This is a genomic window from uncultured Aquimarina sp. (assembly GCF_947496855.1).
In the GTDB taxonomy this organism is placed as follows: domain Bacteria; phylum Bacteroidota; class Bacteroidia; order Flavobacteriales; family Flavobacteriaceae; genus Aquimarina.
In genome coordinates this window covers 115,343-173,013 of sequence record NZ_CANMED010000003.1, presented here as the reverse complement: position 1 = coordinate 173,013, position 57,671 = coordinate 115,343, and the positions used below count along the sequence as shown (strand labels likewise).

General features: G+C 31.5%; 56 protein-coding genes (1 of these 56 cut by a window edge). 49 read left to right on the top strand and 7 right to left on the bottom strand.

Annotated elements, in window-relative coordinates:
• Positions 1-154: 154 nt before the first annotated feature.
• Both Q0921_RS10255 and Q0921_RS10250 read left to right on the top strand, forming a co-directional pair.
• The gene (locus tag Q0921_RS10255; RefSeq protein WP_299256431.1) at positions 155-754 is read left to right on the top strand and encodes a LysE family transporter; all 600 of its coding nucleotides are present in this window, start codon (positions 155-157) and stop codon (positions 752-754) included.
• A 57-nt stretch (positions 755-811) separates the two neighbouring features.
• A complete protein-coding gene (locus tag Q0921_RS10250) occupies positions 812-1,312 on the top strand; it encodes a DUF1761 domain-containing protein (RefSeq protein ID WP_299256429.1) in 501 nt (166 codons plus the stop codon).
• Positions 1,313-1,360: 48 nt separating this feature from the next.
• Here the strand turns inward: Q0921_RS10250 and Q0921_RS10245 are convergent, their stop codons facing one another.
• Positions 1,361-2,374 carry a metal-dependent hydrolase gene (locus tag Q0921_RS10245; protein ID WP_299256427.1) on the bottom strand — a complete coding sequence of 338 codons (1,014 nt, stop codon included), beginning with the start codon at positions 2,372-2,374 and terminating at the stop codon, positions 1,361-1,363.
• Between the two features lie 2 nt (positions 2,375-2,376).
• Entirely contained in the window at positions 2,377-3,564 is a 1,188-nt protein-coding gene (locus tag Q0921_RS10240) for a hypothetical protein (protein WP_299256425.1), read from the bottom strand.
• Positions 3,565-3,744: 180 nt separating this feature from the next.
• Between Q0921_RS10240 and Q0921_RS10235 the strand changes: the two genes are divergently transcribed.
• The 6 genes from Q0921_RS10235 (at position 3,745) to Q0921_RS10210 (ending at position 10,427) form a co-directional block, all read left to right on the top strand.
• Positions 3,745-4,248 (top strand): response regulator, encoded by a 504-nt coding sequence (locus Q0921_RS10235; protein WP_299256423.1) that lies wholly within the window; start codon positions 3,745-3,747, stop codon positions 4,246-4,248.
• Between the two features lie 52 nt (positions 4,249-4,300).
• Positions 4,301-4,702 (top strand): response regulator, encoded by a 402-nt coding sequence (locus Q0921_RS10230; protein WP_299256421.1) that lies wholly within the window; start codon positions 4,301-4,303, stop codon positions 4,700-4,702.
• A 190-nt stretch (positions 4,703-4,892) separates the two neighbouring features.
• Positions 4,893-5,315, top strand: coding sequence for a response regulator (locus Q0921_RS10225; protein WP_299256419.1), 423 nt, complete (start codon positions 4,893-4,895; stop codon positions 5,313-5,315).
• A complete protein-coding gene (locus Q0921_RS10220) occupies positions 5,312-5,737 on the top strand; it encodes a response regulator (RefSeq protein WP_299256417.1) in 426 nt (141 codons plus the stop codon). Before Q0921_RS10225 ends, Q0921_RS10220 begins: the two co-directional genes overlap by 4 nt.
• 137 nt (positions 5,738-5,874) lie before the next feature.
• Positions 5,875-8,592, top strand: coding sequence for a TonB-dependent receptor (locus tag Q0921_RS10215; protein WP_299256415.1), 2,718 nt, complete (start codon positions 5,875-5,877; stop codon positions 8,590-8,592).
• 77 nt (positions 8,593-8,669) lie between these two features.
• Positions 8,670-10,427: a YfiR/HmsC family protein gene (locus Q0921_RS10210; protein ID WP_299256413.1), complete on the top strand. Its 1,758-nt coding sequence runs from the start codon at positions 8,670-8,672 to the stop codon at positions 10,425-10,427.
• 67 nt (positions 10,428-10,494) lie between these two features.
• Here the strand turns inward: Q0921_RS10210 and Q0921_RS10205 are convergent, their stop codons facing one another.
• Positions 10,495-10,716 (bottom strand): hypothetical protein, encoded by a 222-nt coding sequence (locus tag Q0921_RS10205; protein WP_299256411.1) that lies wholly within the window; start codon positions 10,714-10,716, stop codon positions 10,495-10,497.
• A 437-nt stretch (positions 10,717-11,153) separates the two neighbouring features.
• Positions 11,154-11,735 (bottom strand): uracil-DNA glycosylase family protein, encoded by a 582-nt coding sequence (locus Q0921_RS10200; RefSeq protein ID WP_299256409.1) that lies wholly within the window; start codon positions 11,733-11,735, stop codon positions 11,154-11,156.
• Between the two features lie 526 nt (positions 11,736-12,261).
• Between Q0921_RS10200 and Q0921_RS10195 the strand changes: the two genes are divergently transcribed.
• The 20 genes from Q0921_RS10195 to Q0921_RS10100 all read left to right on the top strand — a co-directional run bounded on the left by Q0921_RS10195 (position 12,262) and on the right by Q0921_RS10100 (position 36,920).
• On the top strand, positions 12,262-13,902 hold the full coding sequence (locus tag Q0921_RS10195) for a TldD/PmbA family protein (RefSeq protein WP_299256407.1): 1,641 nt from the start codon (positions 12,262-12,264) through the stop codon (positions 13,900-13,902).
• 31 nt (positions 13,903-13,933) lie between these two features.
• The gene (locus tag Q0921_RS10190; RefSeq protein WP_299256406.1) at positions 13,934-15,250 is read left to right on the top strand and encodes a TldD/PmbA family protein; all 1,317 of its coding nucleotides are present in this window, start codon (positions 13,934-13,936) and stop codon (positions 15,248-15,250) included.
• 309 nt (positions 15,251-15,559) lie between these two features.
• Entirely contained in the window at positions 15,560-16,180 is a 621-nt protein-coding gene (locus Q0921_RS10185) for a DUF4159 domain-containing protein (RefSeq protein WP_299256405.1), read from the top strand.
• 13 nt (positions 16,181-16,193) lie between these two features.
• A complete protein-coding gene (locus tag Q0921_RS10180) occupies positions 16,194-17,195 on the top strand; it encodes a MoxR family ATPase (RefSeq protein ID WP_299256404.1) in 1,002 nt (333 codons plus the stop codon).
• 18 nt (positions 17,196-17,213) lie between these two features.
• A complete protein-coding gene (locus Q0921_RS10175; RefSeq protein ID WP_299256402.1) occupies positions 17,214-18,110 on the top strand; it encodes a DUF58 domain-containing protein in 897 nt (298 codons plus the stop codon).
• A gap of 1 nt (position 18,111) precedes the next feature.
• Positions 18,112-19,407 carry a BatA domain-containing protein gene (locus Q0921_RS10170; RefSeq protein WP_299256400.1) on the top strand — a complete coding sequence of 432 codons (1,296 nt, stop codon included), beginning with the start codon at positions 18,112-18,114 and terminating at the stop codon, positions 19,405-19,407.
• A complete protein-coding gene (locus Q0921_RS10165) occupies positions 19,407-21,632 on the top strand; it encodes a tryptophan-rich sensory protein (protein ID WP_299256398.1) in 2,226 nt (741 codons plus the stop codon). The genes Q0921_RS10170 and Q0921_RS10165 overlap by 1 nt, the downstream gene beginning before the upstream one ends.
• A complete protein-coding gene (locus Q0921_RS10160) occupies positions 21,625-23,385 on the top strand; it encodes a hypothetical protein (protein ID WP_299256396.1) in 1,761 nt (586 codons plus the stop codon). The genes Q0921_RS10165 and Q0921_RS10160 overlap by 8 nt, the downstream gene beginning before the upstream one ends.
• 316 nt (positions 23,386-23,701) lie before the next feature.
• A complete protein-coding gene (locus Q0921_RS10155) occupies positions 23,702-26,242 on the top strand; it encodes a dGTP triphosphohydrolase (protein WP_299256394.1) in 2,541 nt (846 codons plus the stop codon).
• 70 nt (positions 26,243-26,312) lie between these two features.
• Positions 26,313-28,061, top strand: coding sequence for an AAA family ATPase (locus Q0921_RS10150; protein ID WP_299256392.1), 1,749 nt, complete (start codon positions 26,313-26,315; stop codon positions 28,059-28,061).
• Positions 28,062-28,296: 235 nt separating this feature from the next.
• Positions 28,297-29,151 carry a restriction endonuclease gene (locus tag Q0921_RS10145; protein WP_299256390.1) on the top strand — a complete coding sequence of 285 codons (855 nt, stop codon included), beginning with the start codon at positions 28,297-28,299 and terminating at the stop codon, positions 29,149-29,151.
• Between the two features lie 520 nt (positions 29,152-29,671).
• On the top strand, positions 29,672-30,124 hold the full coding sequence (locus tag Q0921_RS10140) for a hypothetical protein (RefSeq protein WP_299256389.1): 453 nt from the start codon (positions 29,672-29,674) through the stop codon (positions 30,122-30,124).
• 342 nt (positions 30,125-30,466) lie between these two features.
• Positions 30,467-31,228, top strand: a complete 762-nt coding sequence (locus Q0921_RS10135) for a hypothetical protein (protein ID WP_299256388.1) — start codon at positions 30,467-30,469, stop codon at positions 31,226-31,228.
• 329 nt (positions 31,229-31,557) lie between these two features.
• A complete protein-coding gene (locus Q0921_RS10130; RefSeq protein WP_299256387.1) occupies positions 31,558-31,872 on the top strand; it encodes a hypothetical protein in 315 nt (104 codons plus the stop codon).
• Entirely contained in the window at positions 31,873-32,328 is a 456-nt protein-coding gene (locus tag Q0921_RS10125) for an HAD family hydrolase (protein ID WP_299256385.1), read from the top strand. It begins immediately after the preceding gene.
• Between the two features lie 6 nt (positions 32,329-32,334).
• Positions 32,335-32,619 (top strand): hypothetical protein, encoded by a 285-nt coding sequence (locus tag Q0921_RS10120; RefSeq protein ID WP_299256383.1) that lies wholly within the window; start codon positions 32,335-32,337, stop codon positions 32,617-32,619.
• A 201-nt stretch (positions 32,620-32,820) separates the two neighbouring features.
• The gene (locus Q0921_RS10115) at positions 32,821-33,459 is read left to right on the top strand and encodes a hypothetical protein (protein ID WP_299256381.1); all 639 of its coding nucleotides are present in this window, start codon (positions 32,821-32,823) and stop codon (positions 33,457-33,459) included.
• A gap of 837 nt (positions 33,460-34,296) precedes the next feature.
• A complete protein-coding gene (locus Q0921_RS10110) occupies positions 34,297-35,214 on the top strand; it encodes an endonuclease/exonuclease/phosphatase family protein (protein ID WP_299256380.1) in 918 nt (305 codons plus the stop codon).
• A gap of 232 nt (positions 35,215-35,446) precedes the next feature.
• The gene (locus Q0921_RS10105) at positions 35,447-35,977 is read left to right on the top strand and encodes a sigma-70 family RNA polymerase sigma factor (protein ID WP_299256379.1); all 531 of its coding nucleotides are present in this window, start codon (positions 35,447-35,449) and stop codon (positions 35,975-35,977) included.
• A 61-nt stretch (positions 35,978-36,038) separates the two neighbouring features.
• A complete protein-coding gene (locus Q0921_RS10100) occupies positions 36,039-36,920 on the top strand; it encodes a PhzF family phenazine biosynthesis protein (RefSeq protein ID WP_299256377.1) in 882 nt (293 codons plus the stop codon).
• Between the two features lie 107 nt (positions 36,921-37,027).
• On the opposite strand, the gene Q0921_RS10095 is transcribed toward Q0921_RS10100, so the two are convergent.
• The gene (locus Q0921_RS10095; RefSeq protein WP_299256375.1) at positions 37,028-37,939 is read right to left on the bottom strand and encodes an IS3 family transposase; all 912 of its coding nucleotides are present in this window, start codon (positions 37,937-37,939) and stop codon (positions 37,028-37,030) included.
• A gap of 8 nt (positions 37,940-37,947) precedes the next feature.
• Positions 37,948-38,325 carry a hypothetical protein gene (locus Q0921_RS10090; RefSeq protein ID WP_299256373.1) on the bottom strand — a complete coding sequence of 126 codons (378 nt, stop codon included), beginning with the start codon at positions 38,323-38,325 and terminating at the stop codon, positions 37,948-37,950.
• 328 nt (positions 38,326-38,653) lie between these two features.
• On the opposite strand from Q0921_RS10090, the gene Q0921_RS10085 reads away from it, so the two are divergent.
• The 14 genes from Q0921_RS10085 (at position 38,654) to Q0921_RS10020 (ending at position 51,396) form a co-directional block, all read left to right on the top strand.
• Entirely contained in the window at positions 38,654-39,217 is a 564-nt protein-coding gene (locus tag Q0921_RS10085; protein WP_299256371.1) for a porin family protein, read from the top strand.
• A 311-nt stretch (positions 39,218-39,528) separates the two neighbouring features.
• A complete protein-coding gene (locus tag Q0921_RS10080) occupies positions 39,529-40,572 on the top strand; it encodes a methyltransferase (RefSeq protein ID WP_299256369.1) in 1,044 nt (347 codons plus the stop codon).
• 177 nt (positions 40,573-40,749) lie between these two features.
• A complete protein-coding gene (locus Q0921_RS10075; RefSeq protein ID WP_299256368.1) occupies positions 40,750-41,229 on the top strand; it encodes a DinB family protein in 480 nt (159 codons plus the stop codon).
• 217 nt (positions 41,230-41,446) lie between these two features.
• Positions 41,447-41,803, top strand: a complete 357-nt coding sequence (locus Q0921_RS10070) for a hypothetical protein (RefSeq protein ID WP_299256366.1) — start codon at positions 41,447-41,449, stop codon at positions 41,801-41,803.
• Between the two features lie 313 nt (positions 41,804-42,116).
• Positions 42,117-42,992, top strand: coding sequence for an AraC family transcriptional regulator (locus tag Q0921_RS10065; RefSeq protein WP_299256364.1), 876 nt, complete (start codon positions 42,117-42,119; stop codon positions 42,990-42,992).
• A gap of 62 nt (positions 42,993-43,054) precedes the next feature.
• A complete protein-coding gene (locus Q0921_RS10060; protein ID WP_299256362.1) occupies positions 43,055-44,134 on the top strand; it encodes a family 16 glycoside hydrolase in 1,080 nt (359 codons plus the stop codon).
• Positions 44,135-44,291: 157 nt separating this feature from the next.
• Positions 44,292-44,651: a hypothetical protein gene (locus Q0921_RS10055; RefSeq protein ID WP_299256360.1), complete on the top strand. Its 360-nt coding sequence runs from the start codon at positions 44,292-44,294 to the stop codon at positions 44,649-44,651.
• Positions 44,652-44,813: 162 nt separating this feature from the next.
• Entirely contained in the window at positions 44,814-45,911 is a 1,098-nt protein-coding gene (locus Q0921_RS10050; RefSeq protein ID WP_299256358.1) for a S41 family peptidase, read from the top strand.
• A gap of 142 nt (positions 45,912-46,053) precedes the next feature.
• Complete coding sequence (locus tag Q0921_RS10045) at positions 46,054-46,683, top strand: hypothetical protein (RefSeq protein WP_299256356.1); 630 nt, start codon at positions 46,054-46,056, stop codon at positions 46,681-46,683.
• Between the two features lie 442 nt (positions 46,684-47,125).
• The gene (locus tag Q0921_RS10040) at positions 47,126-47,332 is read left to right on the top strand and encodes a hypothetical protein (RefSeq protein WP_299256354.1); all 207 of its coding nucleotides are present in this window, start codon (positions 47,126-47,128) and stop codon (positions 47,330-47,332) included.
• A gap of 281 nt (positions 47,333-47,613) precedes the next feature.
• A complete protein-coding gene (locus Q0921_RS10035) occupies positions 47,614-48,363 on the top strand; it encodes a DUF6882 domain-containing protein (protein WP_299256352.1) in 750 nt (249 codons plus the stop codon).
• Positions 48,364-48,586: 223 nt separating this feature from the next.
• Entirely contained in the window at positions 48,587-50,014 is a 1,428-nt protein-coding gene (locus tag Q0921_RS10030; RefSeq protein WP_299256350.1) for a S41 family peptidase, read from the top strand.
• Positions 49,986-50,153 (top strand): hypothetical protein, encoded by a 168-nt coding sequence (locus Q0921_RS10025; protein WP_299256348.1) that lies wholly within the window; start codon positions 49,986-49,988, stop codon positions 50,151-50,153. Before Q0921_RS10030 ends, Q0921_RS10025 begins: the two co-directional genes overlap by 29 nt.
• 43 nt (positions 50,154-50,196) lie before the next feature.
• Positions 50,197-51,396: a serine hydrolase gene (locus Q0921_RS10020; RefSeq protein ID WP_299256346.1), complete on the top strand. Its 1,200-nt coding sequence runs from the start codon at positions 50,197-50,199 to the stop codon at positions 51,394-51,396.
• 374 nt (positions 51,397-51,770) lie between these two features.
• Here the strand turns inward: Q0921_RS10020 and Q0921_RS10015 are convergent, their stop codons facing one another.
• Positions 51,771-52,811, bottom strand: coding sequence for a serine hydrolase (locus tag Q0921_RS10015; protein ID WP_299256344.1), 1,041 nt, complete (start codon positions 52,809-52,811; stop codon positions 51,771-51,773).
• 70 nt (positions 52,812-52,881) lie between these two features.
• On the opposite strand from Q0921_RS10015, the gene Q0921_RS10010 reads away from it, so the two are divergent.
• From Q0921_RS10010 to Q0921_RS09980, 7 genes are all read left to right on the top strand, one after another.
• Positions 52,882-53,010: a hypothetical protein gene (locus tag Q0921_RS10010; RefSeq protein WP_299256342.1), complete on the top strand. Its 129-nt coding sequence runs from the start codon at positions 52,882-52,884 to the stop codon at positions 53,008-53,010.
• A 222-nt stretch (positions 53,011-53,232) separates the two neighbouring features.
• Positions 53,233-54,102: a DUF4349 domain-containing protein gene (locus tag Q0921_RS10005; RefSeq protein WP_299256340.1), complete on the top strand. Its 870-nt coding sequence runs from the start codon at positions 53,233-53,235 to the stop codon at positions 54,100-54,102.
• A 350-nt stretch (positions 54,103-54,452) separates the two neighbouring features.
• Complete coding sequence (locus Q0921_RS10000) at positions 54,453-55,325, top strand: sigma-70 family RNA polymerase sigma factor (protein WP_299256338.1); 873 nt, start codon at positions 54,453-54,455, stop codon at positions 55,323-55,325.
• A gap of 129 nt (positions 55,326-55,454) precedes the next feature.
• On the top strand, positions 55,455-55,958 hold the full coding sequence (locus Q0921_RS09995) for an SRPBCC family protein (RefSeq protein WP_299256336.1): 504 nt from the start codon (positions 55,455-55,457) through the stop codon (positions 55,956-55,958).
• A 58-nt stretch (positions 55,959-56,016) separates the two neighbouring features.
• On the top strand, positions 56,017-56,634 hold the full coding sequence (locus Q0921_RS09990; RefSeq protein WP_299256334.1) for an SRPBCC family protein: 618 nt from the start codon (positions 56,017-56,019) through the stop codon (positions 56,632-56,634).
• Positions 56,635-56,684: 50 nt separating this feature from the next.
• A complete protein-coding gene (locus Q0921_RS09985) occupies positions 56,685-57,167 on the top strand; it encodes an SRPBCC family protein (protein WP_299256333.1) in 483 nt (160 codons plus the stop codon).
• Positions 57,168-57,372: 205 nt separating this feature from the next.
• Positions 57,373-57,671, top strand: the beginning of a protein-coding gene (locus Q0921_RS09980; RefSeq protein WP_299256332.1) for an alpha/beta hydrolase. Its footprint extends 631 nt past the window's final position; only the first 299 of its 930 coding nucleotides appear in the window; it begins with the start codon at positions 57,373-57,375; its stop codon lies off the right edge, out of view.

The window sequence follows — 57,671 nt, the reverse complement described above, 5'->3', positions numbered from 1 at the left end:
GGTTTGCAAAAAGGCATCAGAAGAGTATTATTGTGATCGCAAATAACATATTTTATGCTTCTATATTCTTAAAAAGTTGGTAAAAAAAGCAGACGATTATAGCTATATTTACAAAACATACATAATCCTGTTTGTTATTGAACGATTTTAATATATGTCATTTATTGAAGGCTTTTTTATTGGAATAGCGATGATCATATTTGTTGGTCCAGTGTTTTTTTTATTATTAAATAGTAGTTTTCAATACGGAATAAAAGCGGGTGTGTCTGTCGCTTTAGGAATCATAGTTAGTGATATCATCTGTGTTGTATTGTGTTACTATGGACTTTCTTCTTTTATGATAGCAACACAAAATCAATTCTGGGTTGGTATTATCGGAAGCTGTATCCTCTTTGGATTGGGAATTAATTATCTATTTAAAAATGCAGTAATTACCAAGGATTTATCTGTGGTTTCCAAAAAATGGAACGTTTTTTTTATAAAAGGTTTTAGTATAAATTTTTTCAACCCATTTGTATTTATAGTTTGGATAGGAGTATTTAAATATGGGCAACAAAAATATAATGATACTGCATCCCTTTTACTATTTCTAATAGCTGTTTTAGTAGGTGTTTTTATTACAGATTTATCAAAGGTGTTTCTTTCAGGAAAATTTAAAAAATTTATCTCAAGGTTTAGACTAAACATTTTTTTTAAAATTACTGGAGTAATTTTATTAATTTTCTCTTTTCGCTTGGCTTATTTAGTTTGGTAGAATTTCATGAAATTGATTTTGGTTATATTTGGGTAACAACTTAAAAAACAGACCAATATGGAATTTAATTTATTGATTGCTGCGGTTGCAGCACTTATTCCTATGATATTAGGATTTATATGGTACAATCCAAAGGTTTTTGGTACCGTTTGGATGAACGCTTGTGGTTTTACTACAGAGGATTTAAAAGGAGGTAATATGGCTGTTATTTTTATTGTTTCCTATGTTTTTAGTTTTATGTTAGCTACTATGGTTAATATATTAGTTATACATCAGTTTGGTTTTTTTTCAACTCTTATGAATGACCCTGATCTAATGGTTGAGGGAACTGAGACTTATCAGTATGCACAAGATTTTATTAACAAGTATGGTACAAATTTTAGAACTTTTAAACACGGAGTTTTCCATGGGGCATTGACAGGAATATTTTTTGTATTACCTGTTTTGGGAACCAATGCAATGTTCGAAAGAAAAGGCTTTAAATATATCGCTGTTAATGTTGGATATTGGACTGTATGTTTAGCTTTAATGGGAGGGGTGATTTGTCAATTTGCCTAAAAGAAAATAATAGTACAGGTAAAAAGGGTTCGATATTTCGAGCCTTTTTTATGATTTATTTCCAAGTACTCTTGCGAAAAGCTTTTTAAGCATTGGAGTAGCATCCCCGATAACGCGCTCTCTTTCTTTTGCTTTTAATTCGCCTTTAGTATCATAATATAGCTCATAACTGAATACAAAACGACTAGTATCTGCACCCATTTCTAGTTGACCAAACCTAAGATCATTAAAATAAGTTTTATCATCATCCTTTTCGATAGTATACCAACCTTCAGTTAATTTGATCAGACGTGGAATTAACGGGTCATCTTTTAGATCCCCTAATAAATGATGGTTTTTAGGAAACTCAGCAAAGTCAATGATATCCGGTTCATCGAGAAATGAATAATAACCGATAAGAAAAGAGTCTTTGGTTTCTATATTAGCGGTCCATAAAATACTATTAAGTGGAGTAGGACGCGTTTGTATTTCATTGTATTGTACATGTTGATTCTCTAAATTGATCGTAAAATTGAATTCTGCAGATCGTTGAAGAAAAAGTGTGATTAGCAGGTAAATACTACTGCAATATAATCCGAGATTATTAAATTTTCTTCTTTTCGGGTGTGTTCTCTTGTAAAACATCGTAATAATGAGAAAGATCAAAAAAGGGACTGTATACAAAGGATCCACTACAAAAATATTATTAAAAGCTACCTTATGATTCAGAGGCCAGAATAATTGTGTTCCCCAAGTAGTAAATGCGTCCAGAATTGGATGTGTAAATAATCCAAGAAACATCAATTTTGTCCAATCTTTCCAATTAGCTTCTTTATTTTTATATAATTTAGCAACCAACCATCCGAGGATAGGAGCCATAATAATGCTAAACAATATAGAATGAGAAAATCCTCTGTGCAATTCATTAGCAGTAACATTATCAAAAAACAACTTAGCCATTACATCTAGATCCGGAATTGTTCCTGCAATGGCTCCCCAAAGCATTGCCTTATTACCAACTTTTTTTCCTATGGCTGCTTCTCCAACAGCTGCGCCTAAAACAATTTGGGTTAATGAATCCATGCCTAGCCTAATTGAAGTTTAAACGGATTCCGTACTTCGTACTCACTGGGAGAAATAAATTCGACCAAAGGTTTTAAAAGTTTATTGGAGATAGAATTACCGTGTCGAACATAAAGTTTCATTTCTACAGGCTTGGCACCTACAGAACTTTTAATAATCTCTGCAGTTCTACCCAACCTTAGCTCAGTAACGTTCTTCTCAATAGCCAGGTCAACGTAGTCATATAGCATTCTTTGATAAATATCGTGTGATTTGTTATATGCATAATCGATTCCAATATGATTTGCTTCTACAACATGATTTAAAATAAAAGAAGTGGTGAAGCCAACTAGCTTGTCATCTAGGAAATATGCCTTGAAAACAAATGAATTCTTGACTCTTTTTTTTAGTTTTCTGAATGTAATAGCATCTAATTTTCCTATTTTAAAATCAGCTTTGTCTAATACTGATAGGTACAACTTGTTAATTGCGTCTTTATAATTATCTATATCTTCAGGAGTAAAATCTTTAACTATTATATCTGAAGATTTTTTGAAAACCTTTTTTGCTCTGGTTCTAAACTTGGTCTTCATACTACTTAAGTAATCTTCAAAATCATTCCAGTTGGGCTCTACTTTCAAGACCATATTTACGTCAATCCTAAATTCTCTAAATTTCTGATCTTTAATATAATCACTTTGATGAAAAGATGTTGGCCAGAATTCTTTTAGTAAAATAAAAGAGGGTTTATCAGATCTTTCAGTTTTTCTGATTTCTCGTAATGCATCAGATAAATTTTCAAAAGCTTCCTTTGCACTAATTTTATCAGAATATAGAAAACCGTGTTCTCCACAAGAAAATAGATTTCCACAGACCAATACTCTAACATCCATACTTTTAATGAACGTATTTTTGATAGCATCGCTAATTCTACATGGAAATTCCTGAAATTTTAGATCTTCTGTGTTAAATGTAATAAGCTGAGTTACGGCGATACTGACTGGTTCATTTTTATCATAAAATACGATATATCTAAATCCAATAGTTTCTGATAATGTATTTTCTAGCGTATTGAGATAATCCAATGTAAGAAAAAGATTATTTTCTCTATTTATACTATTCCATTCATTAAATGGAATGTCAGTAGTATTTTTAAATATTGAATAATGTAATGTGGTGGCTTTGCACCTATTTTTTATTTTGTCAAGCATAAATCCCTTACAAATGTTATTGACAAATTATTGTCCAACTAGTTTCAAATGTACATTTATTTTTAATAGAACTTTGTTAAACGATTGTCAATTTTGGTTGAAGAGAATTTTTAAGACTTTAATGCCGTAATACCGATACGGTAAAACATTTAAGGTTGTTTTGTCGTTTAAATTAGGTTTTTGAACGAAAACTACTTCGGAAAGTCTGATTTTATGGTGTCTATGTCAAATAAGTTTAGTTTTTTTGACTGTAATTGGAAAAACTTTATGGAGAAATCAATCCCCTGTGTCCTTTTAATCGATGATGATAAGGCCACAAATTTCTTTAATGAAAGAGTAGTAACCAGACACAATAGTTTTGATAACATAAATACAGTACATAGTGGGAAAGCTGCACTGGATTATCTTGCTAAAGTGGAAAATCAGGTAGCAATAAAACCAAATCTTATTTTTCTGGATATTAATATGCCAGCAATGAACGGATGGGAGTTTTTGGTAGAATTTGCTAAGTTGAATAAGAATACTACAGAAGGCATTAAAGTAATTTTATTATCCACGTCCTCTAACCCGGATGACGTTAATGAATCAATAAAAAATCATTCTGTAGATGATTTTATAAATAAACCATTATCACTAGATTTGCTGGATAATGTTATTGAAAAACATTTTCAACAAGTATTTTAAGTAATTTGTAGAATTACTGGAGTACAAGGTTTAATAAGGTATATTTTTCAAAATGGATAGGTTAAAGCGTTTTCTTCTTGTTGATGATAGTAATTCAACTAATTTTTTTAATAAAACCATTATCCAAAAAACAGACTGTGTAGAAGAAGTGCTTATAGCTACTAATGGTAGTAGTGCTATGCAATATCTACAATCTGATACGATTCCTGAAATAATATTTTTAGATCTAAATATGCCAGTGATGAATGGTTGGGAATTTTTAGAACAGCACAATCAACTATCGGCTACTGATAAAAACTCAAAAATCATAGTAATGATAGGAGCTAAATTAAGCGAGGAAGAAGAAAAGATGCTAAAATCTTTTCCTCAAGTAACTGAATTTAGAGAAAAAATGTTAACCAAAGAAATTGTTTTGGAAATTGTATCTAAATATTTCGATGAATCTCTAAACTAGAAATTAACAAACTCATTTTGTTTAACTTTTACACTTAAAAAAGCTGTAAAAACTTACTTCTTCATAAACAAAATACACTTTATCGGCCTTTTTTGCGTTTAACCGTAAAGTGAGTAGCTAAAATTATAGATTACTATTACTTTTTTACTGTGATGTGTTTTTTTTGGGGAATACCAACAAAAAATATATTATGAGTACGTTAGTTAATTGCGTTTTGCTAATAGATGACGATAGACCCACCAACTTTTATAACAGTAAGGTGTTGTCAAAACATAACAGTTTTGACAATATACAAGTAAAACAAAGTGGAAAAGATGCTTTAAAGTATTTAGTAAACGTAGAAAAGGGAATTGAATTAAAGCCAAATTTAATTTTTTTAGACCTTAATATGCCAGCTATGAATGGCTGGGAATTTTTAACAGAATATTCAAAGTTAAACCGTAATATTATTGAAGACATCAAAGTAATAATATTAACAACTTCTTCTGACCTCAAAGACATAGAAAACTCTAAAGCGAATTCTTTAGTGGAAGATCTTATTAGTAAACCATTATCATTCCCATTGTTAAATAATGTAATAGAAAAACACTTTTTAAGAACCCCTTTTATATGAAAACAATAACAAAAGTACTTTTGGTTGATGATAGTGAAGCCACTATTTTTTTTAATAAAACAATACTTTCTAAAACAGGTTATGCTGATGAAATATTAGTTGCTAAAAATGGTTTGGAAGCTTTAGAGATTATTAAATCTGGAGTGATCCCTGAAATAATTTTTTTAGATATCAATATGCCTATAATGAATGGTTGGGAGTTTTTATCTGAATTTCAGAAATTAGAAAGTACATTTAGAAAAACAAATATCTTTTTAATGCTTGGTTCGATATTACCGGCAGAAGATAAAGCTGTAGCAGACTCTATCCCAGAAGTTAAAGGTTTTAAAGGGAAAATGCTTTCTAGAGTTGTTATGGATACTATAGTAATGGAATGTTTTAATGAGGAATACTTTACTAAAGAATTAACTTTAATGGGATAAATCCAGTTCTTTGATTTATTTATAAAAGAATACCTCTTTTAAGATTTTTTTTTGGTTTTTTATTATTTATATTGCTATAATCATTTAGATACACACACAAACATTTTTAATAAGAAATAAATTTAAAATTACCCCTTATGGTTAGATTGCAGTTTACATCCTGTATCGCCTATGTACTATTTTTTGGTTTTTGTCAAATAGCTTCTTCTCAATCAAGAGCTATTATTTCAGGGAATGTTTCTGATCAATTTGGCAGTTTACCAGGAGCGAGAGTTAGTCTTGAAGGAACTAACCAGGATACTACAACAGATGTTAATGGTAATTATACTTTTGATGTCGATGAAGGAGAGTATGTAATTATAGCTGGATTTGTTATGTATAATTCGGTTTCCAAAACAATACTGGTTAAAGTAGGTGAAACGGCTCAGTTAGATTTTATATTAGAAACTGGGTTTTCTATGGATCAGCCAATCTCTCTTGGTTCCAGAGCAAAGCCACGATCTCTTCTTAAAACGACCGCCCCAGTAGATATAATTTCTCCACAGGAAATTACAAATTCTTCGCAGATAGAATTAAGTCATATTCTGCATTATCTGGTTCCTTCTTTTCATTCTACACATCAAACAATTGCAGATGGTACAGATCATATCGATCCTGCTACACTAAGAGGTCTAGGGCCAGATCAAATTTTGGTTTTGGTTAATGGAAAAAGAAGACATAATAGTTCTTTGCTTAATGTAAATGGTACTGTTGGTAGAGGTACTGTAGGAACCGATTTTAATGCTATACCAATTGCTTCTATAGAACGTATAGAGATATTAAGAGATGGAGCAACTTCTCAATACGGATCTGATGCTATTGCAGGAGTAATTAATATCATTCTAAAGAAGCAAACAGAAGTTATTAGTATTGATAATAGAGTAGGTATTACTACAGAAGGTGATGGATTTACCACATATTCTGCTGCTAATTTTGGACTAAAAATAGGAAAAGAAGGATATATAAATGTAACTGCGGAATATAGAGATCGAGAATCAGTAAATAGGGCAGGAGATTATACAGGTACAATTTATACAGATGATTTGGTAGAAGATGAGCAATTGATTCAAGAAAACAATTTTTTTAATCAGACAGGATATTCCGGCCGCAGAGTTATGGAAATTGGAAGTGCTGAAACACAAAATCTGGCTTTAGCTTTTAATGGCGAAATCAAAATGTCTGAAAAAGCAACGTTTTATCTTCAAGGAGGAAGAAATTACAGAGAAGGTATGGCTGCTGGTTTTTATCGTTTTCCAAAAAACCAAGATAGAGTTGTACCTGAACTATTTCCTAACGGTTTCTCTCCTCAAATATTAACTGATATCCAGGATGATGTGGTTGCAGGAGGAATTAGAGGAGTTAAGAATGGATGGGATGTAGATTTTAGCCATTCTATTGGTATTAATAGTTTGGACTATACAGTTAATAACTCTAATAATGCTTCATTAGGAGTAGCTTCTCCCAGAACCTTTTATGCAGGAGGTTTTGAATACCAACAAAATACAACCAATCTAGATATTTCTAAAAATTTTGATTGGCTTAATGGTGTACATATTGCATTTGGAGCTGAGCTTAGAGTAGAAAATTATCAGATTATAGCCGGTGAAGAAGCTTCATATATTGATGGAGGTAGTACCTATATTAATGAGCTTGGTGATGAACTTCCTAGAGAAGCTGGAGCACAAGTTTTTCCAGGTTTTCAACCAGAAAATGAGTTAAACCGTTTTAGAACTAATAGTTCAGCATATTTAGATATAGAAACCAATGTGTCGGAAAAACTATTAGTAAAGGCCGCTGGAAGATATGAGGCGTATAATGATTTTGGAGGTCAAGCTATCTGGAAACTGTCGAGTAGATATAGAGTTAATGATAATATTAGTGTTAGAGCAGGTTTTTCTACAGGTTTTAGAGCACCATCACTTCATCAGGTATTCTTTCAGAATATAAGCACACAGTTTATTAATGGAGAAAGTGTTCAAGTAGGTACTTTTAATAACGAAAGCGCAGTTGCTACTGGTTCAGAAGGTTTTGGTATAGAAAAATTGAAACCAGAATTATCAAAGCATTTTAGTGCAGGAGTAAGTGGGAAACTAAATGAAAATTTCACATTTACATTTGATTATTATTCAATCAATATAGATGATAGAATTGTACTTTCTGGTAGATTCGATGAAGGATATGAAACGATTTTAGAACCTTTTGGAGTAGGGGCAGCACAGTTTTTTACAAACGCTATTGATTCTAGAACATCAGGAGCCGATATAGCTCTGGTTTATAAAACCACTATTGGGACAGGGAAATTGGATGCCACATTAGGAGCTAATGTAACAAATACTAGGATAAAAGGACGCATTAAAGTTTCACCTTCTCTTGTAGGGCAGGAAGATGTATTATTTAATAGAGAAGAGATAGCTAGAGTAGAATCTGCTCAACCTAATTACAAAATAAATTCTTTAGTATCTTATGAGTTTGATAAATTTCGCTTACAGATAGTGAATACCCTATTTGGTGAAGTACAATTTATTCATCCAGACGATGGAAATCAGGCTAATTGGATGTTAAATGAATTTACAGGAATAATTGAATCTCGCGATCAAACCTTTTCTCCTAAGTTAACAACGGATTTGGCCATTTCATATCAGATTAATGATTACGTAAAATGTACTTTAGGAGGGAATAATATTTTTAATGTATTTCCTGATAAGCATACACATTCTGAAAATACCAGTAACGGTAATTTTGTTTATAGTAGAAGGGTTCAGCAATTCGGAGTAAATGGAGCTAATTATTACCTTCGATTATTGTTACGATTATGATAAATTATGATTATAAATCTTTGCATAAACGATGTTATAGGTCGTGTGTTTTAATTACGTTACTTATATTTTCTACTTTGTTTAGTTCAGGAATTATTTTGGGGCAAGATACTAGTACCGAAGAGGTGAAAAGAGTTCAGCGCGCAATATTTATTTATAATTTTTCCCAACAAGTAGGGTGGCCTAATATAGATCAAACAGATACTTTTAAAATTGGAGTTCTTGGCCCAGATCGTACAATTATAGATCTAAAATCAATGGCTCAAAAACGCACTGTTTTTGGAAAACCTGTAGAAATTATTCGTTTTCAATTTGTGAAAAATATCAAGGATATACAATTACTATATGTTAACAATAAGTATAATTACGATATTAATTATATTCTAGGTAAAATTTCAGAAAAAAATATTCTACTGGTTACTGAAGATTATAACTATAATACTTCCATGGTCAATATGGTTAATGTTGGCAATTCTTTTGAATATGAAATTAATGAAGATAGAATTAAGAATGAAGATTTTGTAATAGCACCTTCATTAAAGCAGTATGCAATAACTTCTTCCCAAAAATGGATAGACTTATTTAAATCCACAGAAAATTCCTTAGAAAAAGCACTGGATAAAAATGAAGAACAAAAAGCAACTATAAAAAATAAGGAAGAACGAATTAAGAAACAAGAGGAAAGGATAATTAATCAGAAAAAGGCAATTGATACTATAAAGGAGGGTATCAGTGATCGAAATAAATGGATAGAAGAACTATCAAGTGAAAGTAAAATACAGGAAAAGAAATATGAAGAAAAACTGCTGATAGAAAAAGAATTAGAAAAGAACATTCAAGAACAGCTAACATTTATTAAAATCCAGGAAGAAAAGATCAAAGTTAGTTCAGAAGAAATAAAAAAACAACAGGAATTCTTAGATCAGCAAAAGGATCAAATTAAAGATCAGAAGGCAATTCTCGAAGAACAGCTAACGGAAATAGATGATCAGAAAAAAATAAATTGGTCTCTTATAGCTTTAATCGTACTCGTGCTTACAGGAGGTTTCTTTATTTATAGAAGCTATCTGAACAAAAAAAGGCTTAGTGCAGTGCTGAAACATAAGAATAAGGAGATATACGAGCAGTCACTAATCTTAGAATCTAAAAATAAAGAATTAGAACAATTTGCATATATAGCAAGTCATGATTTACAAGAACCATTAAATACGATATCTAGTTTTATAGGATTGATAGCAGAAGATTATGGCGATAGTTTTGATGAAGTAGGAAAAGAAAGCCTTGACTTCATTAAAGATGCAAGTATACGAATGAAGAAACTTATTGATTCATTATTAGAGTACTCTAGACTAGGAAGAACTAAAGACTTTTCTGATGTCGATATGAACCAAATCTTTAATGAATTAAAAAGAGATTTTAAAAATATACTGGAAAGAACAAACTCAAAACTGCAGTCTGATCATCTGCCCATTGTAAAAGGTAACCAGATAGAGTTACGGTTACTATTACAAAACTTGGTGAGTAATGGAATTAAATTTACAGATGAAAACAGAATTCCCGAAATTTATGTTGATGCAGTTCAGAAAAGAAGAACAGATGATGAATCTAAAAAGTACTGGGAATTCTCTATAAAAGATAATGGAATAGGAATCCCCGAAATCCACAAAAAAAGAATATTCGATATTTTCCAAAGATTACATTCCAGGGAAAAATATCCGGGTACAGGGATAGGTTTAGCTCACTGTAAGAAAATCGTAGAATCTCACAGTGGCGAAATATGGTTGGAATCAGATGAAGGAAAGGGAACAACCTTTTACTTTACGATTCCTGATTAAAAAGAAACGAATATGTTTTTATACTTAATAGATAGACGGTGTTTTGTCTATCTATTAATAAACTTTTTTAAACTTCAGGTCTACCCTTAAGTCTTTTTTCTATTTTTTGTTTTTTAGCAGTAATGATCTTCATCATTTCCATGATTTCAGGATCCTTACTTTGTTTGTAGATTTCATTAAGACTCAAAACGATGTCTTTAGCTTCTCTAGATGCTTCAACTCTATCACTAGTGGACATATTGCTCATACTTCTACTCTCAAACTCACGTGCTTTCTCCATTAATTCCATAACTCAATATTTATTATAAACGTAAAAATGTTTAATTAAAACTACCGATACTTTAAATTAAGATTAAACTATTTAATAGTTATCTAAACACTTTTGGGGTAAATATAAAAAAAAAATTAACATTTAACTCTGCTTATCTATGACATAAGTTGATAGAAATATAAATGTTAGTTATACTGATTTTAATCAAATATAATTTTTTCTAGTAAATATTACCATTACTTCAATTTTTTAACGAATTAAATGAATTATTTTTTAATCTGTTAATCTTTTTTTTGAAAAAGAAATCCAACAGGAATTATCAAGAAAATAAAAAAATATTAATCAGTAGTTAAACTAATGATTATAATCACTGTTGCAGTTAAAAGAATCGTTAACTGTATTTTATTAAATCATAACGATTTTTAACTGAAATATAGGATCACAAAAATTTGATTTTAATAAGATCTTCTGATAATAGATCGGACACTATCTTGCAATTTAGGAATGACTTCTTCTTTAAACCATTCATTTTTTGCTTGCCAGATATTGTTTCTAGGAGAAGGGTGGGGTAATACGAAATAATCAGGTAAATATTCGGTGTAATTTTTTACAGATTCTGTAAGTGTTCTTTTAAGTCGATTTCCTAAATAATATTGTTGTGCATAATTACCTATTAGTATGATAAGTTCTATATCTTTTATCTTGCTTAATAATTGTTGATGCCACAAAGGTGCACACTCCTTTGTAGGGGGCAAATCTCCAGACTTTCCTCTTCCTGGATAGCAAAACCCCATAGGGATCAAGGCGATTATTTCGGGATTATAAAAAATGTCATTATCAATTCCCATCCAAGCTCTTAAATTCTGTCCGCTTTTATCATCCCATGGAATTCCGGATTTATGGACAATGCTTCCTGGCGCTTGTCCTATGATCACTATTTTGCTATTTGCATGTGCGGAGACTATTGGTCGTGGGCCCAATTCTAATTTTGCCTTGCAGATATCACATTTGGAAATTAAGCTCAACAATTCTTTCATATAATTCAGGGAAATTTAGAAGATTAAATTACAAATAAGTTTAATGAATTTCTATATAATCTTTATTTGATTCTAAACGTAACTCTACAAATGATGTTTTACAAATTTTCACTCCTAATATCATGGAATTAAGTTTTAACCGTGTTTTTGAGTATTTATTAAAGAATGGTAGAAAACTTTAACAAAAATTTAAGCAAGCGATGTTTTTATAATTTTTTGGTGTTATTTTGTTTGATTTTATAATAATAATATAATTAAAAAATTGATTTTAACATATTGTTTGTTAGTGTTTTACGAGAATGACCTCAGGTTAGGAATTTTGCGGAATCCTACGCTTAAAATCCAATGGTGAAGATTCACTAAGGTATGGTACTTTGATTTAATTTTTCTACATTTAAAGCTAACGGAAGTTAGTCTTGTAACAAAACTTTAAGAAGATCTTCGGATAATTGATTAATTAAAGTGTTTTTACAAGAAAAAATTCATCAGACTTATTTTAATATTCACTCAATCAAAAAAGAGGTTTATGAAACGTAGAGATTTTATTCAATACACAGGATTAGGAGCAGGCGCTTTGATGATGCCTTCGCTACTCCTGGGAAATGACATTCCCGCAGAAGCATTGCTTAATCCGGGAATGGATGTGGCCATCAAGAAAAAAATGGCAGATGTGGCGCTTAATACTGCAAAATCATTAGGAGCAACTTATGCTGATGCTCGAATTGGTAGGTATTTAAACCAATATGTATTTACTAGAGAAGATAAAGTACAAAATGTGGTAAATACCGAATCATTTGGTATCGGAATTCGAGTTATTGTTAAGGGTACTTGGGGATTCGCATCTACCAATAGTGTTACCGAAGACGGAATTAAGAAAGCTACAGATCAAGCAGTAGCAATTGCAAAAGCAAATTCCAAATTTCAAAAAGAAGAAGTAAAACTGGCTCCAGTAAAATCCCACGGAGAAGTATCTTGGAAAACTCCAATTAAAAAGGATTTTAAGGATGTACCGGTTTCAGAAAAAGTAGATCTATTATTATCTGCAAATGCCGCTGCATTAGAGAATGGAGCTAATTATGTGAATTCTGGACTCTTTATGGTAAATGAGCAGAAATATTTTGCATCTACCGATGGATCATATATTGATCAGGATGTACATCGTATCTGGCCAACATTTACAGTTACCGCAATTGATAAAGGTACTGGTAAATTTAAATCACGCCAAGCAATGAGTGCTCCGATGGGAATGGGGTATGAGTATATGGATGGATTAGCTTCAGAAAAGCTAAAAGGCCCTGAAGGGCTCAATCTATATCGTGGAAGTTATGATATCATAGAAGATGCTACTATAGCTGCTAAGCAAGCTAAGGCAAGGCTAACGGCAAAATCTGTGGAAGCAGGTAAATACGATTTGGTATTAGAACCTAATCATTTAGGTCTTACCATTCACGAATCTGTAGGACACCCATTAGAATTAGATAGAGTCTTAGGATACGAAGCTAATTATGCAGGAACAAGTTTTGCTACATTAGATAAATGGAAAACTAAAAACTTTAAATACGGTAGTGATATTGTAAATCTTGTTGCCGATAAAACCCAAGTAGGTTCCTTAGGAGCTGTAGGGTATGATGATGAAGGAGTGCAAACCAAAAAATGGGATTTAGTTCGTAATGGAGTACTAACCAATTATCAGGCAATACGCGATCAGGTTCATATGATAGATCAAAATGAATCTCACGGATGTTGTTATTCTCAGAGTTGGAACGATGTACAGTTTCAGCGTATGCCTAATGTATCATTAGAACCAGGAAAAGAGAAGTATTCTATAGATGATATGATCAAAGACGTAGAAAAAGGAATCTACATAGCTGGTAGAGGTTCATATTCTATAGATCAACAACGATATAATTTCCAATTTGGTGGAACTGTATTTTTTGAAATCAAAAATGGAAAAATTGTAGGTATGCTAGATGATGTAGCGTATCAATCTAATACACAAGAGTTCTGGAATTCTTGTGCTAAGATATGTGACAAAGATGATTACCGAATGTTCGGGTCATTCTTTGATGGTAAAGGACAGCCTTCGCAAGTAAGTGCTGTATCTCATGGAAGTTCTACCACACGTTTTAATGGTGTAAATGTGATCAACACAGGTAGAAAAATTTAAATCACAGTCTTATTTACAAATAAAAAATATCATGGCAATATATTCTAAAGAAGAAGCAAAGCAGATTATGGAAAAGGCATTGAGCTTTTCTACTGCAGATGCTTGTGAAGTAAATTTAAGCGGAAGCGAAAGCGGTAATATCCGTTATGCTAGAAATACAGTGTCTACAGCAGGACACAGATCGAATCAAACCTTGGTTGTACAATCTAATTTTGGAAAAAAATCGGGTACGGCTACGATTGATGAATTCGATGATGAGTCATTGAAAAAAGTGGTAAAAAGAGCTGAAGAGTTGGCAAAACTTTCTCCAGAGAACCCAGAATTTATGGCTCCCTTGGGTCCACAGAGATATGATGAATCCATTACCTATGTAGATAAAACAGCTAAGATAACACCAGAGTATCGTGCGGAAGTTGCTAACAGTAGTATTGAACCAGCAGCAGCTAAGGATGTTACAGCTGCGGGATTTTTTAACGACTCTACAGGTTTTAGCGCAATGATGAACTCTAGTGGTTTATTTGCCTACAATCAGGCAACCGATGCTAGTTTTACAGTAACCATGCGTAGTAATGATGGTACCGGATCTGGTTGGGTAACTAGAGATTTTAATGATGTCAGTAAATTTAATGCGGTAGAAGCTTCTACGGTTGCAATAGATAAAGCGGTAATGTCTAAAGAAGCAAAGGCAATAGAACCAGGTAAATACACGGTAATTCTAGAACCGGCAGCTTCTGTAGGCCTTTTAGGTAATATGGCATTTGCATTTAATGCACGTACAGCGGATGAAGGACGTAGCTTTATGTCTAAAGAAGGCGGAGGAACCAAAATGGGAGAGAAGATTGTTGATGAACGCGTAAATATCTGGTCAGATCCATTAAACCCCGAAGTTCCTACAGGTACATGGAACGGTTCAGGACAACCGCTGAAAAAGACAAGTTGGATAGAAAATGGAGTTGTGAAAAATTTGGCATATGGCCGTTATTGGGCAGAGAAAAAAGGAGTAGATCCTGTTCCTTTTCCTAATGGATTTATTATGCAAGGAGGGGATGCCTCATTAGACGACCTTATTAAAGGAACGAAAAAAGGTATTCTAGTAACTCGATTATGGTACATTAGAACCGTAGACCCTCAAACCTTATTGTACACAGGACTTACTAGAGATGGAACTTTCTATATAGAAAACGGAAAAATAAAGCATCCAGTGAAGAATTTCAGATTTAACGAAAGTCCGATCATTATGCTTAATAATCTGGAAACGCTAGGTAAACAAGTAAGAATCGATGGCAATCTAGTGCCTTATATGAAAATAAGAGACTTTACCTTTACTAGTTTATCAGATGCGGTATAAGAAGTAGTTCATAATATTACTGGTTATTTTGATTAGTTCATTATAACCAGTTTTTATTTATGTACCCGCTGTGCATTATGAAAGAAATGTTAAAGAAAAGTGTCAATTCGAGTAATTTTCTAGAATAAAATGGAGGAAAATTGTATCGAGAATAGCTTTTTTGATCCAAAATCCTATTCTCGATACACTTCTTCTTTCAGTCGAAGCACTCGAATCGACGAATTTTGAATAAAAAAATCAAAATGAACAGCAGGTTCTTCATATATTATTTCGCAATAAATCCGACAAAGATCAAAACAACACACCATATTGAGCAATAAATTTTTCTTTACACGATTACAATACGAATCTGGAGATTGGGATGTAGACCAAAGAATGCCTTCTAATCTGTTAAATTCTCTGGTGGAGTATACTACCCTAAAAGTAGATACCCAAGAAAGAATTATCTCTTTGAGTAGTGATGAGATATTCAAAAGCCCATTTTGTTATATCTCTGGTCATAAATTGGTGCAGTTTACCAAAAAAGAAAGAGAGAATTTTAAGAAGTATGTAAACAATGGTGGTTTTGTATTTGCAGATGATTGCAATCACGATATCGATGGATTGTTTTCCAAATCATTTGAGCGCCAGATGTCAGCTATTTTTGGTTCAGAAGCATTGAAAAAGATCCCTAATAATCACGAGATTTATAAAATATTTTTTGAGTTTGAAGATGGTCCTCCAACTACCTCACAAGAATTAAATGGATGGGGAGATGATATTGTTCATGACTACTTAAAGGCGATTCAGGTTAATGGTAGAATTGGTGTTTTATTTAGTAATAAAGACTATGGTTGTGAGTGGGATTATGATTTTAGAAATAAACGATGGTATAAAATAGACAATACCCGATTTGGTGTTAACATTGTTATGTATGCGTTAACATCATAAAAGATATAGCTAAATGGATAAAGAGTTAGTAAACATAGAAGAAGAAGTAACTGTTCTTACCGAGAAGCTTCAGAAGTTAAGGAAAGAGATTGGTAAGGTGATTACTGGGCAGGAGGAAACTATTGAACAGTTATTAATCACTTTTCTTGCGGGCGGACACGCCTTATTAGAAGGAGTTCCGGGCTTAGCAAAAACCTTAATGATTAGAACTTTGGCACAAGCCATTGACTTAAACTTTAAGAGAATACAATTTACGCCAGATTTAATGCCTTCGGATATTATAGGCACTGAGATATTAGAAGAAGATTATAGTACGGGGAAGAAGTTTTTTAAATTTAATAAAGGACCAATTTTTTCTAATATCATATTGGCAGATGAGATCAATCGTACGCCACCAAAAACCCAGGCAGCGCTGTTAGAAGCAATGCAGGAGTTTGAAGTTACTTATTCAGGAAAAACATACCAATTAGACAGACCATTTTTTATACTGGCGACTCAAAACCCTATTGAGCAATCAGGAACCTTTGCACTTCCTGAAGCGCAGCAGGATCGATTTCTTTTATATATCAAAATAGGATATCCTACTGAATCAGAAGAAACAATGATTCTAAAGAATACGACAGGTGTAAAAAAGGAAACCTTGTATAAAGTAATTTCTGGAGAAGATATTATCAGGTTGCAACAGTTAGTTAGAGAAGTTCCTATCAGTGATGATCTAATCACTTATGTAAGTAAAGTTATTAGAGCTACCAGACCAGAAACTACGACTAATACTTATGTAAAGGAATGGGTGAATTGGGGAGCTGGACCACGTGCTGGACAAGCATTGATATTAACAGCTAAGGCTCGTGCATTGGCACAAGGACGTTTAGCAGTAACATTAGATGATTTACAGTATGTAGCTAAACCCGTATTGCGCCATAGAGTTATTGTAAATTTTAGAGCAGAATCAGAAGGAATCACTTCTGATGATGTTACGCACCATCTATTAAAAGCCATTGAGGTAGGTAAGTAAAGCAATAGAACAAATCAAGTGAGACAAGATTATCACCAATTACTAAAACCTGAACTTATTAAAACTATATCAGGATTATCACTCATTGCGCGTGTGATTGTTGATGGATATTTGTCTGGATTAAACCATAGCTATAATGTAGGTTCGGGAATGGAGTTTACTCAATTTCGTAATTATGAACCTGGAGATGACTTGCGATTACTCGATTGGAAAATGCTAGCTAGATCCGGTAGGTATTACATTAAGCAATCTGAGGTCGAAACAAATATTTCTATTAAGTTTATTTTAGATGCCAGTAAATCGATGCTTCATAAAGAAGATAAACTGTCCAAAATGGATTATGCCAGAATACTGATAGCTTCTTTAGGATACTTATCCCAAAATCAAGGGGATGCAATAGGTCTTTTTGCATTAAACGAACAGCAGTTGTATAATGTATATCCTAAAATTCAGAAACAGCACTATAATCGTTTTTTACTAGAGTTGACCAATATAGAGAATAAAGGAAAGTGGCCAGAAAATCCGGATGCTTCAAAAAGTCTTCACGATCGCAATCATAAAGAGCTCATTTTTTTTGTAACAGATTTGTATGAGCATAATGAAGAGCTGACTGCTTTTATTAAGAGGTTAAAAACTCCTAAAAATGAAGTAGTAGTGCTACATCTTATGGGAAAAAACGAGTTGGAATTTGATTACAAAGGAACTATAACATTCGAAGATCTAGAGACAGGAGCAAAACTCAAAATAGATGCGAAAACTGCGAAAAAAGAATATCTCATCGCACTGGAAGAAATGATTAAGAATACCAAAAACACACTCTTAGCCAATGATATCAGTTACCATCTATTTCAATTACAAGAACATATAGGTGAAGCATTACAGGTATTCCTAAAAAAACGAAACAAACTAATCTGATATGTTTTTTCTCAACCCTACATATCTCTGGGCACTATTGGGACTTCTGGTTCCTATAGGCATACATCTGTGGAGTAAAAAAGAAGGAAAAACAATAAAAGTAGGCAGTACAAAATTATTGAACGAATCTGATTCTAAACAATCAAGAAGTATTCAATTTAATGAATTCCTACTGCTACTAGTAAGAATGTTATTAGTCGGTATTTTGGTCTTCATAATTGCCGGTTTTCGGATTAAAAAGAAAGCTACGAATGCACCAGTAACGTATATTATAGAAGCTACGCTTGTACAGGATGAAAGGATACAAACGATTATAGATACAATAGCTACAGGAGCATCATTAAGACTTTTGGAATCCGGATTTCCGGAATTGGATGAAGATCAATTTGATTCAAATAGTAGGACACCTAATTATTGGCAGTTAGCAAAAGAAATGGAAACCTTACAAACCGATAGTATTGTCGTTTTTACGAATGCATTTATAAAGGGAATCAAAGGTAGTAGGCCGGAGACTCATAAGAATATTACCTGGATATCTTTAGACCCAGAAGAGTCGTCTGAAAAGACTATCGAAATCATAAAAAAAGAAGATTCTCTGCAAATTCTTTCTATGAGTAGTAATCAGAATCAATTGTCTTTTAAGAAGGAGCTTATTGCTTTAGCTGATGAAAGACTAAAATTTAATGAGATAGATGATAGTGTGATGTTTCGGGTAAATGGAAAGGAGGAAAGGGTACCTCTTACTTCAGGATTACCAACCAAAGTAGTACTGTTCTATGAGGACAGTTTAGCTACCCAAAAAACATACATAGAAGCATCGTTAAAGGCAATATCTAAATATCTAAATATACAAATTGATATAGAAACAGTTCAGAATATAGAGGGCATGGATTATGCTGTATTTGACCTAGTCGTTTGGTTATCTTCAGGAGCAGCTCCGAATATACCAACAAAGGTATTAGTGTACCAACCAGATAAGCTTGCTGATAGCATTATTGAAGCAGGATCTTCTAACACTATTTTTTACCTTACAGAACATCTTACTACAGCTAATAGTATTGATAGAAATCTTTCAGAAGAGCTTTTGAAATTATTTAATTTTCACCAAGATATTCAAACTGAAATTAATGAGTATGATAAAAGAACTATTAATATATCAGAATTACAACCTATAACAACTACTCTAGTAACTAACAAAAAGCAATTAGATTTTTTTGACATTTCTAAATGGTTATGGTTGTTATTGGGAGCATTGTTCATAGTGGAACGTGGTGTAGCAAAATTCAGAAAACAATAATGAGATCCGGACGTGACATATTGGTTGGGTTTAGAAGGCGATGGCGACTGATGCTTTGGCTGGAGATCGCATTATATGCCTTGGGACCTGCTATGCTAATATATCTTACGTTTTCTAGTGTATTATGGACGATACTAACCCTGCTTTTGGTTGGCAGTATTACTGCAATTGTCATAAAACCGTGGAAAAAGAGTTTAGAAAATATTGCCAGCTATATAGATCTTCATCTTGATGCTACAGAATATAGTACCGGTCTTTTGTTAGTGCCCGAAGAGAAGTTGTCTGGCTTAGCCAGAATACAACAAAATAGAGTAGCAACCAGACTGGTAGACAAACTAAAAACTATTAAACCTCCCAATCATTTAGTTCGTGGCACTATTATTTTAAGTGCTTTTATTTTGATAGGCTTAGTGATTTATAAGTACGAACTATTATCAAACCTTCAAGGATCACAACAATCTAAAGAAACTCCAGAAGCAATTGTTTTTAAACCAACCGATACTACTTTTGCGGTAATAAAATCACCTAAGTTAATACATCAACAACTAACTATTACCTATCCTAACTATACACAAATTCCTTCTTTAGAGACCTCTAAAATGGATATAAAGGCAGTAGAAGGATCCAGAGTTTCCTGGAACATACAATTTGATCAAGAAATAAAAAGCGTGATGATGGAGAGCATGGGAAATAGCCATCCTATGAAACTAATAAATGAAACCTTTACAGGAACATCAATACTCGCTAGTGCAGGTTTTTATAATTTTAAATTTACAGATTTACAAGACAGATCCTATGTGTCAGAATTGTACACTATTGAAGTGACCAAAGACAAGAGTCCTTCTGTAGAAATTAAAGGAATAAAACAATTCACCTCTTTTAGTTTTGATGAAGATAAAAAGATGTTTTTTACAGCAGCTATTACCGATGATTTCGGGATAGAAGACGCTTATATTATAGCTACGGTAAGCAAGGGCTCTGGAGAATCCGTTAAGTTCAGAGAAGAAAAGCTAAACTTTAATAGTAAGGTTTCTAAAGGCAGTAAGAATATGAAGTTGTCTAAAAATATCGATTTAGATCAAATGAAAATGGAACCTGGAGATGAATTATATTTTTATGTAGAAGCATTGGATCGCAAAAAACCAAAACCGAATACATCCAGAAGTGAAACCTTTTTTGCCGTGATAAAGGATACGATCTCAGATACCTTTGCGGTAGAAGGAACAATGGGAGTCGATCTGATGCCGGATTATTTTAGAAGTCAGCGGCAGTTAATTATAGATACAGAAAAACTTCTGAAGGATAAAGGAAAACTGTCTATAGTCGATTATAAATCTAGGAGTAATGAATTAGGTTTTGACCAAAAAGTACTACGTCTTAGATACGCTGAATTTATGGGTGGCGAATCAGAATCAGAGGGTATGGAAGAAGGTGATGAAGAACCTGAACACCAACATGAAGGAGATCATCAGGAGGAAGGTCACGAAGAAGAAGATCCTTTGGCAAAATACACGCATAAACATGATAGTCACAACGAACACAATCTGGTAGAAGAAAAAGACGAAGGCAAGAAAGATCCTCTAGAAGAATATCTACACAATCACGAAGACCCGGAAGCGTCCACACTTTTTACACAATCGCTAAAGAGTAAGTTACGAGAAGCCCTTAATGAAATGTGGGATGCAGAATTGTATTTACGACTGTATACACCAGAAAAATCATTACCGTATCAATACAGAGCCTTAAAATTGATTCAGGAAATAAAAAATAGTGCGCGTATTTATGTACACCGTATAGGTTTTGATCCACCACCGATCAAAGAAGATAAAAGACTCACCGGAGAAATAAAGGAAGTATCTGGATACCGAAAAACAGAAACTCTAGAGCAAGAAGATGCTTATCCTTCTATACGTGTCGCTTTGGCAAGACTGGAGCAATTAATTTCTGAAAAAAGTGACATTACCAATAGAGATAAAGAACTTTTTAAACAAGCTGGAAATGAATTAGCAGCAAAAGCTATTGAAGACCCTGGACAATACCTGGAAACATTACAACAATTAAAATGGATTTCTGAAGATATTGAAGTTCCATTAGAAGCCTTGGTAGTGTTGCAAAAAGGGTTGTTTTTAACACTCCCAGAATTAAAGCCTAATGCAGTGAAACAGCAACAACAAACTAGCGAAATAAATGATTTACTTTTAAAAGAGCTCGAAATCAATGATTGAGGATATCATTTTTTTACATAGTAATTGGATACCCTATATAACTATTGGTGCTATAGTCATATGGTTGGTTTTTGTTTGGAAAGAGTGGTCTCATTTTAGGAAACGCAAGTTTTGGATGAACATAACCATCGCCTTATTTGCGATGATTTCACTTTCTATCATTGCATTAAAACCAGCGTTGCCCATACTCGGTAAAAATACTAAAGTGGCTTTATTAACCAATGGTTATGATACCAAACAATTAGATAGTTTACAAAAAGTCCATAAACGATTAAAGACGTTTCTATACAAAGCAAATCAAACAATTTTAGAGAATATACATACATCAGATACTGTTTTTGTATTAGGAGATGGAGTAGCACCTTTTGATTTTTGGCAATTAGAACATCATAGGATAGACTATATCAATAATGATCTGCCATCTGGTGTGGTTAGGTTTCAATATGATCAGAGTAGGGTAGTAGGAGAGCAGTTAGAATGCAGCGGATGGTATAACAATCCAAAAAAAGGAAATCGATTGATTCTAGAAGGACCAGGAGGAAATTCTTTAGACTCAATTTTTTTGGTATCGGATAGCGCAGCATCCTTTCAGTTATCGACGGAGTTAAAAGCTATTGGCAACTATGTCTTTTCATTAGTTGAGAAAGACTCCTTAGGAAAGTTACTGTCTCGTGATCCGATTCCGGTTAGGGTGATGAATCGAACCCATTTGAGAATCTTAATTGTCAACAGTTTCCCAACCTTTGAAACCAAATACCTGAAAAACTATTTGGCAGCAATGGGTCATCAGGTATTGATAAAAAGTAGGATTACCAAAGGAAAATATAAGTTCGAATATTTTAATATGGATCGGATGCCGTTGGGAACTCTTTCTGAAAAGAATTTAGCATCTTTTGATTTGGTGATGCTGGATGCTACTACAGTAAAGAATTTAGGACAACATTCTCGGACAGCACTGGAGAATGTAATTAGAGAACAAGGATTAGGATTTTTTATCCAACCGGATGATAATTTTTTTAGATCCTCAAAAAGCATCGCTGCATTTGATTTTGATAGGGAAAAAAGCACTGAAACAAGCCTGGTTAGTTCGCCAAAAATCAAAATAAGAAAGTATCCTTTTCTATTCAAAGAGCAGTTTCAGGTACAAGCGATACATAAAAATGATACTGAACATATCGTATCCGCATATAAACATCTGGGAAAAGGAAAAGTAAGCACTACGGTTTTAGAAAGTACCTATGAGTTAGTTTTAAACGGAAAAACAACCGAGTATCAACAACTATGGTCTAAAGTTATAAATACTATTGGCAAAAAAGAACCTGCTGAGGTCAATTGGTATGAACATAGCACCCTGGGGATTAAGGATCAATCATATTCTCTTAGACTAAGAACGGCAATTCCTGAACCAGAAGTAAGAACTAGTAGTGGATACCGTATCCCAATACGCAGGGATATCGATATATCGAATCTATGGACGGGCACCACCTATCCTAAGAAATTAGGTTGGAATAGGATATCTGTCGCACAAGACACCACAGCCGTTTTGGAATATTTTGTGACCGATACCAGCACATGGAAAACAAAATCAAGGTATGCCAACATACAAAGAAACCGCAGACAGTTCGATACACCTACCGAGAAAGTCATTGAACAAACCTTAGCTGTAGCTCCCATAAACCCGATGGGTTTGTATATTTTATTTTTGCTATGTGTAGGATATTTATGGCTGGCTCCTAAGATCGAAAAGGAGTAAAAAACGTCAATTCTACGAAAGAAAACTTACGTCAGTCAGAGTGATTTTCGATAGAAAATTGTATCGAAGACAAGTAAGTTTTCTTATATCTGAAATAATATTACGGACTAAAAATTTATTCTCGAAGTATTTCGTAACGAACAATTACTGTATAAAAGAACCCATATCATTTTGTAATATGGGGAATTTTACACTATTTTTAAAACTTATAGTAAAATCCAGATGCGGTAGTAAACGTTTACAAGTGTTTGTAATTAATTACAAGCGGTACTATACGTAATAACTATACTCGCATGTTATAGCCAATCAATTAAACATGGAGGAAAAATACAAGCAAATATTAAATGAAAAAGTTGATGGGCTTATCAACTCAGGAGTAACTGATTTCCACGAAATACTAAAAAATTGTGAGAGCGCTGATCCGAGATTAATAGAAGAAATATATAACTCCAAAAGACCAGAAGAAGTTAATCATAAAGTTGGAAGTGCTTTGATTAATTATCAAATTGTTGGCAATAATCACTTACCTGCTCCAGATGTAAACCTAAGTCAATGGTGGTTTGAAGAATCTACTATCAAATATTTAATTAATAAAATCCAAGCAAAAGCTCAATTTTCACCTGAAACCAGAATCTTAAATATCGGCACTCCTACTTTGGCAATAAAGACTTCGGAAAATTATGAAACAACACTATTAGATCTAGACATAGATGTGATTTCTGCATTTAACAGATTAAAAAGGCAAAAGTGTACTGGAATCGAGTTTAATATCGCTGACGATTTACCAAAAAGATTCCATGGTGCTTATGATATGGTATTAGTTGATCCTCCATGGTATAACTTAGCTATTAAAACTGCTCTAAATAGAGCTATTCAGGGTGCTAAATTGGATGGTGAAATTTTGTTTTCTTTTCCAGGAAGATTAACCCGACCTGGAATTGATGAATTCAGATCTGAATTAATAAAAGAAATTGTTTCAATTGGTCATGACATAGTTTCCATTGAACATGATAATCTATTGTACGTCGTTCCATTTTTTGAAAAAAATGCTCTCAAAGATTTAAAGAATTTTAGCTCCATAGCTTGGAGAAAGGGTGACTTAATAGTAATTAAAAAGAAATCGGAAAAGGTTCTAAAAATCGAAGGCGAATTCAATAAAATTGATTATCAATCATTTGCTCGAAACCCAAAAGAGTTTAGAGTTTTTCTAAAAGATAACAGCTCATTATCAGACGGCCTTCCTCCCAAAAAAATAGAAAATTATTCAAAAAACATTAGTACTAGAGCTTTCAGAGAAGAGCCCGATTTATGGACTACGGCAAAAATTGGATTACAAATTAGTGATCATGTTTTAATGGAAAAGATTCTTTCATTATGGAAGACTGGTTCTTCTATTGACAAAGTTAAGAGTGAATTAATTGGAGGGGAATATGCTGCGGACCGCATTAACCTGACTGTTGATACACTGGAAGAGATGTGTGGGCTATGGGGTAATTTTTCATCTCCAGATGTTTTAAGAACTCCAACAGAAATTATTGAATCCAAACAGAATGAACTTTCGAATTTTGCCATTCGAACCAATACCAGAATAATTGAAGAATCATCAGATGAGTTTCGCCCCCCTTTTAGCAGAGATCGAGACAGGTTAATATGGTCTTCTGGATTTAAAAAACTCGCTGACAAAACACAACTTTTTCCATCTGTTGAAAATGATTCTGTAAGAAGGAGATTAACCCACACTCTTGAAGTTCAACAGTTAGCATTGACAATTGGAACTAGCCTTGGCTTAAATTTAGATTTAATTGAAGCAAGTGCTTTAGCTCACGACATAGGTCACACTCCATTTGGGCATGCTGGTGAACATGCGATCAATAACGTTTTGTCTGAGATACATACTAGCCTAAATGGATTTAACCACTATGAACATGCATTAGACGTTCTAAATTTCCTAGAATCACCATATGCTAATGATCCCTATCAAAAATTTTTAGGATTAAATATTTCAACGGAAGTTTTAGAAGCTGCTCTTAAACATACTTACTATCATTCCGACAATGAATTCTCCTCAAATAAATTATTAGAAAGATCAAAGCATAAAGAAAATATTCCAAAGGGATATTGCCATTTGGAAGGACAAGCAGTTAGGATTGCAGACAAAATCAGCTATCTCATTTCTGATTTGGAAGACGGAATTAGAATAGGAGCGATTGATATATTCGATTTAATCAAATGTCATTTATTTCATATTTCACCTCTTTATTTTGATATTAACTCTTCTGAAAATACTTTATCGCAATATCTAAGACAAAGAAAATCACTCATTAAACTTTTAATGGAAGATGTGATTAATTCTAGCACATTAAAAATTAGTCAAAAAAGTATAAAATCACCGCAGGACTCTAGAGAAGCTGATGAGTACATAATCGATCATTCAATAGACTTTTCGAGTGCTGTTGATGAAGTCTGGAATTCTATTCAAGTTGATAAGTTGTTTTCTAACAGGAAGGTTTTGAATGCAAATTTGTTGGCGGCCAAAATCGTTTCTGAACTGGTGATATTGTTCACGATAATACCTCAGTTGATTGAGGAAGATTTTCTAAAAGAATATAAGACACTAAAAGATTCAAGATATTTTGATTTTTATAAAGATAAACTAGGTAATCATATAACAATAAAAGCCGAAATGCTAAACTTCATGCCTTTTCATCTCCTTATTGGAACTAATTATCCTGCGTACCAAGACATAAAAAATGTACCTCTTATTGACCTCTTAAGATCAAAAGATTATGTTGCTTCGCTTACAGACTATAAAGCAAGAAAAGTACACAATGAACTCTTAAACAATGAAATAAAATAGGCTATAACACTATGTAAAAATGCATTAAAACGCATTTTACATTAAACGTTGTAAGCCATTTGACCAACCAATGAAATTAATAGACATAACAATTAAAAATTTTCGTTCAATTAAAGGTGACGGAATTACACTTTCTTTAAAAGACTCTGATATTATTTTTCTATTTGGTCAGAATAATGCTGGTAAATCATCATTGTTGTCTGCTTATGAATATATGATTACTCCAAAGAAGAAAGCAACTCTAAATGACTTTTTGGGTTTTGACATAAATAACATTATAGAAATCAAAACAACATTCTTAAAGGAAGAAGGAGACAATGTCATTTTTGAGAAAAAAGGATTTGACAAATGGGTTGCCGAGAACGGAGAAATTAAATTTAGAAAGACTTGGGTAAACATAGATGAAGAAGGAAAAAAAGAAACGTTTGACCCTTCTCCTGAAGTTGGTGATTACGTAGAAAATGGATTTGGAGGTTTAGAACCGCATTTGACAAAACACTCTCCAACTCCTGTTAGAATCCCTGCTTTTCCAACACCAGCAGATTTAACTACTTTCATTAAAGACATTATCAAGAAAAGTGTATTGAAAAGCCTAAAAGATGATGAAGTTGAAGCTTATCAAAAAGTAATGAACGAAGTTGAACTTTTACAAGAAAGAATATTGTCAAACGAAGTTATTAAAGCTAAAACTGAACAGGCTAATGATAATTTTAGAAAAATTTTCCCGAACCTTACTTTGGATATTAGTCCAATAGAAGGGCAAGAGTTTAACTTAGCAACTTCACTTGAAAAAGAATTTTCAGTAATCATTAAAGATGATAGATTCCCAGATACTAAACAAGATTTTTCACATCACGGTCACGGAGTAATTAGGCAGGCTCTATTTAATTTTTTAGGTATTGTAAAAAATGATTTACCTACAAATAACGAAGATGGAAACACATCAAAAGAATATTTAATTCTTTTTGAAGAGCCAGAAGTATATCTACATCCTAAAGCCATAAATCTTCTAAGAAAAGTTCTATACGATTTATGTTCTAATTCGCCTTTCCAAATAATTTGTGCATCTCATAGCCCTTCATTGATTGACATTTCAAAACCACATACTACTTTAGTAAGGTTAATTAGAGAGTCAGATGCAACAACCAAATTATATCAAGTTGGAGATGATTTATTTTCTTCTTCAGAAGAAATAAAAAATAAAGTACAAATGATTAATCGCTTCGACCCAAATATTTGTGAGTCGTTCTTTTCAAATGAAGTAATATTAGTAGAAGGAGATACAGAAGCTATTGTAGTGAGAGAGATATTGGAAAGAAAATTTCCAAATAAAGATATTTTTGTAGTTAATACTGGCTCAAAAAATAATATCCCCTTCTTTCAAAAAATTTTCAATCATTTTAATATAAAACAACACATAATTCACGATAGTGATACACGATATAATTATAGTAAATCGACAAATGAGGAAGGAGCTTTAACATATACAGTTAAAACCAATAAAGATGGCTCTCCAAAAAATAATTCTGCTTGGACATTAAATCAAAATATATGGAATGAAGTGGCTAATGGAAATCTACTTCAAAACGGATTATCAAAAAGATATGTTTCTGTATATGACTTTGAAAGTTCCCATAATTATCAATACGACAAAGACAAAGGAAAACCTTTATCGGCATTTGAATATGCAAATACTATTGAGTTAAATGAAGATATTCCAATATTGAATTTTATAAATATGATTTGCGGAGAAACTGAAAAAACAACCGAATTTACACAAGCTGAAATAGATGAGTCAGTAAATGAGCCTAATGAATAAAAACGGTTTACAACAATGGCTATAGTTAATACGGGTTTGGTGCTTAACCCAAAATTTAGTCATATTTACCAAGTCCGCCAAATCTTTTGATTTGGCTTTAGAACAAAAAAGATAAAACAAAATAAAAAGATTTGGCTAAGTGCTTAATCGAAAGGTCAGTTCCTTTTAATCCCGTACTAACCATAGCCTAGACGTTACCTGCAATATTCACCAGCAACTACATTAAGCGCAATAGATGAAAAAAGATAGCCTTGATTGGAGAGAATACGAAGCTATAACGAAATACATCTACGAAACGTTAGGTAAGGAATTTGGTGTAACAATTTTAGGTTATGGAAATAGTTGTAAAGTAACTGGAAAATCAGGTAACTCTCATCAAATAGATGTTTTAACCCTTCAATCTAACGGAGTAAATCAGATTCGAACAGCAATTGAATGCAAATACTTAAAGAAAAAAGTAAATAAAGATACTGTAATGAAAGTATTAAGTATTATTCAAGATGCTCAAATCGATAAAGGTGTTATAGTTTCAAAAAGTGGATTTACTAGAGATTCTGTTGATTTTGCTCGAGAATATAATATTGGACTTGTTGAATTAAGAGAAGCTGACGAAAAAGACTTTAGTGAAAGTCCTAAAGAGATTCATATTGCAGATTTACTTCTTAATGCTAAAATACTTATAAAAAGACCTCAAATTTTGAGCGTAAGTATTGGGAATGATCGAATTATAGAAATCAGAGATGAATGGGACTATTATAATTACTTTGTGATTTTAGAAAATAAGACAGAAATTCCTTTATTAAAGTATGTGAACGAATTTAGAAATGAAGTTAATCGTCAAAATAAATTAAACAAAATAATCACAAAGCAATTTCCAATTCAGAATGCTAACCTTCTAAATAAAAGCTCTAAAAATTCTGTAAAAATGGATCAAATTATCTTAACAGGTCAGCTAATAGAAATTGATACTAGCAAAAACATTAACTTCAAGTTGATTGATCAGGTTTGGTTAATTATGAAATCAATATTTGAAGAAAGGATATTTACTTTTTCAGAGAGTGGTTTGATTGTAGAACATAAAAGAAAATAATACTGCAGGTAACAAAGACGTGTATAATCAATTGCTTGATTATCGCCTACTTGGAAATTCCTTTGGAATTTCCTCTGGTTCGTTCTATTTTGCTAACTTAATTCTAGCCAACGCAACTGAGCCATACACGTGTCTTGTCCTGAAATAGGTTTACACAAAAGTGTAATAAGATGGAAAGATATTCAAAGACTTCATCATCGAAATGGCAGTCTAGATACAGTGAAGAATTTAAGCGATTTGTTTGTAATGAGTTTTTAACGAGTATGGTTACTCGAAGAGAAATCGAAAACCCGATCACGCGGATGTGATAGCGCGGAATTGCATTCCGTGCCACACAAGAATACGTGATAAGTGTGTCTCATCCTAAAAAAGGTTACACATTTTACATTCATCCTACAATCGATTTATAAAAAAAAACTAAAATCACTGGTAACAATTCTAATGCTCATTACACTTTCTTATAGTAGCTTTTTTTAAAGAGCACAAATAATAAGAATAGTAATCATTAAAAATTAAACCTATGGGATTAGAAAACCAAATTAGTGTAGTAATACCTCAAGAAACAATAGATGAGGTAACTACCAAATTACAAGAATGCAAAACGATACTCGCGCCTTTTCTACAGGCACTAACAGCTGCAGAACGTTCAGGATTATTCAAAATGGGTAATAAATCCTTACCTACGGTACAAAAGGTAAAATCGTATTCGGACACCAATCCGGAGTTTATGCCCAGTTATATGGATAAAGATGAGTTTCTAAAAGATGAAACTGTGGTATCACAATTAACACCCATTGCTAACATTCTGGAACAATTATTCTCTGATGTAGATGATACTCGATTATTAGCCGGTAGCGAGGCCTTACAAGCTGCTTTATTATACTACGGACAAGTAAAAGAAGCGAATAAAAAGGGAGTGACCAGTGCAAAACCGATTTATGAGGATTTAAAACAGCGATTTTCTAAAAAATAATACCAGTTCACTAATTTCGTATGAGAAATGGTATAAGCCGTTCAATAGCAGAAAATCCAGTGATAGCAACCAAAAAGATTCTTTATAGCGTCTTTTTGGTTTTTTTATGAATATAATTCACTTGCACTCGAATAAAAAAGATCCAATATTGAGTAAAAAACATTCAACTTTGAATGAAAAACATTCAAAATCGAGTAAAAAATACTCAAAACAGTATAAAAAACATTAAAAGTTGAATCTAATTCACTCGTTGAGATGATAAGGTTTAGATTTAATTGATATACTTCTTTCAGGAAGGATATCAACGGAACGATATTTGATAAAAGTTAGAAAACTAACTTTATGAAAAAAATAATCTTTATTTTATTCCTGACGTTCGGAATCAAATCAGCATTTGCAGAATGTGCTGGTAGCGGAATGCAGTTCTTTCCAGAAACAAAAGAAATAGGCTTACATTCAATGTTCATTATCCAAGGTTACGCCTTTAGCCAAGAAACAATTAATAGTTTTAAGAACAGGGTAGTTTATCTTGAAAGTGAAGGAGGAGAATTAGTTGTATTAAATCTTCAAGAAATATTAAAAGGACAAATGGAATTAACACAAGCCATTTTTTGTCCATCTAAAGAACTAAAACCAAATACTACCTATTATTTAAAATATGCTGATCAAACAGAACGAGAAATAAATCAAATGAAACAGTGGAATCCAGAGAAAAAAGAAAACGAAAGAGTATTCTGGAAGACTGCAGAAGAAAAATCCTTAGCTAGCCTGAACTTAAATTTGAGCCTCGAATACGAAAAAACAGAAGTCGAATATTATGGTTGTGGACCTAGTGCAAATGCTATTTTTAAAATAAAGAACAAATTAACGTCCGAAACCTGGTATAAAACGGAAGTTATGAATCTTAATAGTAAAACTACATTCTATATAAAAGAAAGGAATGGACACTTATACGTTGGACATGGAATGTGTGCTGGCGCATTTACTTTTGATCGGAAGGGTCAATATAAGGTTAGATTTACACCAATGAATATAGACGGTAAATCATTAAAAACTACTGAATGGAAAACTTTTGATAGCCCGTTTATGAAGGATAAAAGTTAGTACTACCCCCGATATCGCTAATCTCCGCCCGAGGCAGACAGGTGTGACTAGTGGTGATAATGCATATATATAACAACTATAAGTTTTTGTATCTTATGGTTGTTTTTTATGTTGTTTAACATAGGTTTGTGGTGCACACTAGTTACAAACTAGCGGCAGCGGGAGGTTTTTGTATATTTACGAAGTACGCCAAATTTTTTATTTGGTTATATTTAAAAAGAAAATTAAACATAAAAATAAAAAATTCGGCTCGTGCTAAATCCGAAAAGTTAGTGTCTTTTTATACGCTACGTTTCATACACAAGACCGTTACCCAACATCTAACAAAATTGAAAGTTAAGCTCAAAAATATTAACTGGACTAAAAATCGCGGGATCCTCATTATCGGAATTTGCCTAGGTGCTATGTTATTGAAATTTTTGGTTTGGCCATATCGTGGAACTTGGATTTATCAGTATGGTAATATGATTTCAATACTTATCTTTTATGGCGGAGTTTTCTGGTCATTTATTAATACAATAATTTTGCTTTCTAAGCATAAGTCTGACTTAAAAAACAATCTAATTTGGATTATTTTAACTGCAATTCCTTTTTTGTATATCGGAATAATGATGGTAATTGCAATGACAAAGACAATTGATTAAATGAATATAAGTTTTGATCTCGACAGTACGTTAATTCCAAATGGAAAAGAATTCGAAACGGAAAAGAGAAACAGAATTGCTAAACTATTTGGAATTGAGGAAATAAGGAAAGGAACACGTGAATTGATTTCTGATCTACAAAGTCAAGGACATAATATTCATATCTATACAACATCATTTCGAACTAAAAGAAAGATAAGGTGGACTTTAAAATATTATGGAATAAAAGTCAACAGAATAGTAAACCAAGTAGAAAATAGAAAAATCTTAAAATCTCGAAATATTAATTCATCCAAATATCCGCCAGCATTTGATTTTGACTTACACATTGATGATTTAAAAGGTGTCGGAATTGAAAGCGAGAGATTTAATTTCAAAGTGATTATTGTAGACCCTACTGACAAAAATTGGATAGGAAAAATAAATAGTGAGATAAAACAATTGACTAATACTTGAAGTAAAATGAAAAAGAAATGGTTCAGTAAAGGAACTTACAAAAACATCAATTGTGCAAATTGTGGTAAAACTCAAAATGAAATTGCAACAATGGATCATCATTCTGGTATTTGTCCTGATTGTAATATTAGTTGTATTTGGTATTATATAACAAATGAAAACGTTACTCAAATAATTCCCGAACTTGCTCCTAACCCTATTAAAATTTTTATTGATTGGTGTCAATCTGAATTGGATGAATTAGAGATGACGGAACTAATTATTGAACTTGAAAATATTGGAAAAAATTAAATAACTAAATAAAAACGTTGGGTAACAACATATATGTGATCATAGCAGCTAAGTGATGAATCCAATAGTCTGTGCATATTTGGTAAGGCGCAATGCTTGCAAAAAGAAAAAATAGCAACCAATGCGCAGAAAACGTCGACAGTTAGGTAACATTTGCCACAGCTACGACACATATATTAAACATTAGCAGTAATAACAAAAATGAACTGGAAATTTAAAGAAGATAGTATTTTAATAAATTACAACGAACACACTCCTTGTAAAGAAATATTTCAAGCTGTATGTGATGAAATAGGAATTTATTATACTCAAAAAGGTTGGAAATATGCTCGTTCAAGACCTAAAATAACATTTAAAAATAGTGACTTAAAAATAGAAATTGCGTTTTGGTCTAGCGGCAGTAATACTCCTGGAGATTTTGTGAATTTGGAAATACTACCTTATATATCTTCTATAGAGTTAATCAATAATCTAAAATCTAAAGGATATATTTTATCGTTTATTGATTTATTCACAGAGCGTTTAGACAATGAACCTGACGGAAGTAAAATGATAATAAATGCTTTTGGTGGAAAAATAAAAAGAGTTGACGAATATAAACGTACTCCCGAATTGGTTTATAATAAAAATGTAAACGTTTACGGAGTAACGGAAAGTGATTTTGAAAAATTAATAAACTTTATCGAAAGTAGAGTTAACATTTGGACTAGTAGAATTAATGACATTAAAGAAATTGATTCTTTCTTGAAAAAATTAACAGATGATGCTAAACAACGATTAATTGAAAATGATTTTGGTAAGCTAATAAAAATGAAATTTCCCGATTATAAAATGGAATAAATACTACTGCTAACAATGGCTATAATTAATACGGGTTTTGGTGCTTAATTCACCAGCTAGCGCTCGTTTGTAACGGGTGCCGTCAAAGATTGTCCCACCTTAAGAAATTTTCATGTCACCTATTGACTTTTGGTTTTGTACTGCATCTCGATAGTTCTGCTGAGTTTGTCGAAGTACATTTTTTGTACCGCTATCGCTAAACAAAAAAACACTCGATGAGACGATAGAGGTATCGATCTAATTTTGAATACGCCCGTCAGATCAAGTGTTTTTCTGGAATGTTCTCTCGATTCCGCTCGAGATGACAGAAGAAAAATAGACTGCCCGCCTCTGGAGGGTATCGAGATCATTTGTAGGTTACGTATTAACTTCTAGTCTCATCAGATCACCCTATCGCTAAACGGTGACTAGTGGCGATTATGAATGGCAGTAAGCGTAAGAAAATATATAACGGCCATTAATTTTTGTGTGTTATGGTTGTTTTTTTGTGTTATCTAATATAGGTTTGTGGTGAACATTAACAGCTGCTTGAGATTCTTGGAATATTTTCTCACCCCATTCCCAGATCCAAGAAAGACTTAAAAAAATAAAAAGGCGAATAATCCTAGATCATATCAATCAGCGGTAAAAGAAATCTTATACCAATTCTATTTTTATTTTAGGCTAAAATAATTTGAAATATTTTTCGCTAGTTTAAGTTATAAAATTCAAGCATAGCCATAGCTACGGTTTAATTTTCTAATGAAGAAATAGTAGAAAAAGAATTGAATTATTAGCCTAAAATAATGTTAGAAATGGTATTACTCCAAGTTTGATCATTTAAAAAAACTAAAAAGATTGAAAAGACATTTTATTTATTTTTCAAAAAGATTATTACTTATAATTTATGGTATAGAAGTATTAATACACTTTACAATTAAAGATATTATGTATCCTATTAATATATTATTTTATGTAAGTGCTCCATTGCTACTAATTATTGGTAGTTTAGTTATGAGTATTTTGTTTTTTAAGAAAAAAAAGGCGTTTTATGTATTGATAATGTGTTTTTTGAGTTTATTGCTTTATTGGAGAGTTTACTATTATAAGACAACATCAATTGAGAAGTCTACAGATGTATATAATACAGTATTATTTTGGAATATTGGCAGAAATGGAGATACTCCCTTTAAAATTATTATGAGAGAGATAGAGAATGTATCTCCGGAATTTGTTGGATTGGTCGAAGCAGATGCTATTACAAATGAACATTTAAAAGAATTCAGAAATAAATTTCCAAACTATCAAATTCAAAAATTAGATGGAGGTATGTTGGCTATTGTAAAAGGTAAAATAGATGTAATAAGGTATCATTGTGAATCAGATTTTTATAAATTTAACGTAATTGATTTTAATATAAAAAATCAAAAAAATTCAATACTTATTGCAGATATTAATGCAGTTCCTTTTGATAATAGAACATCATCATTAGATATGGTTTATAGATTAGCAAAAGAGAATAATTGTTCTTTTATTATGGGAGATTTTAATACTCCTTATGAGAGTATTTATTTTAACCAGTTTAGACAAGATTTACTTAGTTTTCGTGATGTAGCTAATGGATTTACAGCAACCTGGCCCTATGGCATTCCATTATTAGAAATAGATCAAATCTGGAGTAGTAAAAATAACACACCTATTTCACTAAAAAAAGTATATTATAACACTTCAGATCATGCATTGTTAATTGGCTCTTATCAGCCTATTACAAGATGAATTAGTGGTCAATAGGATTGTTTACAGCCCTTGGATACAGCTAGTCTGTGAGTAGTCGCGACTAAGAGTAAGAAAATATATATAACAATTATAAGTTTTTGTATCTTATAGTTGTTTTTTATGCCATACATAGGTTTGTGATGCACACTAGTTGCAAACTAACGTCAGCGAGAGTCAGTAAAAAAAGGCCTTAAAAGTAAATGCTAAACACTTCAAAAAGAAAACTAAAATTGTGAAAACTGAAATTAAGACTATTTGGATTGACCTAAGTGAAGAACTTTATAAGTTCATTTTAGGAAAAGTAAAAGATGAACAAATATCAAAAGATATTCATCAAGAGGTTTTCTTAAAAATTCAAACTAAAATTCATCAGCTAAAACATACTTCTAAACTCACATCTTGGGTTTACCAAATTACAAGAAATAGCATTATTGACTATTTTCGAAAAGTAAAAGACAATAATATATCAATACATGATTTAGATATTCCAGAAACAGATGCTAATAATTTTAGTTACTCAAATCTAACAAGCTGTATCAATCAAAAAATAGAAAACCTTTCTACCCAACATAAAGAAGCAATTATTTTAACTTCCTTTAAAAACTATTCTCAAAAAGAACTAGCAGAATATTTAAAAATCTCATACTCTGGAACAAAATCAAGAGTTCAAAAAGCTAAAGAAATTTTAAAAGAAAACATTTTAGATTGTCCAAACGTAGAATCGGATAAAACAGGTAAATTACTAGATTTTGAAAATAATTAAAATTAACTACGTCTTTTTATAACTAATAACGTCCATCTTATATAACCTAAAAAAAATAAAAATGGACACTTCAAAAAAAACAATTACAGTACAAATTCTTAACGCTTTTGCAGAAAACGGTAAAGGAGGTAATCCAGCAGGTGTCGTTTTAAATGCGGATGACTTATCTGATAAAAACAAACTTGAGATTTCTAAAGAAGTAGGTTTATCAGAAACGGCTTTTGTTTCAAAATCTAAAACTGAAGACTTTAAATTAGATTTCTTTACTCCAAACAAACAAATAGCACATTGCGGACATGCTACAGTAGCTACATTTTCTTATTTAAAACAAATAGGTGCTCTAAAGAATGATAGTTCTTCAAAAGAAACCATAGATGGAAAACGAAAAATAGAAATAATCGGGGATCTGGCATTTATGGAACAATTAGCACCAAAATATGTTGACGTAAGCCACAAAGAAAATGTAATTTTGAAATCATTAGGATTAAAAAAAACGGACCTTATACCAAATACACCGATTCAATTAGTAAACACAGGAAATTCATTTATACTCGTTCCTGTTAAAAGCAATGAAATTTTAAAGAATATAATTCCTGATTTTAACTTGATAAGCGAAGTTAGTGATGAATTCGATGTAATTGGCTACTATGTATTTTCTACTAATACAGAATATGACGCTACTTCGAGGATGTTTGGTCCTCATTATGGGATATTAGAAGAGTCAGGCACAGGAATGGCCGCAGGACCACTTGGGTGTTATTTATTTGATATTTTAAAAATTAAAAAAAGTACTTTTCATATTCAACAAGGTAAGTATATGAAACCGTCTTCACCTAGCTTGATTATTGTTAATCTACGAATCGATAAAGGCGAAATAAAGGATTTAATGGCTGGTGGAAAAGGAATATTAAATAGACAATTGGAGGTTGAAATAAACATCTAAAAGTCCCGCGCTGCGAAGTTTGCAACTTCGTAGCTGTCTCGTCCTAAAAAAAGTTTACATATTTTACATTAATCCTAAAATAGTTTTACAACTTATTCTTAGTCCTATTATTGGTTTACAATGATAGGACTTTTTGTATAATAATTCTTCCATATTTTTTCTGTTTTTATATTATTTTGATGCACTTGACTTGGAGTAAGATTTCCTATACTCATATGTGGTCTTTGATTGTTATATAGTTTAACAACCGCATCTAATAATTCTTTAGCTTCTTTTAGATTCTTTGGTTGATAATCATTTAAATATTCTTCTTTTATAATACCATTTACTCTTTCGGCTATTGCATTTTCTAAAGGATCTCCGTTTTCCGTCATACTAATGTTTATCTTATTATCTTGTAATAATTTGACGTATTCATTACTACAGTATTGTGTTCCTCTATCAGAATGATGTATTAGTTGTATATCATTATCCGAGGGTTTTGGTAGGTTTACTATTGCCATTTTTAATGCTTGAACAGTTTCAGAAGTTTGTAAACTATCCGCTAAATGATATCCTACTATTTTTCTGGAAAAAGCATCTGTGATAAAACTGATATACACAAAACCTGTTTCTATTCTCCAATAAGTAATATCACTCACCCATAATTGATTAGGACTTTTAGGAATGAATTCTCTGATAAGATTAGAATACTTCTTAAACCTATGGAATGAGTTTGTAGTTATAGTTTGCTTCTTTTTTCTTCTAACTAACAAATTATTAGCTGATAAAACATCAAATAACCGGTCTCTTCCCATTTTTATTTGATGTTCTAATAGAAATGGTTGCAAAAGTTCATATAATTTTCTTCCTCCCATATGTCGATGATTTTTTCTGATTTTTAATACCTCACAAACAATTAATTCATCTTCAAAAGCAAGTTGCTCTCGATACCAAAAATGTTGATAATATGCTTGGCGAGTAACACCAAGTAATCGGCAAAAACTGCCTAAACTTACCTTTGGATAAAGGGTTTTCATCTCTTGGATTACTTGGTATTGGACTTTTTTACAATCTTGATTTTAAATTCATGCTCAGCTACCTCAATCATTTTACGATAAGCTTCAGCTAATAGTTTAGCTTCATGAAGTTCTTTTTTTAGTTGTGATAAAGATGCTTCATCTTGGGGAGATGATGATTTTGATTGATTTGTCATTATTTGCAAAGGTACAATACTAGGTTTTGAATAATCATATCCAAACTCTCTTAACCAATAAGTAATACGAGAATTACCAATATTATATTTGGTTTCGATTTCTCTTCGAGTAACTGTACCCGTTAAAAACTCATTACAAACAAATCGCTTAAATTCTTCACTGTATCTAGACTGCCATTTCGATGATGATGTCTTTGAATATCTTTCCATCTTGTTACACTTTTGTGTAAACCTATTTCAGGACAAGACAAGCTATTTATTCCACGCTACCGCTATTCTGTGACTAGTCGCGAGTATGAGTTATAAAATATATATAACAGCCATAAATCTTTGTATATTATAATTGTTTTTTATGGTGTCTAACATAGGCTTGTGGTGCACACTAGTTACAAACTAGCGGCAGCGAGTGCCTTTAGAAAGCTTAAAAAACGTCCTAATTCGTAGAATTCCTTTGTTTTAATACTTCTCTAATCTCAAAATTAACTTTTTGTTTTCTTTTGAATCTACTTTTACACGAATAAATAAAAAACATAAATTTATGAAAAAAGTAGTATTAATAACTATTATAACAGTTTTAGGATTATTGAATATGAATGCACAAGACTTTAACTTAGGAGTAAAAGGAGGTCTTAATTTCGCAACACTTACAGGAGAGAACAACTCTGAAATCGGCTGGACAACAGATTTTAATCTGGGAGTTATGGCTGAAGTTAAAATTTCAGACAAATTTTCTTTTCAACCAGAATTAATGTATTCCGGACAAGGATATGGTTCAGATTTTGATTCTGAAGGTATTACAGCACTCAACTATTTGAATGTTCCATTAATGCTAAAATATTATATGACTAAAGGATTGAGTCTAGAAGCAGGACCTCAAATAGGCTTTTTACTTTCTACTAAAGGAGGTACCAATACGAATAAAGATCTATTTAAAACAACAGATTTTGGAGTGAATTTTGGTTTAGGTTATAAACTTGATAACGGGCTCTATTTTAGCGCAAGATATAATCTTGGACTAACTGATATCAATAATATAGATGGTATTTCAGATAAAAATAAAAATGGAGTATTTCAGTTATCAATTGGTTATTTTATTTTCTGAAACTTGATAATACCGTAAAGAAAAATCCAAGTTAGTTGACTTGGATTTTTTTGTCGGGTGTAAAGACCCTTTATACTCAGAAAACTGTAAGAATATATAACAACCATAAACTTTTGTGTATTATGGTTGTTTTGCTATATTGTCTAACATAGGTTTGTGTTGCACACTAGTTGCAAACTAGCGGCGGCGAGGAAAAGATAAAACAAAATAAAAAGATTTGGCTAAGTGCTTAATCAGAAATTCAGTAATTTTAATTCCCGTACTAACCATAGCCTAGCCGTTATCAAAAATTAAGAAAACAAATAATTATTATGGAAAGTAAAACGGTAAGTAAAAAGCAATTAGATCCTTCTAAAATCATGCAAGTTGGATTAGGATTTTGGGCTTCAAAAATATTGCTATCAGCAGTTAATATGAGTTTATTTACCCTTTTAGCGAAAGAAGAATTATCCGGACAGGGTATTAAGGAAAAATTAGGTTTACATCAGAGAGGTCTTTATGATTTTTTGGATGCTTTAGTTGCCCTAAATTTCTTAAAAAGAACAGGAATAAAAGCATCTGCTGTATACGCCAATACCGAGGAGACCAATCTATTTCTTGACAAAGAGAAGCCGAGCTATGTTGGTGGTATGCTTGAACTATCAAATAATAGGTTATATGGCTTTTGGAACTCATTAGAAGAAGGATTAAAAACAGGCGCACCACAGAATGAGTTAAAAAATGGAGGAGCTCCAATTTTTGAAGATATATATGCTGACCAACAAAAATTGAAAGAATTTTTAAAAGCTATGGAAGGTCTTCAAAGTTCCAATTTTAAGATGTTATCCCAAAAATTTGATTTTTCAAATTACAAAACACTTTGTGATATAGGAGGTTCTTCTGGGCACCTAGCCATACAAGTAGCTCGAAATAATAGTCATATGAAAACCATCACCTTTGACTTACCACCATTGGAAATTCTTGCAAAAGAAAATATTTTATCTAATGAATTAAGCGATAGCGTATCATTTCAACCAGGGGATTTTTTTAAAGACGAATTACCAAAATCTGATGTTATTACAATGGGGAACATTCTTCATAACTGGGGATTAGAAGACAAGAAAATGCTTATCAAAAAGGCCTATGATGCTTTACCAAATGGAGGAGCATTAATTGTAATTGAAAATATCATTGATGATAATAGAAGAACAAATGCATTTGGTCTAATGATGTCGTTACAAATGTTAATGGAAACACCTGAAGGCTTTGATTTTACCGCAGCTGACTTCAATGTCTGGGCGAGTGAAATAGGGTTTTTACAAGTTTCTACGATGCATTTGACTGGAAATACAAGTGCTGTAATAGCTATAAAGTAAAACTTTTACTAATACAAAATAAACATTATTAAAACCCGCTATAGCTAATCTAAGACTAGTGGTTAGCATTAATTATTAAAAGAAAAAATAAAATAGGTATAACATTTTGTGTAGCCATTTGCTTCCCGAAAGTAGCAAACGTAACATACAAGAGACATTGTAGCTTATTAGAGAAAAATGAAAAGAGAAATTGAAACAATATTAAACGCGTTAAGTGAAACGCCAAGATTATTGAAAGAATTAATTACTGAAATTGACTCTGAACTTTATAAAGAGAAAATTGTCAAAGGTAAGTGGTCAATTCATGAACATGCAACCCATATAGCAATTGGAGACAGTTATGGATTTCAAAAAAGACTTAACGATTTTAGACAAGAAGAAAAACCAACATTTGAACCACTATCTGGAGATAATTTTGATGAAGATTTTTTTATAAAATTAGACCTTAAAAAGGCTATAAATGACTTTTTTGAAATTCGACAAAGAACAATTGAATTAGCAAAAGAATTTAACTCGAATGATTGGAATAAATTAGCCATTCACCCAGAGTATAAGACTTACACACCATATATAATGCTAAGACATTTATTAATGCACGACCATAATCACTTATATAAAATTGAAGATATGGGATTTGGAATTGGACACGTAAAATAACGACGCTACAACCTGGTGTATGAAACATAGCTAATAAGTGCTAAACCGAAAGGTTTGTTTTTATTTATAAAGGCCGCCAAATTTTTAATTTGGCTTTAAAACAAAATATAAAAAATTGACTCTGTGCTGAACTCGAAATGTAGTGTCTTTTTACATGGAACTAACGATACATGAACACGTTAATAAATATTTTGAAAAACATAAAAAATATTAAAAAATGAAAAAGCTGATTTTAATACTTTGTTTGATATTCTTTGCTCAATACGAAACGCTTGCCCAATCTGAATTTGAATTGAAACCTTCCCAAAGTATGTCTATAACAGGAAAAGGACCTGGACAAGATGCAATGAAAAACCCTTACGATGGACAAAATTGCTATGCAGTAATTGAAAATACTGGAAAAAGGGAGTTTTCTATTAGAACGCAACAGAATAGAAAAATTATAGAAACTATAACAATTAAAAAAGGCGAAATAAAAAAAGTAAAACTGATTAAAGGGTTTGAATTGTATTTGGATACAAATTCAACCGGAAAAGCAAAAGCTAAGGTGGAATTTAAAAAGATAGACGAATAAAAACGTGTGGCAACAAAGTATTGTGGTAAAAAAACAAGTAAAAATGTATTATTTTTTCACTAGAGCACTTTTATATTCTGCGTGTATATTAACCTTATTCCTGTCTTTTGTGCTTTCCGTTTATATATCTAATTTAATAGATTGTAAACTTAAGCCGTGTATAATTAATTGCTAGGTCATTGCTGGCTTATGAACATGCCTACGGAATATTCTATCAATGATTTGTTTACTAAATTAGTTGTTTAACCACGCAACCAACCATACACAATAACATAAAGCATATAATATAACTCAAACTAAACAAAAATATAAATTGCGTACATTCCTTTTTGAAAAAGAAAAATATGGATTTGAGCTTCTAATGGATTTACATAAATTCGAAACAAACCCTAACGTTTTTTTTGAAGCTTCTCCACATACAACCAACTTTTTTGAAATTTTTATTTTCGAAAATGCAAAAGGACTTATTCAATTAAATGGGCACACATTAAGCATTGCAGAAAACACCTTTTTTTTTATTTCTCCTTACCAAAAAAAGAGCTGTGAAATAGACCTTTCCGAAATTAAAGGGTTTCATCTTGTTTTTCAAAATGACTTCTTATCTCATTTTTTTGATGATAAGCTATTTGTTTACAGACTTCAATATTTTTACAATTCGAAACACCCTCAATATTTACAGTTACCAAAAGAAGAATATGATAAAATTCAATTTGCGCTAAATGAAATTATATCTGAAATAAATAATTTCCAAAATGATAGCCTTCATATTATAAGATCACTTCTATACTTCTCTTTATCAAAATTAAATAGGCTATTTTCAAAACATTACAAACTTTCTCCTGAAACACAAGCAGATTCAGCTATTTATAACTTTAAGGAAAAATTAGAGTTAAATATCCGGAAATTTCATTCTGTAGAGGAGTATTGTAAAATTCTGAGTATCTCGAGGCATCAATTAAACAAAGTTATAAAAGAGTATTTTGGCTGCACTTCTAAGGAGATCATTCATTTTAGATTACTACAAGAAATTAAAATGGAGTTATGCTATTCTAATAAAACTATTTCTGAAATTGCAGATGCTCTAAATTTTAGTGAAGCCAATAATCTTACACGTTTTTTCAATAGACTTGAAGGCATCACTCCAAATATGTACCGCAAAAATTACCAAAATGATAGTCATTTGTTATAAATTGATATATTCTTAGCAAGAATAAAACTCAACCTTTGCAAGTATTAAAAATCAATAATACTATGAAAAATTTATTCTATTTCAACTTGTCTATCATTCTACTAAACTTACAATTATCCTATTCCCAAAACAAGGAGACAGTTGTTTCTATGAGTGATTCAAATTGGGAGATTGCCAAAGGAACATCTACTTTTGAAATATTTGACTCTAGAGAAACAATTCTTTTAAATGGTAAAGCCATTCTTAAAAACAAACAATTCTCTAATGGATCTATAGAAGTTGATGTATATGCCAATAAAAACAGAAGTTTTGCTGGTATAATTTTCAGAAAACAACAAAAAACAATGGAAGAAGTTTATATGAGGCTTCATAAATCCAATCAAGCCGATGCCATACAATACTCGCCAACTTATAACGAAGAACTAACCTGGCAATTATATAAAGAATACCAAGCTAATGTTACCTTTAAAAATAAAGGCTGGAACACCTTACGTATTGAAGTAAACCATAATAATGCCGATGTTTTTGTTAACGATGAAAAAGTTCTTACTGTAGATAACCTAAGAACAACACATGATAAAGGAGAAATAGGTCTATTTGCATTATTTAACAATAGGTTTTCAAATTTTAAATTCACCAATAAAGATATAGTTAGCCAAACAAAAAAAGAAAAGAAACATGACATAGAGCCTAGTATTATATCGCAATGGAATATTACAAAAGCACTACCTTTTATTGAAGAGAAATTAAGCTTTGACAACTTTTCAAAAAAGGAATACACAACTGTAACTACCGAAAAATCTGGTTTACTTCCGTTCTCAAAATACATTGAAAAAGCATCTTCTGGTAATTTCGAAAAAAACAAAGAAGTCTATTCTGTGGCCTCAATCATTATTGAATCGAATAACAATCAGGTAAAGTTATTTTCATTTGATTATAGCGATAAAATAATTGTCTATTTAAATGGGGAAACGATTTTTAAAGGCAATAACGCATTTAGGTCTAAAGGGATACAATACCAAGGCCATATAGATAGTGATGCAAACAAATTATATCTAAATCTAGAAAAAGGTAAAAACATACTTCATTGTGTTGTTATCGATAAAGCAAACGGTTGGGGATTAATTGCCAAACTGGAATAATATGCTTTACAATACGTGTATAATTAATTGCTTGGTTATCGCCTACTTGGAAATTCCGAAAGAATTTCCTCTGATTCATTTTTGTTTACTAACTTAGTCCTAGCCAACGCAACTAACGATACGTAAACAGGTTTTAGCTAATTAAAACGAAATAAAAATGAGTTACGATTTAGATTTTTGGAAACTCAAAAAAGATACATATCTGAAGAATCAAGAAGTGTATAAAAAATGTTCTGAAGAAGAAATCGTAGATGGTTTAGAAGATTTACCAATTGACTCAATTCTAAATGACATTCAAATCGAAATTACAGACTGGAAAATGAAGGAAAGTAATATTGATTATGAAAATCCAAATGGGAGTGGAGTTTTTCAAATATTTACTACAAAGCAGTTCGTTCGATTTGACTGTTACGGAATAGAAGGAGAAGATATGAATCTAATCATTGATGTGATGGATAAATATGATTTACTGCTTTATGATGATCCTAAAGTTCCACAACGATATGACGGGAAATAAAAACTAACTATAACACTACTCAAGAATGTATCAAAAATCATTTTACATTTAACGTTAGCGGTTGTTTTAAGAAACCGACAACTATGTACGTTTGTATACATTCAATCTTTTTAAAAGATTAAAAAAGATATTTTTGGGTTCGTCAAATTAAAATTAAACAATGTGAAGCGAATTAAAGAATTTTTAATCCTTTTATTACTACTAATAATAGCACCAGGTGCAACATATTCTCAGAAAACCTTATCAAAGACTGAAAAGGATGATGTGCTTGAAAGAATCAAAGTCTTAATCGACTCAAATTATGTTTTTATTGATAAGGTTAAATATATAAATAATTCACTGGATAGTTTAAAATTGACTAATAAGTATAATAAAACAAAAGAATATAAAGATTTTGCAGAGGTCTTAACAGAAGGTCTTGTTGGTATTACTAACGATCTACATTTTAAAGTTCAATACAATCCTAAGCTAATAAAATCTAGACGTGAAAGGCTTAGAAAACAAGCTGAACTAGAGAATGAACAGAAAGTAGAGAATAATGAAGAGGAAATTGATTGGAATTTATGGTATGCCAAAAAAGAGAATTTTGGCTTTGAGAAAGTTGAAATACTTGAGGGAAACATCGGATATATAAAACTTAATTTTTGGGAAAACTTAGAGTGGGTAAAACCAACTATTGATGCCACAATGAGATTCGTAACCAACACAGATGCATTAATAATTGACTTAACCGAGAATCAGGGTGGTTATAGCCCCACTGACAGTTATCTCGGGAGTTATTTCTTTAATGAAGAACCCACGTTATGGATGTCGAGCTATAATAGACCTACTGGAGAGACAAGTACTAAATTTACTTTTCAAAAAATTGAAGGAGAACGCTTTTTAAATAAGCCAATATATATCTTAGTAGGAGAAAAAACCTTTTCTCTTGCAGAACAATTCGCATATGCTATGAAGCATTTTGAAAAGGCAAAAATTGTTGGACAAAATAGTGCCGGAGCAGCTCACGCAATTAATTTCCTGGACTTAAACGACAAGTATGCTATACAACTTCCAATTTCATATAGTATTCATCCTGTAACCAAAACAGACTGGGAAGGAGTAGGTGTAGTACCAGACATTAACGCGAGCAAGAGTGAAGCCTTAAAAGTAGCTTATCTAAATGCATTAGATAAGTTAATTGAAAGTGCAAAAAAAGCTAAATTAAAAACGCTGCTTAAAAGATATGATAAAATCAAGACAGAAATAAACAACCGCTAACCAGGGGTGTAAGTAATTGCTTGTTATCAACTACTTCTGAAAAGCAAATAAAATTTTCAGTTTGGTGTGTACTGGAAAAATCAGCATCTTTTTACACGTTACGTTTCGTACAAAAACCATTGTAGCTAACTAAACATTTTTTATGATAAAAATTATTATTTCAATTATCACTATACTTACATTTTCAATATGTAATGGCCAATATGATTGGAGGGAAGGAAAAGTTGTTTTAAAAAATGGGCAAACATTAAAAGGTATAGTCAAAATGACAATGCCTTCCAATAAATTAGTTTCTCTAAGTAGCTCTAAAGTCTATTATAAAAAGAATAGAAAGGGAAAAGTCAAAAAATTCACGAAAGATGAAATTAGAAAAGTATTTTATGGAAGTTATAACTCGGAAACTGGATTTTTTGAATATGCTCCTATAACTAAAAACAAAAAAGAATTATTTAGAGTAATTATCAATGGAAAATCTAAGCTATATAAGAGAACAGTAAAGAATATCAGTTACTCTAATCGTATACTTGATCCAAGTATATCACCAAGAAGACCAAGAAAGAAAGATATTCAATTTGTTAATCAATATTACGTTATTCGAAATGGTGAAATAACTGTGACTTATATTCCAGATGAATCTTTAGAAAAATTCAAGGAAAAAACAATTAGTTATTTTTCTGATTGTAAAAAAATAATCCAATACATAGAAAATAATCTTTACGAAGAATTTGAAATAAAAGAATTAGTAGAAGATTATAATATATTCTGTGAATAGTGGCGATACTTGTAAGAAAACATAACAAAGAAGTATATCCTGTTAAGTAAGTTATTTTATAAATTATATACCTAAGGTTGCGTTTTGTACTAGTCGCAACCTTAAACCTGCATATTTATAATGATTATAACTAAAAACCTCTTTTTTACAAGGGGTTGCCGTTGTTTTATCTTCAGATATACGGATTTAAGGATGTTTTCCGTGAAACTGTCTTTTGTAATATGAGGAGTTTTACATTATTTCTAGAATCTTAATAATAAAATGAGTTACGGCACTAAATGCAATAGTAACGATACCATCATATGGTAATGTATTTGAGAGAAATTTATGGAGGATAAAGAAACCGAAATAGAAAAGGTATCTAAACGAAACTGATGATATATATGAATTTATTTCTGAACTAAGAAAAGCTGGAGCGAATGTAGTTGAAACCTTTAAAATATTGACAGATAAGCTAAAAATTAATACAGGTTTGGCATTCAATATAACACACAATTCTCCCGCTTGGAGTCATATCTTTAATCTTGACAATCCTTTTACGCAAAAAGCCCTTGATTTAGCAAGTGAAGATGCAGATGAAGTAGAAATGAAAAACGGAAAAGTTATTTCTGTTCCTTACAAATTAGATGATGATTCGGAAATCAATTAAATATTTAATTAACCTAATAATATTGACTGGATTGTTAGCTTATTGGATGGTAGATTAATAAAGAATGAAATAAGGCGTAACAACACCTATACTACAAAACAGGGTTTAGGTTTAAACGAAAAGTAGTTATTTTATTTAGTTTGTTGCCAAAGGTTTAAATTTAGTATTTTAGAAAAGATAAAAAGATAACATAAACTTAGGCATAGTGATCGACCAAAAATCTCTGACTTTTGCTCTAGTATTGTACATAGTTAAATGTTAGCGAACATTAAAAAAAACCTATGAGTATATTTAAAAAACTATTTGGAAAACCTGAAAAGAAAAATACTAATATTGAAATTAATCAATCCGACTTTTCATTAATCAGTAAGAATGAATTTAAAAATTTTATTGACTTAGTAAATCAGAATGCGGGTCTTTCTTTTGAAAAACAACAGAATTTTAATGATTTAACTGGAGGTTTAGCTTGGAATATCGATCTAAATACTGCAACCTTATCTTTTGGAGATATTGATTTTCCTATAGAAGTAATTGGATCCTTGTCTTTCAATGATTACTCTTGGATGTGGGGATGGGCTAACGCTAAAAGTGGAATCCCTGAAAATCTTTTAATGGGTTCATTAAATATGAAAAAAACTGGAGAAGAAAAACAAATTGAAGAATTTACAAAAGGACATTTTAGTGTAGAGGAAGGGTTTGAGCATAAAATGGGAATAGTTGCAAGCGGGCTTCTTAATGCAGATGCATATTTTTGCGCAAACTATGGACAGGGGACAATGGTTTTGACCTTGAAAAGTGATAAAATTCCAAAAGTAGATGAAAACAGATTGGAGAAGGTTCTGACTACTTTCCCACAAGTAATTAGCGGAATAGATTTAAACCATAAAGAAGCTTTTAAAAACTATTTGATTGATCGAAGCTTTGAAATAAATATACAAGAAAATAAAATTGAAGGCTTAAGAAACAATAAAGTTTTAGTTGCAGAATTTGACGAACTGAATAGATTGAAAACGCTTAATGGAAAAATATAAAAAATCCTGCCATCCCTAGTCTGTGAATAAGAGTAAGAATATATAGCAATCATAGTTTTTGTGCATTATGGTTGTTTTTTATGTTGTTTAGTATACGTTCATAATTAATAACAAGCGGTACTAAATGTAATAGTAATATATCCCCGCATGTTGTGGTGCATTTAAGAAAAACTGTAACAAACATAAAAAAATGTAATCTTTAGAGTGAAAATCAAATAATGTTATGCGAACTAAAGCTACTCTTTCTGCTATTCTACTAATTTTAATTTTATTAATTGGTTGCAAACCAAATAACGATAAAAATAACTCAATCAAAGGAATTTGGGAATCTATAGGTTATGGAAAAATTCTTAAAATAGACGCTAATACTTATAAATATTTTGACATAACAGATGTCTCTTGTTTACCTGTAAAAGAAGGCGATATTTCAGAAGTTAAAAACTCAATACAAATTTCAAATGATACCCTTACCATAGAACGTGGATTTAGCAAATATCGCTATGTAAGATTAAACAAGTTTCCAGACTTGTGCCATGAAAATTTAAAAGACAAAAACGACATCTCATATAATTTTGAGGTTTTTGCAAATACCTACAAAAATCATTATGCTTATTTAGACCTCAATAATGTTGATTGGGACAGTCTTTACAAAAAAGCAAAAAATAAAATCGACTCAAAAAGTACGGAAGTTAACTTATTTTTAGTGATGGAAGATATGATTGAAAGATTAAAAGACAACCACGGTTCAATAGAACCAACGGATGAAATTTACGAATTGGCAGAGAGTCAAATTCAGTCTGAAATTGAAGACGAAGAAACGGAAGAATTAAAAGAATATGGCGATTTTGAGATTGCTGAAATTGTTGCAGATTATTATCTTAAAGAGGATTTGACCAAAGATTCGTGGCTTATAAAATGGGGGAAGATGGAAAACAATGTCGGCTATATTCAAATTAAAACAATGTTTCTGTATGCAGATTTGAACTTAAATGATAGTCTAGTTAAAGAAAACGGATATATTTCAACTTACATGGACGTATTTGACAGTTTGAATTACGAAAAACAAATTGCAGAAGAGGTAATTGGAATAAGTAAGTTAATGGATACAATAATGCAAGACCTAAAAGAAACAAAACATATTATTATAGATGTTCGTTTTAATGGTGGTGGTCAAGATGTAGTGGCCTTAGAAATTTTGAGAAGATTTAACGTTGATAAAAAACAAATCGGTGTAAAAAAAGCAAGACACAATAATGACTTCACCAAAAAAACACCGATTTATTTAGAGCCTGCCAAAAACCCTTATACAAAACCAGTTTACCTAATGACTTCCCAACAATCGGCAAGCGCAACCGATATGATGGCTTTAAGTTCAATGGAATTAAATAATTTAAAGCGTATTGGCTCACATACAAATGGAGCAATTTCAGATGCTTTACAAAAGACTTTACCAAACGGATGGTATTTTTCAGTTTCAAACGAAATTTACACAGATAAGAATGGTAAACTTTACGAAAACATTGGAGTTCCTGTTCATTACGAATTGAATTACCCCAAAGATAGACAGACATTTTTCAGATATGTAGTAAACGATTTAGAACAAGACAAAAAGAATACTTTAAATGCGATTAGCGAGTTACAGAGCGAGTAAAAATGCACCACCATTGATAAGTTGTAGAATTGCATACGTATATTCTAGTCAATCTGAAAAGGCTACATTATTTGGCTTAATGGACAAATACGGAAGTGATGCTGTTCCATTATGGTTAAAATTAAAATGTGTATTTTAAACTGCACACATTATTATATAACATCAATCAAAAAAACGAAAAAATGAATCATCAACAAAAATCAAAATCAAGACATCTATTTTATACTTCCTTATTAATATTATTAATTTCTATGCCATCTTATGTGACTGGTTCAATTATAACTATAAATAGAATACAAGGAAAAATAGGTATTGTTACAATGAATCGTTCAGAAAATGAGAAGACCAAAAACCAAGATTCAATTCGATCTTTTAATGGTAATCTTATCTCTAAATCTGAAATGGATGCCTTTATTAAACATCAAATGGATTCACTAAATATGCCAGGACTTTCTATAGCATTTATTAATGATAATAAAATAGTGTATCACAATGCATTAGGAGTTAAAAATAATGAAACCAACGAGAAAGTAGATGATTATACCATTTTTGATGCTGCTTCTATGTCTAAAACAGTGTTCAGTTTTTTTACTTTGAAAATGATAGACGATGGCCTTCTTGATTTGGACACACCACTATATACCTATATGAAATACCCAGACATTGCTTACGATGAGCGGTATAAAGCAATTACCGCTAGAATGGTATTATCTCATACGAGTGGATTTCCTAATTGGAGATTTCTAGATAAAGAAGGCAATTATGATCCAGATAGGAAGCTTACTATACAATTTGAACCGGGAACTAAATTTCAATATTCAGGAGAAGGTTATGAATATTTGGCTAAAGTAATTGCTCATCTTAAAGGAGTTGAAAAGAATGAACTACAAGGCTTGATTAAAACAGTTATTTTTAAACCTCTAGAAATGAAAAATTCTAGTTTTGTTTGGAATGATTATATTGAAAATCATCGTGCTAATGGTCATTTTAGAGGTAAACTAAATAAAGGGTATGGGAACAGTGCAAAAGATCCTGGTTTTAAAGCATCGGCTAGTCTACAAACAGAATCGAAAGAATTTTCAAATTTTTTAATGGCGATTATGAATAATAAAATATTATCAGAAAACGGTCTTAAAGAGCTATTAAAAATACAATCAAGGAAACTAGCAACTGAAAGATCAAAAGAACAGAAATATGGATTAGGAATTGGTATTGAAGAATCTGGTTATGGCACCCATTACTCTCACGGAGGTGATAACTTAAGTAATACAGCACTATACATGCTTAATCTAGAAAAGAAGGTAGGTTATGTGTTTTTTACCAATTCAGAAAACAAAAATAAGTTTCAAATAAATTTACTTAATTTTCTCTTAAATAATTAGTTAACTAATGTGTGAAATTTGCTTATAAAAAAGTGATAAACTTAACGAGCTTCAACAAAGACGTATATAGTTAATTGCTAGTTTGAGTGTACTAGGAAAATCCTGCGAATTTTCTTTTAGTTCGTTTTCTATTTACTAGCTTAGTGCTTACCAACGCAATTAACCATATACGAACAGGTTATCTACAAGCAAAAAACACCTAAATTTAAATGTAAAATGGAGAAAACCTATAAAATAAAATAATTAAATTATCGACTTTGTAAAAGGTGACAACGGAATTTTGCACAAAGTACTTCAAGTCAGTTTTCAGAGTTATTAACAACAGATTCACAGGAATTTCTGAAACAATAAATTTAACATAAGCCTTTTAATACTTAATTGAATTTTAAAATATTTTTGATTTCATCTGAAATATCACCTACATTTTCATGTTTCTGATTTGTTTGAACTATAATAGTTAACACATCTTTATCATTATTAAATCTTCTTACAATACATTCATAATTCCCAGCAGAACCATGATGAGAATGTTCAATAATTCTATTCTTTGCCCATTCTACAGAACCTAAAGGAGATTGAATATTTCCAAAAAAATCTGCTTCTTCAGACAAGAATTTTATTGATTCTTGATTTATAATTTTATAAGAATGAAGGTTTTCTATCCAATTATATAAATCATCTGCAGTTAAACTAAAAATAGCTCCTGAGATTGTTACTTTATAAGAATCTTCCTCATAATCATCATTAAAAGGAATAGCCATTAAGCTTTTATCTAAATATGGAGCTTGTGGATGAATTATTGCATCTTTTAATGAAAAAGGAGTGAATAAATTTTGAGTAACATACTCTTTAAAAGTTTGGTTTGTGATTTTTTCTACAATTTGAGACAATAACATTGGACTATGATTGGTATATAAGTAATCTGTACCTGGCTTAAACTCTAACTCTTTTATATTTAATAAATCTTCTTTAATTTTTTCATTAGTAATTCGTTCATCTATTTTAAAATATTTATCCCATTCAACCTCTGGAAGACCACTTGTGTATTGTAATAAATTTTTAATTGAAATTGTTGATGCCCAACTTGGTAAATCTTTTAAATATACATTTATTTTATCCTCTAAATTAACTAATCCTTTTTCTTGAAGTTGCATGATTGAAACTGCTGGAAATTCTTTATATACAGAACCTAAATCAAAACGGAACTCTTTATTAAGTTTTACTGTTTTAGAGCCATCTGAAAATCCAAAAGAATTTTCGTAAACTTTTTCTCCATTTAGAACTACTAAGACGTTTCCGTTAAAATTACCTTTTGTTGCTAGTTCTTTTATATAAGAATCTATAGAAGTGTGATTTTTACAGTTTATAAAAATTATTGAAATAAATAATAATAGAATAGAAAAAATACGTTTCATAAATTTAGTAATTTATTACATTTTAATGACGAATCAGTATAAGTTTTGTTACAGTATAAATTCTATTTTCATGTCAAAGCTAACAATGTCTTTACTGCAATTTGCTATCTTAGTTGCTCACGTAACAAGTCATACACAAACATGTTGTGGCGCTTATGAGAAAAACGACATTCATAATACTAATGACAATGATTTTTAATTCGGTAAATGGACAAGATTTGAGTGGAATACGGCTAATGATTAAGAGTGGAAGTACTTACGGAAAAAGTTACACTATATGGATTTCCAAAAAACCTTACGAAATAACAACGAATTGAAAAAATACAACACCACAGCACCGTATTTACTAAATTAAGTACTTAAAATACGCAACAAATCATATATGAGAACATTATACACAAGCAAAACAAACATTTGAAATATGAAACAATCATTTAAGAAACGATTAAAAAAGTTGATTCTTTGGCTAATATTAGTTTTTGCAATTTTATTCATTTTCAGACTGATGTATGGTTATACAAAAACATTTGATGAGACACCGAATCAATCTCAGTTTTTTGATAATATTTCTAACTCCAAAAGGAACTACGCAACGAAGAAATATGAAGTAAAATCAGGTACTAGAAATCAATCTGCAATAAAAGTTGACCAGAAGTATGAAAAAATTGCAGAAATTAAAACGAAATCTTCAAACTTTGAAAAAGAAGAAAAATCATCTAGAGAAACGATTAAAAAACTTGACGCATTAATCCAATTCGAGCAGAAAAGTGGAAACAAAGGATATCGAAAATTGAATCTAGTAATTGGAGTTCCTCCTGAAAATTTTGACGATTTGTATAGTCAATTAATAACAATTGGTAAAGTACAAGCAAAGCAAATAACAAAGAAAGATAAGACAAATGAATACAAGGAACTAAATGCTAAAAAACAATCATTAGAAAAAATCAGAACCTCATTAATCGAATTAAAATCAAAAGGTGGAAAAATAGATGAATATATGGGATTAGAAAACCGTATTCTCGAAATAGAACAGCAACTTCAAGGACTTGGTGTTAGTCTTGGAGATTTTGATGATGAAAATGAATTTTGTACAGTCCAATTTTCTCTTTTAGAAGGCAAAGAAGTGAAGATAGGAACTATGCAGAGAGTAAAAGTAGCATTGGAATGGACAGTTAAGATTTATCTTCGAATTATGGTAACCTTCTTTTTCTTAAGTTTATTTGCTTATTTGGTATTACTTGGAATTGATAAATTAAAATTATTTGACAGAATAATAAACCGAAAAGAATAAAGCCAGTGTGCAACAAGGTATAAAACATAAATTGTGACTATTGACCCTGACGATTTTATTTATCTATAAAAACCGGCCTCGCTATCACTACTAATATTTTGTAAGTAGCGATTGCCAGTAAGAATATATCATTTTGTAATATGAGGACGTAATTTTTAGAATCTTACAAAGAAAACGAGTTGCAATACGATACGTTTGTAAGTATTTGTAATTAATTACATATACTACTAGATATAATTAATAGTAACAATACTCGTGTGTTAGGCATAGGCTCAGAAAACCAATTGAGTACCCAAGAACTTTTGTAACACTTTGTAATATTCTGTATCTAAATCGAAAATCCTTTAATTATGCAATTTCCTTTAAGTAAATCATATTCAGATACAGAACAACAAAGTCTTGTAAAACAAGCCATACAAGGCGACAAAGAAGCCTTAAATGACATTATAAACTTTCATCAGCCATTTATTTACCACGTGGCGTGGAAAATGTGTCACAATCCCGTAGACGCTCAGGATTTGACCCAAGAAGTTCTTATTAAAGTAATTACCAAATTAGGACAATTCAACTTTAAAAGTAAATTTAGAACATGGCTTTATCGTATTGTTGTCAACGAGTTTTTACAATCCAAAAGAAGAAAAGGCGAAGCGCAATTTTCTGATTTTGATAATTATGGAGAACGCTTAGACCAAGTTCCAAATCCTGAATTAAGCATTGAGGAAGAAATAAGCTACCAAGAGCTATCAAAAGAAATGCAAGTTCAATGTATGAGTGGAATGATTATGTGTTTAAATAGAGAACAGCGCTTAATTTTTATTATAGGAGCAAGTTTTGGAATTGATCATACGCTTGGAGCGGATATTTTTGGTATAAGTCCTCAAAATTTTAGGATAAAACTTCATAGAGCCCGTAAGGATTTGTTTAACTACATGAACAATAAATGCGGACTAGTAAAAAAAGAAAACCCATGTCGATGTCCTAAAAAAGCAAAAGCTTTGAAACAAATGGGTGTTTTAGATGAAGAAAAAATGCTTTTCAATATCAAAACAAAAACGAAGGTAAAAGATTTTGTTGAGCATAAACATAAAGAAGCTTTAGACGATTTCACTTCGACTTACACTAAATTATTTCAAGAGCATCCTGTTAAAGAAGACTTCGATAAAGACACAATTATTAATGAACTTATAAATAACAATAAACTTTCTGGTTATTTCAAGTTATAAGCTGCCAAAAAGCTTCTTATAACTAGTTACAAAGGTTACTCCATATCGGAGTAGCCTTTGTCGTTTTGTAACACATTATACTTTCCTGTATCAAAACAGTAAATCATTAATACTATAAAATTTATTGACGTGGAATTTAAAAAAGAAATAATCATCAACAAACCAATAGAAGCAGTTTGGGAAGTATTAGGTAATCAATTTGGCGATGCTTACGAATGGGCATCGGGCTTAAATCATTCTAAAGCGTTTGGTCCACCATCAATTAATGGAGCACCTTCAAACAATCGGGCTTGCGAATTACCTTCGGGTACAATCAAAGAGGTCATCAAAAAATTTGACTCTAGTTATTACATCTTAGAATACGAAGTTGTTGAAGGCTTTCCATTCTTTGTGGATACAGCTATCAACAACTGGCAACTTACCAAAATAAGCACACAAAGCACAAAAGTGAACATGCATCTTTTAGTAAAAACTAAAGGTTTGGTTGGCAGTATCATGAATCCTATGATGAAACTGCAATTAAACAAACAACTTATTCACATTCCTAATGATTTGAAACACTTTGTTGAAACAGGAAAGCCAAGTCAGAATAAAGCAAAAGAAATTGAAAGGCTCTCAAAGAGAATTGCTTAGGTTTTGTGACACCCGTATAAATAACATATCAAAGCTATATAACTAAAAATTTAGAACTATGAAAACAACAATGAAATCAATATTGGCATTCACACTCTTAGGAATAATTAGTGTAAATGCATTAGCCCAAAGTATGGTTAAAAAGTTCCGTACTGTAAAAGTAGAAATAAAAATAGACGCACCAGCAGAACGTGTATGGAAAGCTATGGTTTTGGATTATGGAGAAATATCAAACTTCTCACCATATATCTTCACTTCTGAATATACGAATGGTTCTTTAAAAGGTGAATTAGGAGCTGAACGCAAATGTAATTTTAATGAAAAAGGAATACAATGGTCTAAAGAGCGCATTGCAGAAATTGATAACGAAAATATGATAATGAGAAACGTTGTAATTGATGGAGCAAAACTTCCTTTAAACTTTGACAATTCTCAAGCTTTTTATAAAGTAAAAGATAATGGGGATGGTACTTCAACCGCTTCATACGAATTTCAATTCAGAACTAAGCCAGTCTTTTTAGGAATAATTGCCAAAGGAGGATTTAAAAATCAATTATCTGGAACGCTTGTAGGATTAAAACACTATATAGAGACTGGCGAGCGCGTAACTGGAGGTACTGACACTTACAAAAAAATAAAGAATACATATCCTAAGGCTACAGTAATAAAAACTTAAATCAACCAAATTACAAAATAACTATTATTAATATTTTAAAATTTAAAACAATGAAAAAATCAGCAATTTTATTTACCGTATTCATTTCTTCAATTTTAGCAATACAAGCACAAACACCACTAGTTGTTGAAATTGAGAGCTCAGCAGACGATGTTTGGGGACAAATTCGTAAAATGGATAATATTGATGAATTATCATCTTTTGTCTCTAAAGTAAAATGGACAGGACCAAAGGGAATTGGTGGTGAAAGAGTCTGTACTTCTGCAGACGGGAACGGTCACTTTAAAGAAAAAATAACTGGATTCGATGATAAAACGAGAACCTACTCTTACCAAGTTGTCGAAGGTGTTCCAGCAAAAAACATGAACAATACGATTAAGGTTGTTGATTTTGGCTACAATAAATCAATGATTGTATGGACATCAAGTTATGAATTTATGGAAAACCCTAATATGACTAAAATACAATTTGATAGCTTTATAACCACGGCAAGAGGGGAAATGGTGAAAAATATAATTAAATTGGTAAAATAAAGCCAGTGCCTAACAAATGTATAAACGCAATAGCGGTTTGAGTGTAAACTCGAACCGTTTTGTATTTTATTTAAGTATTTCATTATCCGAAAATAAAGTGCTTTAAATCCGCTACTATGCTTATACGGGATGTTTGCAATAATTAAAAAATAGCTTGTAACATTTTGTCATTCCTTGTATCTAAATGAAAAATAAAGGAATCAAAATGAAAAAAACTATCACCTTATTCGTATTTATCTTAGTTTCAATAGCTATTAATTCTCAAACGATTTATTCAAAAGCATTTGGTAACCCGAATAATGAACCCGTAATTTACCTACATGGTGGTCCTGGATACAATTCAATAGGTTTTGAAGTAACAACTGCTAAAAAGCTTAGTGAAAACGGATTTTTTGTCATAGTTTATGATAGACGTGGAGAAGGTAGATCTTCAGATAAAAACGCAAAATTTACATTTCAAGAAACGTTTGATGATTTGAACGTCATATATACAAAATTCAATTT

Bases quoted from the DNA above. Each gene is read 5' to 3' on its own strand.
- Q0921_RS10255 (WP_299256431.1), top strand. From the start codon at position 155: ATGTCATTTATTGAAGGCTTTTTTATTGGAATAGCGATGATCATATTT.
- Q0921_RS10250 (WP_299256429.1), top strand. From the start codon at position 812: ATGGAATTTAATTTATTGATTGCTGCGGTTGCAGCACTTATTCCTATG.
- Q0921_RS10245 (WP_299256427.1), bottom strand. From the start codon at position 2,374: ATGGATTCATTAACCCAAATTGTTTTAGGCGCAGCTGTTGGAGAAGCA.
- Q0921_RS10240 (WP_299256425.1), bottom strand. From the start codon at position 3,564: ATGCTTGACAAAATAAAAAATAGGTGCAAAGCCACCACATTACATTAT.
- Q0921_RS10230 (WP_299256421.1), top strand. From the start codon at position 4,301: ATGGATAGGTTAAAGCGTTTTCTTCTTGTTGATGATAGTAATTCAACT.
- Q0921_RS10225 (WP_299256419.1), top strand. From the start codon at position 4,893: ATGAGTACGTTAGTTAATTGCGTTTTGCTAATAGATGACGATAGACCC.
- Q0921_RS10220 (WP_299256417.1), top strand. From the start codon at position 5,312: ATGAAAACAATAACAAAAGTACTTTTGGTTGATGATAGTGAAGCCACT.
- Q0921_RS10215 (WP_299256415.1), top strand. From the start codon at position 5,875: ATGGTTAGATTGCAGTTTACATCCTGTATCGCCTATGTACTATTTTTT.
- Q0921_RS10205 (WP_299256411.1), bottom strand. From the start codon at position 10,716: ATGGAATTAATGGAGAAAGCACGTGAGTTTGAGAGTAGAAGTATGAGC.
- Q0921_RS10200 (WP_299256409.1), bottom strand. From the start codon at position 11,735: ATGAAAGAATTGTTGAGCTTAATTTCCAAATGTGATATCTGCAAGGCA.
- Q0921_RS10195 (WP_299256407.1), top strand. From the start codon at position 12,262: ATGAAACGTAGAGATTTTATTCAATACACAGGATTAGGAGCAGGCGCT.
- Q0921_RS10190 (WP_299256406.1), top strand. From the start codon at position 13,934: ATGGCAATATATTCTAAAGAAGAAGCAAAGCAGATTATGGAAAAGGCA.
- Q0921_RS10180 (WP_299256404.1), top strand. From the start codon at position 16,194: ATGGATAAAGAGTTAGTAAACATAGAAGAAGAAGTAACTGTTCTTACC.
- Q0921_RS10170 (WP_299256400.1), top strand. From the start codon at position 18,112: ATGTTTTTTCTCAACCCTACATATCTCTGGGCACTATTGGGACTTCTG.
- Q0921_RS10165 (WP_299256398.1), top strand. From the start codon at position 19,407: ATGAGATCCGGACGTGACATATTGGTTGGGTTTAGAAGGCGATGGCGA.
- Q0921_RS10160 (WP_299256396.1), top strand. From the start codon at position 21,625: ATGATTGAGGATATCATTTTTTTACATAGTAATTGGATACCCTATATA.
- Q0921_RS10155 (WP_299256394.1), top strand. From the start codon at position 23,702: ATGGAGGAAAAATACAAGCAAATATTAAATGAAAAAGTTGATGGGCTT.
- Q0921_RS10150 (WP_299256392.1), top strand. From the start codon at position 26,313: ATGAAATTAATAGACATAACAATTAAAAATTTTCGTTCAATTAAAGGT.
- Q0921_RS10145 (WP_299256390.1), top strand. From the start codon at position 28,297: ATGAAAAAAGATAGCCTTGATTGGAGAGAATACGAAGCTATAACGAAA.
- Q0921_RS10140 (WP_299256389.1), top strand. From the start codon at position 29,672: ATGGGATTAGAAAACCAAATTAGTGTAGTAATACCTCAAGAAACAATA.
- Q0921_RS10135 (WP_299256388.1), top strand. From the start codon at position 30,467: ATGAAAAAAATAATCTTTATTTTATTCCTGACGTTCGGAATCAAATCA.
- Q0921_RS10125 (WP_299256385.1), top strand. From the start codon at position 31,873: ATGAATATAAGTTTTGATCTCGACAGTACGTTAATTCCAAATGGAAAA.
- Q0921_RS10120 (WP_299256383.1), top strand. From the start codon at position 32,335: ATGAAAAAGAAATGGTTCAGTAAAGGAACTTACAAAAACATCAATTGT.
- Q0921_RS10115 (WP_299256381.1), top strand. From the start codon at position 32,821: ATGAACTGGAAATTTAAAGAAGATAGTATTTTAATAAATTACAACGAA.
- Q0921_RS10100 (WP_299256377.1), top strand. From the start codon at position 36,039: ATGGACACTTCAAAAAAAACAATTACAGTACAAATTCTTAACGCTTTT.
- Q0921_RS10095 (WP_299256375.1), bottom strand. From the start codon at position 37,939: ATGAAAACCCTTTATCCAAAGGTAAGTTTAGGCAGTTTTTGCCGATTA.
- Q0921_RS10090 (WP_299256373.1), bottom strand. From the start codon at position 38,325: ATGGAAAGATATTCAAAGACATCATCATCGAAATGGCAGTCTAGATAC.
- Q0921_RS10085 (WP_299256371.1), top strand. From the start codon at position 38,654: ATGAAAAAAGTAGTATTAATAACTATTATAACAGTTTTAGGATTATTG.
- Q0921_RS10080 (WP_299256369.1), top strand. From the start codon at position 39,529: ATGGAAAGTAAAACGGTAAGTAAAAAGCAATTAGATCCTTCTAAAATC.
- Q0921_RS10075 (WP_299256368.1), top strand. From the start codon at position 40,750: ATGAAAAGAGAAATTGAAACAATATTAAACGCGTTAAGTGAAACGCCA.
- Q0921_RS10070 (WP_299256366.1), top strand. From the start codon at position 41,447: ATGAAAAAGCTGATTTTAATACTTTGTTTGATATTCTTTGCTCAATAC.
- Q0921_RS10060 (WP_299256362.1), top strand. From the start codon at position 43,055: ATGAAAAATTTATTCTATTTCAACTTGTCTATCATTCTACTAAACTTA.
- Q0921_RS10055 (WP_299256360.1), top strand. From the start codon at position 44,292: ATGAGTTACGATTTAGATTTTTGGAAACTCAAAAAAGATACATATCTG.
- Q0921_RS10045 (WP_299256356.1), top strand. From the start codon at position 46,054: ATGATAAAAATTATTATTTCAATTATCACTATACTTACATTTTCAATA.
- Q0921_RS10035 (WP_299256352.1), top strand. From the start codon at position 47,614: ATGAGTATATTTAAAAAACTATTTGGAAAACCTGAAAAGAAAAATACT.
- Q0921_RS10030 (WP_299256350.1), top strand. From the start codon at position 48,587: ATGCGAACTAAAGCTACTCTTTCTGCTATTCTACTAATTTTAATTTTA.
- Q0921_RS10025 (WP_299256348.1), top strand. From the start codon at position 49,986: ATGCGATTAGCGAGTTACAGAGCGAGTAAAAATGCACCACCATTGATA.
- Q0921_RS10020 (WP_299256346.1), top strand. From the start codon at position 50,197: ATGAATCATCAACAAAAATCAAAATCAAGACATCTATTTTATACTTCC.
- Q0921_RS10015 (WP_299256344.1), bottom strand. From the start codon at position 52,811: ATGAAACGTATTTTTTCTATTCTATTATTATTTATTTCAATAATTTTT.
- Q0921_RS10010 (WP_299256342.1), top strand. From the start codon at position 52,882: ATGTCAAAGCTAACAATGTCTTTACTGCAATTTGCTATCTTAGTTGCT.
- Q0921_RS10005 (WP_299256340.1), top strand. From the start codon at position 53,233: ATGAAACAATCATTTAAGAAACGATTAAAAAAGTTGATTCTTTGGCTA.
- Q0921_RS10000 (WP_299256338.1), top strand. From the start codon at position 54,453: ATGCAATTTCCTTTAAGTAAATCATATTCAGATACAGAACAACAAAGT.
- Q0921_RS09990 (WP_299256334.1), top strand. From the start codon at position 56,017: ATGAAAACAACAATGAAATCAATATTGGCATTCACACTCTTAGGAATA.
- Q0921_RS09985 (WP_299256333.1), top strand. From the start codon at position 56,685: ATGAAAAAATCAGCAATTTTATTTACCGTATTCATTTCTTCAATTTTA.